The sequence below is a fragment of the Streptomyces sp. NPDC040589 genome (genome assembly GCF_055594445.1).
Map to the genome: position 1 here is coordinate 119849 of NZ_JBVIWP010000012.1, position 55767 is coordinate 175615.

Genomic DNA, 55767 nt, shown 5'->3' on the forward strand with positions numbered 1-55767 from the left:
CTCTCACTGGGATGGCCGGCCGACGTGGGGCGTCCCCGGTGTCTGGCTCTTGCCGGGACGACCGGCACACGGAGGGGTGCCCCGGGTGCCCGGGCACCGGCGGGCAGGCGGCCCGGGTGGCACGGGTCCGCCCGGGGCGGCTGGGGTGCTCTCACTGGGATGGCCGGCCGACGTGGGGCGTCCCCGGTGTCTGGCTCTTGCCGGGACGACCGGCACACGGAGGGGTGCCCCGGGTGCCCGGGCATCAGCGCGCAGGTGGCCCGGGTGGCGCCGGGCGGTCGGGGTGCTCTCACCGGGACGGCCGCCCCAACGGAAGCCCCCCGGTCGTCCGCCCCTCACCGGGACGGCCGCCCCAACGGAAGCCCCCCGGTCGTCCGCCCCTCACCAGGACCCCTCACCAGGACAGCCGCCCCGCAGGCCCGCACACCCCCGCCTCACCAAGAAGACTTCCGCACCCCCGGCAGATACCCCGCATGCGCCTGCCCCCGCAGACTCACCCGGGACAGCCCGAACGCCCGGAAGTAGCCGCGCGGCCGCCCGTCCACCTGGTCGCGGTTGCGTACCCGCGTGGCGCTCGCGTCGCGCGGCTGGCTACGCAGTTCCGCCCGCGCGGCGAGCCGTTCGGCCTCCGTCGACGACGGACGCCGGATGATCTCCTTCAGCTCGGCCCGCCGGGCGGCGTACCGGGCGACGATCTCCTGTCGCTTGTCGTTCTTCGCGATCTTGCTCTTCTTCGCCATCAGACCTTCACTCCCCGGGCGCGGATCCGGGCGACGGCCGCCTCGACTCCGATCGTGTCGACGGTCTTGACCGCCCTGGCACTCAGCCGGAGGCGGACGTAGCGGCCCTCGCTCGGCAGCCAGTAGCGCTTGGACTGGATGTTGGGGTCGAACCGGCGGGACGTGCGCCGGTGGGAGTGCGAGATGCGGTTGCCGAAGCCGGGCCGGGAGCCGGTCAGCATGCAGTGCGCGGACATGGTGGTGACGTACCTCTCTGACTCAGGAGATGTAAATGGAATTCATTTTCAGTAGTGTAGCGGCATGGCACGCAACGAACTCCGGCCGGTCATCAAGCTCCGGTCCACCGCCGGAACCGGCTACACCTACGTGACCCGCAAGAACCGCCGCAACGACCCGGACCGCATGATCCTGCGCAAGTTCGATCCGGTCGCCGGCCGCCACGTCGACTTCCGAGAGGAGCGCTGACCATGCGCGAGGGACTCCACCCGGAATACGGCCCCGTCGTGTTCCGCGACCGTGCCGCGAACTACGCCTTCCTCACCCGCTCGACGCTCTCGGCCATGACGAGCGAGAAGACGATCGAGTGGGAGGACGGCCGCACCTACCCGGTCGTCGACGTCGAGATCTCCGACGCGAGCCACCCCTTCTACACCGGCACCGCCCGCGTCCTGGACACGGCGGGGCGCGTGGAGCGCTTCGAGCGCCGGTACGGAAAGAAGGGCTGACCCTGTGACTGCCCCTTCCGGTCCTTCCGGTCCCTCCGGTCCCTCCGGTCCTTCCGGTCCTTCCGGTCCCTCCGGGCTCTCCGTCGTGATCGTCGGCGGGCTGCACGCCGACGCCCGCAGGGCCGCCGTCGCACGGCTGCTCGCCGACGTGCCCGGCAGCGTCGCCCTCCACCACGACCTCGCCACGGCCGCGGCCGGCACGGTCGTACGGACCGTCCGGGACGCCACCGGCCTCCTCGACGCGGGGGAGGCGCCGCTCGTCAACGACTGTGCCTGCTGCGCCCTGCGCGAGGACCTGGTCCCGGAGCTGGAGCGGCTCGCCGACGCCGGGCGCACACCGCTGGCCGTCGTCGAGCTGTGGGACTCCGTCGAGCCCAAGGCCATGGCCGAGGTCGTCACGGCCGGCGGATTCACCGTCACCGGCGTGCTCACCGCCGTCGACCCGGCCCTGGTCCTGCCGTACCTCGGCAACGGCGACGACCTGGCCGACGGCGGTCTCGCCGCCGCGGCGACCGACCAGCGCACCGTCGCCGACACCTTCGCGCGCCAGCTGGAGTACGCCCCCGTCCTCGCGGTCGCCGACTCCCCGGGAGCCGACGACGAGGACCGCGAACTGCTCGCCCAGCTGCACCCGACGGCCCGCCGGGTCCCGATCGGCCAGGGCGACCCGGCGGGCCCGCCGGCCGGCGACGGCCTGACGGTGCCGGCCCAGCGCCGCGGCCCGCTGACCCCGCTGGCCGAGGCGGCCCTGGCCGGCTTCGACGTGGAGGCCGCGGCGGCAGCCCAGCACCCGGCCTGCGCCCTGCTGCCCGCCGAGGCCGACGCGCACGGCGTCTCCACCCTGGTCTGGCACCGGCGCCGCCCCTTCCACCCCGAGCGGCTCTACGCCGCCCTGGAGGACCTGACCTGCGCGGCGGCCCGCAGCCGTGGCCGGTTCTGGCTCGCCGACAAGACCGACACGCTGTTCCACTGGGACGCGGCGGGCGGGGCCCTGTGCGTGGAGAGCGCGGGGCCCTGGCTGGCCTCCCTGCCGGACGCGGCCTGGGAGATGGTCCCGCCGGTGCGCCGCGCCGCCGCCGCGCTGGACTGGCACCCCGAGCACGGCGACCGCGGCCAGCACCTCGTCTTCACCTCGCCCGGCCTCGACCGGGACGGCCTGGAGCGGCTGCTGGAGTCCTGCCTGCTGACCGACGCCGAGTACGCCGCCGGGCGCGACGCCTGGCAGCGGCTGCCGCACGCCTTCGACACCCTCCTGGAGGTCTGATCCCGTATGCCCCGCACGTTCGACCGCAAGCCGCCCGCCAAGAACCGTCCCAACCCGCTGGACCAGGCCGGGATCACGTACATCGACTACAAGGACACCGACCTGCTGCGGAAGTTCGTCTCCGACCGCGGCAAGATCCGCAGCCGCCGTGTCACCCGGGTGTCGGCGCAGCAGCAGCGGCAGCTGGCCAAGGCGATCAAGAACGCGCGCGAGATGGCGCTGCTGCCGTACGCCTCCCGCTGAGGGGATCCGGCCCGGGTGAGGTTCCCCACGCTTGACGCGTGGGGGACCTCATGCCTGCGTCCGGGGCCTTCATCAGGTGCACGCCGGGCGGTCCGGCGGGGCCGGGTGGCCCACCGGGTGTCCGCCGATGATGCGAGCCGGACCCCGGCCCGCAGGACGACGTCCCGGTCCTGCGAGCGGCCCATTTTTCCCCGGCCCCGCAGGTCACGGTCGTCTTCCGCATGGAGCCCGGCCCGCCCTGCCGCGGCCCCCGGCCCGTGCGCCGCCAGCTCCCTCTTCTCCGTCGCGGCCCCCGCCCGGTCCCTCGCCCCCGGCGCCGAGCGGATGCTCCGCCTCCACCGGACCTCCGCCGAACCCGCCGACTTCCCCGGCGGCCTCCGGGAACGCGCGACCGGGCAGGGCCGTCAAACAGGCAGGGCTTCGGTAGAGCGGTCGCCAAAGCTGTAACCGCGGGACCACCCCGCGTGCACGTGCATCTGCTCATGCATCCGCACATGAACAGGGCTATGATCCGGGTCAGTTGACCACTGCATCAATGGCCACATAAGCCAGTGCACCACCGGGGAGCGACCTGTGGACCACGACGTGTACAACGGGATGGCGGCCGCCGGGCTGAACGGTGTGGCCTGGCAGAAGAGCCGGCACAGCAACTCGCAGGGCTCGTGCGTGGAGTTCGCCCAACTCCCGGGCGGGGAGGTGGCCGTACGCAACTCGCGCTTCCCCGACGGACCCGCGCTGGTCTACACCCGTGCGGAGATCGAGGCGATGCTGCTGGGTGTGAAGGACGGCGAGTTCGACCACCTGGTGGGTGGCTGACGAGTCGGCAGACCCCCTACAAACCGGGGGTAATCGGAAATACACGCGCTGTAACGCGCGTAGAACCGCGACGCCAGGAAGCGCCGCGGTTTCTTATTCGCTGCCGGGGCGCGGCAGCCGGAACAGCGCCCAGACCACCTTGCCGCTGAGCGCGCCCGCGAGCGGGTGCCAGCCCCAGCTGTCGCTGAAGGAGTCCACGAGGAACAGCCCGCGGCCCGACTCGGCCGAGAAGTCGTCGGTCTCCCGGGCGACGGGACTGTCGTGACTGGGGTCGCGCACCGCGCACACCAGACGCTCGGTCCAGCGCATCAGGTGCAGCCGCACCGGAGGCTCCCGGTCCCCGGCACACGCGGTGTCGGCCGGCAGACCGTGCCGCAGGGCGTTGGTGACGAGCTCCGAGACCACCAGGCAGACGTCGTCGAAGCGGTCGCCCATGTCCCACTGGTCGAGGGTGGAGCGGGTGAACCGCCGCGCGTCGCGCACCGCTTCGTAGCGGGCGGGCAGAGCGCAGGAGGCGGCGTCGGACACGGCCGCTGGATCAAGCGGCGGAAGGCCCTGCCGTAACGGCTCGAGCATGGTTGATCCATTCGTCCCCATGCGAGGCACTCCCGGGAATTCGCGGTCGTTGCGATGCGGCGGTGGTGCGGCACCATGGTTTCGGATGCGTTCAGCAGATGCAAGGGCAGATGCACGTGCACGTGACCGGAATGAGCCGTCCCGTACCGCTTGTTGGTCAATTTTTCCGTCGTCTTCGCGTCTTTCTCAAGCCGTTCGCATGCCTCCTTCTTGCATTCGCGCGCGTGCGTTCTCCGATGCGATTCCGTTTCCGTAACCGGACGAGTACTGCTCGGAGTGTTTTAGTGGCAGACTTCGGCCCCTGAAGACGTTGGGGAGGCTGGCGAACGTGAGCGCGGGAGAGCCGGGATCGGTGGTGCGGCGCATGCTGCTCGGATCACAACTCAGGCGTCTGCGTGAGGCGCGGGGCATCACGCGCGAGGCGGCGGGCTACTCGATCCGCGCCTCCGAGTCGAAGATCAGCCGGATGGAGCTGGGCCGGGTGAGCTTCAAGACCAGGGACGTCGAGGACCTGCTCACGCTGTACGGCATCACGGACGAGCAGGAGCGCGCCTCCCTGCTGTCCCTGGCGAAGGAAGCCAATGTCGCGGGCTGGTGGCACAGTTACTCCGACGTGCTGCCCAGCTGGTTCCCGACCTACGTCGGCCTGGAGGGCGCGGCGTCGCTGATCCGGGCGTACGAGGTGCAGTTCGTGCACGGCCTGCTGCAGACCGAGGCGTACGCCCACGCGGTGGTCCGGCGGGGCATGCAGGGCGCGAGCGAGGCCGATGTCGAGCGGCGGGTGGCGCTGCGTCTGGAGCGGCAGAAGTACCTCGTCGACGAGCGGGCTCCCGACTTCCACATCATCCTGGACGAGGCCGCCCTGCGCCGTCCGTACGGCGACCGCGAGGTGATGCGCGGTCAGCTCCAGCACCTCATCGACATCTCCGAGCGGCCCAATGTGCGGCTCCAGGTCATGCCGTTCAGCCTCGGCGGCCACTCGGGCGAAAGTGGCGCGTTCACGATCCTCAGCTTCCCCGAGTCCGACCTCTCGGACGTCGTCTATCTGGAGCAGCTCACCAGCGCGCTCTACCTCGACAAGGCCGAGGACGTCGCTCAGTACGAGAAGGCGCTCAAGGAACTCCAGAGCGACAGCCCGGGCCCTTCGGAGAGCCGGGACCTTCTCCGGGGGCTCCTCCAACTCTCCTGAAGCTCTCCTCCAACTCACCTCAAACGCAAGTACGATGACGTGTGATCAGATCGTGAAGGCGCGATCAGAGGTCTGCTTAGGGATCGAGGGATCACATGTCGTCGTCCTACTTCACCGACCTTGCACAGCAGTACATCGACGGTGAGTGGCGCCCGGGTACCGGCTCCTGGGACATCATCGACTTCAACCCGTACGACGACGAGAAGCTCGCGTCGATCACCATAGCCACGGCCGACGAGGTCGATCAGGCGTACCAGGCCGCCGCCCGTGCCCAGAAGCAGTGGGCGGCGACCAATCCGTACGCCCGCCGCGCCGTCTTCGAGAAGGCCCTGCGCCTGATCGAGGAGCGCGAGGCGGAGATCTCCGAGGCCATCATCGCCGAGCTCGGCGGCACCCGTCTGAAGGCCGCCTTCGAGCTGCACCTCGCCAAGGAGTTCCTGCGCGAGGCGGTCCATCTGGCGCTGCGCCCCGAGGGCCGGATCATCCCCTCGCCGGTGGACGGCAAGGAGAACCGCGTCTACCGCGTGCCGGTCGGCGTCGTCGGCGTGATCAGCCCCTTCAACTTCCCGTTCCTGCTGTCGATCAAGTCGGTCGCCCCGGCGCTCGCGCTCGGCAACGCCGTGGTGCTGAAGCCGCACCAGAACACGCCGATCGTCGGCGGTTCCCTGGTCGCGAAGATCTTCGAGGACGCGGGGCTGCCCGGCGGTCTGCTGAACGTCGTCATCACCGACATCGCGGAGATCGGCGACGCCTTCATCGAGCACCCGGTCCCCAAGGTCATCTCCTTCACCGGCTCCGACGCGGTCGGCCGGCACGTGGCGACCGTCTGCGCCCGGCTGTTCAAGCGCTCGGTCCTCGAACTGGGCGGCAACAGCGCGCTGGTGGTCCTCGACGACGCCGACATCGACTACGCGGTCGACGCGGCCGTCTTCAGCCGGTACGTCCATCAGGGCCAGGTCTGCATGGCCGCCAACCGCGTCCTGGTCGACCGGTCGGTCGCGGACGAGTTCACCGAGAAGTTCGTCGCCAAGGTGAAGACCCTCAAGGCGGGCGACCCGCGCGACCCGGAGACCGTCATCGGCCCGGTCATCAACTCCTCGCAGGCGGACGCCGTCTCCGGTGTGGTCGAGCAGGCCCTCGCCGAGGGGGCCACGGCCCTGGTGCGCGGCGGGCGGACCGACAACCTCGTCGAGCCGTCCGTCCTGACCGACGTCCCCGCCGACTCGGCCCTGCTGAAGCAGGAGGTCTTCGGCCCGGTCGCGTTCCTCGTCCCGTTCGACGGCGAGGAGGAGGCCGTACGCCTCGTCAACGACACGCCGTACGGCCTGAGCGGCGCCGTCCACACCGGGAACATCGAGCGGGGCGTCGCGTTCGCCCAGCAGATCGACACGGGCATGTTCCACGTGAACGACGGCACCGTCCACGACGAGCCGATCGTCCCCTTCGGTGGCGAGAAGCACTCGGGCATCGGCCGGCTGAACGGCGACACGATGCTGGACTCCTTCACCACGACCAAGTGGATCTCGGTGCAGCACGGCCGCAGCGGGTTCCCCTTCTAGAGCACCTCCGCAGGTCACGGGACAGCGTCTCGAGACTCACTCGAGACGCGGTCGAAGGCAGGTGGCCGATGTCCGGATCTCGTTGCGTGAGGCGGGTCCGGCCCAGCATGCTCTTACCGCGTCCGTCAGGGCCGCCAAAAGCGGTCGTACAGCGCAACTCCCCCTTGAACCAAGTGTTTTGAGGGGTAGTGCCAGTCGATACTCAAATTGGAGTATCGGGTGGTACGTTGTGCCCACCGACGGACGGAGTGAGTGCATGCACGAACAGGACGAGGTGCTCGACAGCCCGACCGGCTGGGTCGCCACACATGTGCGTCGATACGTGGCCAGCGAGGGTTCGAAGGGGCACATCTGGTACGGCAAGCCCACGCTGCTGCTGACCACGCGGGGACGCAGCTCCGGTGCGCTGCGGCGGACCGGACTGATCTACGGGGAGGATCAGGGCAATTACGTCGTCGTCGGGTCCAACGGCGGATCCGACCACCATCCTCACTGGTACCTCAACCTGCTGGCGGAGCCGCGGGTGCGAGTGCAGGTGGCCGCGGACACGTTCGAGGCGGTCGCCAGGGAGGCGGAAGAGGGGGAACGGGATCGCCTGTGGGAGGCGATGGCCGTGATTTTTCCGCAGTACAAGAGCTACCGGAAGAAGACCGACCGGAAGATCCCCGTCGTCGTGCTGGAGCCACAGGGGCCCGCACAGGACTGAGGGGTGTCCGACGCCTCCGGTGAGGAGGCGGCTACGGCGATGCTCGGGGGAGTGCGCGTCGGTCGAGGACCCGGTTCGACCCGGGTCCCGCGCGCGGACGGCAGGGGGCCGTGCCGTGAGGGGGGACGCGTCATCGTGCCGTTCCACCCACTCGTTTCTCATCGAAGGGTTGGGTGTTGTGCCATGGGCGGATTCAGTCGTCGCGGATTTCTGAGAACGACCGGGGCCGGTGCCGCGGCGGTCGCCACCACGGGGGCGGCCGCGGCACCGGCCGAGGCGGCGCGGGCCAGGGCCACCGTGTGCGTGCCGGAGGCGCCGGTCACGACGGTCGGCGCGGCCGACCCCCGGTACGGCGAACTGGTCGCCAGGGGATTCAACGCCCGTTTCACCGGGTCGCCGGACCTCGTGCACGTGGTCCACACGCCGAAGCAGATCGACCAGGTCGTCACGGACGCTGTGGCGGCCGGGAAGCGGATCGCGGTCCGCAGCGGCGGGCACTGCTTCGAGAACTTCGCCGACCACCGCGACGTCCGCGTGCTCATCGACACCTCGCCCATGCGCGCGGTCTACTTCGACAAGGAGCACCGGGCGTTCGCCGTGCAGCCCGCCGCCACCCTGGGCGAGGTCTACCGCACGCTGTTCTACGACTACGGTGTGACCCTGCCCGCCGGGGTCTGCCCCCAGGTCGGGGCCGGCGGGCATGTCGCCGGTGGCGGATACGGGCCGCTGACCCGTCGTGACGGCACGGTCGTCGACCATCTGTACGGCGTCGAGGTCGTGGTGGTGGACGCCTCCGGCAAGGCCCGCACCCTCACCGCCACCCGCGAGCGGGACGATCCCCACCACGATCTCTGGTGGGCGCACACCGGGGGCGGCGGCGGCAACTTCGGCATCGTCACCCGCTATCTGTTCCGTACGCCCGGGGCCTCGGGCGACGACCCCTCGGCCCTGCTGCCCAAGCCGCCCACCCGGCTCCGCTCCACCTTTGTGACCTGGTCGTGGGCCGATCTCGACCTGGCCAAGTTCACCCGGCTCGTCACCAACTTCAGCCGGTGGTACGAGCAGAACCACGCCGACGCCCGGTACGGCAGCCTCTACAGCACCCTGCACCTCAACACACACGCGATCGGCTCCATCTCCCTGGACATCCGCTTCGACGGCGGCCGCGCCGACGCCGCCGAACTGATCGAGCGGTACGTCACCGCCGTCAACGCGGGGACCGGACTGGAGCCGGCCATCGAGCACACCGACGACCTCTGGCTCCAGGCCACCCTCGGCGCGCGCTTCGACACCGGCGGATACGACCGGCACAAGTCGAAGAGCGCCTATCTCAGGCGCGCCTGGACACCCGAGCGCATCAAGACCGTCCACAAGCACCTGACCGACCCCGCGTTCGAGGGCTGGGGCGCCGTCGACCTCTACTCGTACGGGGGGAAGGTCAACACCGTGGCGCCCGGGGCCACCGCCGTGCCGCAGCGGGACTCGATCCTCAAGGCGTGGTTCTCCGCGACCTGGATGGATCCAGGCCTCGACGACGTGCACCTGAACTGGATCCGCGAGCTGTACCGGGACGTGTTCCGCGACACCGGCGGCGTTCCCGTGCCGAACGACGACCACGACGGCTGCTACATCAACTATCCCGACACCGACCTGGCCGATCCGCGCTGGAACACCTCCGACGTGCCCTGGCACACCCTCTACTACAAGGACGGATACCGCCGCCTCCAGAAGGTCAAGGCGAAGTACGACCCCCGCGGCGTCTTCCAGCACCCGCTCTCCGTCCGGCTTCCCTGACCCCCGGCTGAAAGGAAACCGTCACCGTGCGACCCGGCCGAGCCGTCGGTACACACATCACCCTGGGAGGCGACCTCACCGTGGGCCGGCTCGGCTTCGGGGCACTCCGGCTCACGGGCCCCCACCACTGGGGCCCGCCCACCCGGCCGGACAAGGCCGCCGAGGTGGCACGGTGCGCGGTCGAACTCGGCGCGACGTTCATCGACACCGCCGACGTCTACGGGCTCGGGGCCAACGAGGAACTGCTCGCCTCGGCGCTGCACCCCTACCCGCCGGGCCTGGTCGTCTCCACCAAGGCGGGTGAGGTCCGGCCCAGTCCCCATCAGTGGCGGGTGCTGGGCCGGCCCGACTACCTGCGCCAGCAGGCCGAGTTGAGCCTGCGCCGGCTGCGGCTGGAGCGCGTCGAGCTCTTCCAGCTGCACCGGGTCGATCCCCAGGTGCCGCTGGAGGACCAGGTCGGGGCGCTCAAGCAGCTCCAGGACGAGGGGAAGATCCGCCACATCGGGCTCTCCGAGGTGACGGTGGAGCAGATCGAGCAGGCGCGGGGCGTGGCGCGCGTCGTGAGCGTGCAGAACAAGTACAACCTCTACGACCGGCGTTACGAGAAGGAGCTGGAGTACTGCGAGCGGGAGGGCATCGCCTTCATCGCCTGGAAGCCGCTCGCCGGTACGGCACGGCCGGCCCCCGACAGTGCGCTCGCCCGGGTGGCAGCGCAGACGGGCGCGACGACGACGCAGGTGGCCCTCGCCTGGCTGCTGCACCGCTCACCGGCCCTGCTGCCCATCCCGGGCACGGCCTCCCTGTCCCATCTGCGGGCCAACATGGCGTCGTCGGACATCACCCTCGACGGTGAGCAGCTGACCCTGCTCGACGGGGAGTGAGAGGCCGGGGAATGAGAAGCCGGGGAACGAGCGGTCCGGGGAGTGAGCGGGTCGGGGGCCGCCGCCCCCGGCCCGCCCCGTGCCCCGGGGCTGTCGCCCGGCGTGGTCAGAGGCTCAGTTCGCTCGCCACCGCCATCACGTACTCGCCGTACCCCGAGCGGGACAGCTTCGCGCCGAGCCGGTGGCAGGCGTCGGCGTCGATGAAGCCCATGCGCAGGGCGACTTCCTCCAGGCAGGCGATGCGTACGCCCTGCCGGTCCTCCAGGGTCTGGACGTACTGGCCGGCTTGGAGGAGGGACTGCGGGGTGCCGGCGTCGAGCCAGGCGAATCCGCGGCCGAACGTGACGAGTTTGGCCCGGCCCTGTTCGAGATAGATCCGGTTGACGTCGGTGATTTCCAGTTCGCCGCGGGCCGAGGGGCGTATTCGGTGGGCGATCTCCACGACGTCGTTGTCGTAGAGATAGAGCCCGGTGATGGCGAGATTCGAGCGGGGCTTTTCGGGCTTCTCCTCCAGGGAGACGAGCCGTCCTGTTTCGTCGACCTCGCCGACGCCGTAGCGCTCGGGATCGGTGACCGGATAGCCGAAGAGGACGCAGCCGTCGATGTCCCGTGAGTGCACGTCCAGGAGATCGTAGAAACCGTTTCCGTGGAAGATGTTGTCGCCCAGGACGAGGGCGACCGAGTCGTCGCCGATGTGGTCGGCCCCGGTGCGGAAGGCCTGCGCCAGTCCGTTGGGAACGGGCTGTTCGGCGTAGGTCAGGGAGATCCCCAAGTGGCTGCCGTCGCCCAGCAGTTGGCGCAGCTGAGGGATGTCGCCGGGCAGGGCGATGATGAGGATGTCCCGGACGTCGGCCAGCATCAGTGCCGAGAGAGGGTAGTAGATCAACGGCTTGTCGTTGACGGGAAGCAACTGCTTCGAAACAGCCAGGGTGATCGGGTGTAAACGGCTGCCATAGCCGCCTGCCAGCACAATTCCTTTCACTGGCTCCTCCTTAGTCTGGGCATTCTCGGCGACAGTAGGCCGGAAGTCTCCCGGCAGACAACAATCGCCCCGCCGATATCGACCGCGATACGAGGTGAGGGCTTCATGGTCACCTTCTGTTCAAGTCCGCTCGATCGGTTCTCGAGTCTGTTCCTTCCAAACCTGCATAGGGTGCACTTCATGGCCGTTGTTGATCCTGACGGCCGGCATCGAAGGTGCGAGAAGTATCGACCGCAAGGGGAGGAAGAACTGTCGTGGCGGCACTGACGAGCGAGAAACTCTTTGCCATCCTGCGTGAGTGCGCGGGGGAAGAGGAGTCCGTAACCAGCGCGGAAAACGCAGTTGACATGGAATTCACAGACCTCGGGTATGATTCGCTGGCCCTTCTGGAGACCGCGGCCCGGGTCTCGCGCGAGTACGACGTGGAGATCCCCGAAGGGGATCTTTCCGAGGTGACGACCCCCGCCGGGTTTCTGGCCGTCGTGAATACGCTGCTGAAGGTGGCTTGATCCCTCCGGCGGCACCCGTCGCACCCGGGTCGTCTTGTTGATTGCGCAACCGGTTTGTTGCTCGCGCAACGAAATTCCCGGCGCTGACAGCGCTTTCCTTTCTGGCGGCACTATGTTCTCTCTGTGGGGAACTTGTGAACCGCCTGAGGCGTTGATGCTCGGTAGACCAGTAGCTTTCTGCGATCTATGGGGGAACGTCGTGAAGCTGGGTGTCTTAGGCCCACTTTCCGTGCAGGTCGAGGGTGATCTGCACACTCCGAGCGCACCGAAGATGAGAAGCGTTCTGGCCACATTGCTGGTACACGCCGACCAGGTGGTACCCGTGTCGTCACTGATACGCGAACTCTGGGACGAGGAGCCTCCGGTCAGCTGCCTGACCACGCTGCAGACCTACATCCTCAACCTGCGCAAGTTGCTGGCGTCCGCGACGGGAATGACCGCCCGTCAGGTCGCCTCCGAGATCCTCGTGACCCGGTCCGGCGGCTACCTCTTCCGGACCACCCAGGGGGATCTGGACGTCCACCGGTTCCATCAGCTCGTCTCGGACGGACGCCGGGCGCTGTCGTCGGGGGACGACAGCACCGCACTGTCCACCCTCTCCAGCGCGCTGCAGCTGTGGCGCGGACCCGCCCTCGTGGACGTCGTCGCCGGCCGGATCCTCGAAGGGCGGCGCCAGCAGTTCGAGGAGTCCCGGCTGGTCGTCCTGGAGTATCTCGTCGACACCCAGCTGCGGCTCGGCATGTACCGCGAGGTGCTCACCGAGCTCGCCGCCCTGACGGCCGACAACCCGTACCACGAGGGCCTGCACGCCCAGTACATGCGGGCCCTCTACCTCAACGGCCGGCGGGCGCAGGCCCTGGAGCTCTTCCAGCGCCTGCGGGTCAACCTGGTGAACCATCTCGGTCTCGAACCCGGTCCGATGGCCCAGGAACTGCACCGTTCCATCCTCAACGCGGAGTCGATCGACGCGCAGGGCAACCTCCGCAGGCCCACCGGGGACATCGTGCGCATGTCGTCCTCCGGCGCGGTGCGCGTCTACTGACACCACGTGGAGCCCTGTCCGAGGGGCGGACCGGGCTCCACGTGCTCCGTGGGGCCGCTCAGTCCGGGACCGACGCGCTGACGAACCGGACCGGGGTGGGCAGATGGAGCGGGCCCTCGCCACGCAGCCGGTCCAGCTCGGTGGTCAGGCGGTGGCGCAACTGCCGGTTCTCGTACTCCGGGAGATGCTGCCAGAGCAAGCGCATTCCCTGTGTATGGGACCAGTCGACCCAGGTTTCGCCGTCCGGCGCGCGCAGATCGATGTGCTCGTCGGCGATCTCCACGTCCTCGAATCCGGCGTCGATCATCGTCCGGGTCAGGTCGCCGGTGTCCTGAAGCCAGCTGTTGAACCGCCGCTTCAGCGCGTCCGGCCGCCAGTCGGCCGGCAGGTTGCGCAGCAGGCGCTCGGGGATCAGTTCCGTGAACACGGGCGGCAGGAAGGGGAACGTGTCCTCCGTGAAGACCGGGCTGGTGAACGCGATCCGGCCACCCGGCCGCAGCAGGGCCGCGTACCGGGGGAGCGCGGCCGGCGCGTCGGGCAGGAAGATCAGGCTGTAGCTTCCGGTCACCACGTCGAAGGAGGCGGGCGGGAAGTCCGGGTGCTCGCCGTCCATGACCCGGACCTCCACATGCCGGGCGCCGAGCGAGCCGGCCTGCCGGCGGGCCTCCTCCACCATGGCCGGCGCGATGTCGATACCGAGCACATGGCCGGACGGGCCCACCTTTTCCGCCGCCACGAAAAGGGACGCGCCCCGGCCGCATCCCACATCGAGAACGCGTTGCCCGGGCCGCGGATCGGCCCTTTCCACCAGTCGCCGGCCCATCGGTGTGAAGAACTCGACGCCCAACTGGTCATAAGTCGCCGCGGCATTGTTGAACGCCTCGGTGACCGTCGATTTGTACTTCGTCTTGTCCATGGGTCCTCCGGGTGACGAAAGCCGACCCGACCACCCTGACTCGTCCCTCTGAAATGTGAGTCGGAAGGCGCTCGGCGGCCGCTCGAAACCGGCTTGTCAACGGGTCGAGCCGGTGCGGAAAAGGATTGTTGCGGAGAGGCGCGGAAGTCAGGATGAACTCATCGACGACCGACAAGGAGTGCCGACCGTGAGCGATCGCATCGACATTGTTCGCCGCATGGTGAACAGCTACAACACCGGAAAAACGGATGACGTGTCCGAGTTCATCCACGAGGAGTACCTCAATCCCGGTGCCCTGGAACACATGCCGGAACTGCGCGGTCCCGAGGCGTTCGCACTCGCGGTGAAGTGGCTGAAGCTCACTTTCTCCGAGGACGCGCATCTGGAGGAGATCTCCTACGAGGAGAAAGGCAGCTGGGTGCGGGCGAAACTCGCCCTGTACGGACGTCAGGTGGGCGAACTCGTGGGAATGCCCGCCACCGGGCGCAAGTTCTCCGGCGAACAGATCCACCTCATCCGGATCGTCGACGGAAAGATCCGCGACCACCGCGACTGGCCCGACTATCTCGGCACCTACCGCCAGCTCGGCGAGCCCTGGCCCACCGAGGAGGGCTGGCGCCCCTGAGAGCTTGCGAACAAACCCGCGCCCGGGCCCGGGGCGAGGGTTTGTTCACAAGCTCTGAGCAGCCCGTCCGGCACACCGACGCCCAAGGGAAGGAAAACGGTGAGCTCTTCCTCACCCGGGGAACCCCTGGAACCGACCGACCAGGACCTCGACGTACTCCTGAAGAACCTCGGCAATCTGGTGACCCCGATGGCCCTGAGGGTCGCCGCGACACTCCGCCTGGTCGATCACCTCCTGGCCGGAGCCGGCACCCTCGCCGACCTCGCCGACCGCACGGACACCCACCCCCAGGCGCTCTCCCGCCTGGTCAGGCACCTGACCGTCGTCGGCGTCCTGGAGGGCGGCGAGAAGCCGGACCAGCCGCTGCGCCCCACCCGGCTCGGGATGCTCCTCGCCGACGGCCACCCGGCCCAGCAGCGGGCCTGGCTGGACCTGGACGGGGCCGTCTCCCACGCCGACCTGGCCTTCACCGGGCTCCTCGACGTGGTCCGCACCGGCCGCCCCGCCTACGCCGGGCGGTACGGGCGGCCCTTCTGGGAGGACCTCTCGGCCGACGTGGCGCTGGCCGACTCCTTCGACGCGCTCATGTCCTGCGACGAGGACCTGGCCTACGAGGCCCCGGCCGACGCGTACGACTGGTCGGCGGTCCGGCACGTCCTCGACGTGGGCGGCGGCAACGGCGGCATGCTCGCGGCGATCGCCCTGCGGGCCCCGCACCTGCGCGGCACCCTCGTCGAACTGGCCGGTCCCGCCGAGCGCGCCCGGCGCAGGTTCGCGGACGCCGGTCTGGCCGACCGGGTCACGGTGGCGGAGGGCGACTTCTTCAAGCCGCTGCCCGTCACCGCCGACGTCGTCCTGCTGTCGTTCGTCCTGCTCAACTGGTCCGACGAGGACGCGCTGACGATTCTGCGCGGCTGCGTCAGGGCGCTGGAACCGGGCGGCAGGCTCCTGGTCCTCGACCGTGCCGATGCCGAGGGGGACGGCGCCGACCGGTTCTTCAGCACGCTGCTCGACCTGCGGATGCTGACGTTCATGGGCGGACGGGTGCGCACCCGGGACGAGGTCGTGGCCCTGGCCGGATCGGCCGGCCTCGCCCTGGCCTCGGAGCGCACGAGCGGCTCCACGACCCTCCCGTTCGACTTCTCGATCCTCGAGTTCACGGCCGCCTCCGAGGAAGCGGCCCCGGCCGCCCAGGCCTCCGAAGCCCTCCCAGCACAGGAGTAGACACATGTCCGAACGCATCGTGCCGAGCGGGGACGTCGAGCTGTGGAGCGACGACTTCGGTGACCCTGCGGACCCGGCGCTGCTGCTCGTCATGGGCGGCAACCTCTCCGCCCTCGGCTGGCCCGACGAGTTCGCCCGGCGGCTCGCCGACGGCGGCCTCCACGTCATCCGCTACGACCACCGCGACACCGGCCGCTCCACCACCCGCGACTTCGCCGCGCACCCCTACGGCTTCGGCGAGCTGGCCGCCGACGCGGTCGCCGTCCTCGACGGCTGGGGCGTCGGCCGGGCCCATGTCGTCGGCCTGTCGATGGGGGCGACCATCACCCAGGTCATCGCGCTCGACCACCACGACCGGCTGAGCAGCCTGACCATGATGCTCGGCGGCGGGCTCGACATCGACTTCGACGCCAACATCGAGCGCGTGATGCGCGGCGAACCCACGCTGGACGGCCTGCCCGGGCCCCAGCAGCCGTTCCTGGACGCGCTCGCCCTGATGAACCAGCCGGCCGAGGGACGCGCCGCCGAGGTGGCCAAGCGCGTGAGCAAGTGGCGCATCCTCTCCGGCACGGGCGTGCCGTTCGACGACGCCGAGTACGCGCGGTGGGAGGAACGGGCGATCGACCACGCGGGGGGCGCCCTCGCCGAGCCGTACGCGCACTACTCGCTGACCCTGCCGCCGCCGTCCCGGGCCGCCGAGCTGCGCGACGTCACCGTGCCGACCCTGGTCATCCAGGCCGAACACGACCCCATCGCCCCCGCGCCGCACGGCAAGCACCTCGCCGGGCTCATCCCCACCGCCCGCCTCGCGGAGATCCCGGGCATGGGCCACGCCCTGCCCTCCTCGGTCCACGGACCGCTCGCCGAGGTCATCCTCGCCCACACCCGCTCGGCGGCCTGACCGTGGCGGACGAGCAGCGGGCGGGAGAGACGATGTACGGGGCCGACCTCGCCCGGGTCTACGACCTGGTGCACCGCGAGCGCGGCAAGGACTACCGCGCCGAGACCGAGGCGGTCGCCGCCGCGGCCCGGCGGAGCAGGCCGGGCGCCGGACGGCTGCTCGACGTCGCGTGCGGCACCGGAGGGCATCTGCGGCACTTCGCCGACCTCTTCGACCACGTCGAGGGAGTGGAGCTGTCCGCGCCGATGGCCGAGGAGGCGCGTGCCGCGCTGCCCGGGGTGACCGTGCACGCGGGCGACATGCGCGACTTCCGCCTCGGCACCACCTTCGACGTCGTGACCTGCATGTTCGGCTCCGTCGGCTATATGACGTCGGTCGCCGAACTCGGCCAGGCGCTGAGGATGTTCGCCCGGCATCTGGAGCCGGGCGGGGTGGCCGTGGTCGACCCGTGGTGGTTCTACGAGACGTTCGCCGACGGCCATGTCTCCGCCGACATCGTGACCGTCGACGGCGTCACCGTCTCCCGGGTCTCGCACTCCGCCCGCCGGGGCCGTACCTCGCACATGGACGTGCACTTCGTCGTCGCCGAACCCGGCGCCGGAGCCCAGCACTTCGTCGACACCCACATCATCTCCCTGTTCAGCCGGGCCGAGTACGAACAGGCCTTCCGGGAGGCCGGCTTCGCGGTCGAGTACCTGCCGGAGGCGCCGTCGGGGCGGGGGCTGTTCGTCGGTGTCCGGGTGTGAACCGGCTGACTCGCACGGACCCAAGAGAACGACGCGAACGACGAGAGAGGAACGACATGAACGACCACGAGGTCGATGTTCTGGTGGTGGGTGCGGGCCTCGGGGGCCTGTCGACGGCGATGTTCCTCGCCCGGCAGGGCGTCCGCGTGCTCGTGGTGGAGCGCAGGCCGGGCCTCTCGCCCTATCCGCGGGCCGCCGGGCAGAACCCGCGGACCATGGAGCTGCTGCGCATCGGGGGCGTCGCGGACGAGGTGGTCCGGGCCGACGACATCCGCGGCACCCAGGGCGACTTCGTCATCCGGCTCGCCGAGAGCGTGCGGGGCGAGATCCTGCGGACCGTCTCGGAGAGCTTCGACGACATGGTGGCCGCCACCGAGCCGTGCACACCGGCCGGCTGGGCGATGCTGTCCCAGGACAAGCTGGAGCCGATCCTGCTCGCGCAGGCGAAGAAGCACGGCGGCGCCATCCGCTTCGACACCCGGCTGCTGTCGTTCCGCCAGGACGACGACGGCGCCGGTGTGACGGCCCGGCTGGCGGGGCCGGACGGCGAGTACGACCTGCGCGCCGGGTATCTCGTGGGCGCCGACGGCAACCGCAGCCTGGTGCGGGAGTCGCTGGGCATCGGGCGGTACGGGCACGGCACGCTGACCCACATGGTCGGGGTCATCTTCGACGCGGACCTCTCCGGCATCATGGAGCCGGGCACGACCGGCTGGTACTACCTCCACCACCCGGAGTTCACGGGCACGTTCGGGCCGACGGACCGGCCCGACCGGCACACCCTCTTCGTCGAGTACGACCCCGACGAGGGCGAGAGCCCCGAGGACTTCACACCGCAGCGCTGCGTCGAACTCATCGGCCTCGCCCTGGACGCACCCGAGGTGAAGCCCGAGCTCGTCGACATCCAGGGCTGGGAGATGGCGGCCCGCATCGCCGAACGCTGGCGCGAGGGGCGGGTGTTCCTGGCCGGGGACGCGGCGAAGGTCACCCCGCCGACCGGGGGCATGAGCGGCAACGCGGCCGTCGCCGACGGGTTCGACCTGGCCTGGAAGCTCGCGGCGGTGCTGCAGGGACAGGCCGGGGCGGGGCTGCTCGGCACGTACGAGGACGAGCGCAAGGTCGCCGCGGAGCTGGTCGTGGCCGAGGCGCTGGCGATCTACGCGCAGCGGATGGCGCCGCACATGGCGGAGGTGTGGGACAAGTCGGTGGGGTACCCCGAGACGCTGCTCGGGTTCCGCTACCGCTCCTCGGCGGTCCTGGCCACGGACGACGATCCGGCGCGGGTGGAGAATCCGCTGACGCCGAGCGGGCGTCCCGGCTTCCGGGGGCCGCATGTCCTGGTGTCGCGGCACGGGGAGCGGCTCTCCACGGTCGATCTGTTCGGTGACGGGTGGACGTTGCTGGTGGGGGAGCTGGGGGCGGACTGGGTCGCGGCGGCGGAGGCGGTCTCTGCGGAACTGGGGGTGCCTGTGCGGGCGTACCGGGTCGGGGCGGGGCTGACTGATCCCGAGAGTGCGGTGTCCGAGCGGTATGGCATCGGGAAGGCGGGGGCGAGTCTGGTGCGGCCGGACGGGATCGTGGCCTGGCGTACGGATGAGGCGGCGGTTGATGCGGGGCAGACGCTTGAGGGGGTTCTGCGTCGGGTTCTTGACCGCTGACGGAATGGCTTCGCGCCCCGCCGGAGGAGTTGGCGGGGCGCGGTGTCGTTGGCGGCTGCGGGGCGGTGGGGGTTGTTCGCGCAGTTCCCCGCGCCCCTGAAAGAGAAGGGTGGGTCAGCGCAGGCCCATGTCCTGCGCCAGGGCGTCGTGCGGAGAGGACTTCGGGTCGCCGACGATGCGGGCCGCGCGGCGGACCCGGTCCACCAGGAAAGCCTGGCGCCGGATCGCCGACATGCCGGCCAAGGGGCCGCCGCCCGTGAGGGCCGCGCGGACGAAGGCGTCCATCGCGTTGAAGACCTGGTTGTCCTCGGGCAGCGAGCGCTCCGTCACCACGTCCTGCTGCTCGATCCTGACCACCGGCTTGAGCTGCTCGGGAGGGGTGAAGGCACGCCGGACGCTCACCCGGCCCCGGTTGCCCCACAGCGCGTAGGCCGAGCGGTAGGAGTGCTCGAAGCCGAAGTCCAGCTGGGCCGTCACGCCCCGGTCGTCGCTCAGCAGCACGCTGCCGGCCACATCGGCCCCGGTCGCCTCGTCGACGCGCAGACACGCCCCGAGGACGTCGAGCTCCCCGGTGAGGTAGAGCTGGGCCGCCCGCAGGGGATACACCCCGACGTCGAGCAACGCGCCCCCGCCCAGGGCCGGCTGGTACCGGAACGACTCGGGTGCCAGCGGCGGCACCGCGAACGACCCGGAGAACAGCCGCAGTTCCCCCACGGACTCGTCGAGCATCGCGCGTACCGCCGCGTGCTGGGAATGGTGCAGGAACATGAAGTTCTCGGCGAGCACGAGTCCGAGTTCCGACGCGGTCGACATCAGCTCGAGAGTTTTCTCGTACGTGTCCGACATCGGTTTCTCGACCAGCACGTGCTTTCCCGAACGCAAAGCCCGTAGCGCCCACTCGTGATGCATGCCGGGCGGCAGCGGAATATAAACGGCGTCGAGGTCGTCCCGCTCGACGAGCGCCGCGTAATCCCCCACGCCACCGCAGCCGAAAGCGGCCCCCACGCGCTCGGCCCTGGCCTTGTCCCGGCTGGCCACCGCGACGAGGTCGACGTGGTCATGCGCGGCGAGCACGGGCATGATCCGGCGAATCGCGATGTTCGCCGTGCCGATCACGCCCATGCGGAGCGCCCGTTGCTGACGGTGCTCTGGCATAGGGATCCTCATCACCTTGCGGGAGTCCAGTGGGTTCCCCACCGTACGACCGGGAGATCAAGCACTGCTTGAGGAACGGTGGATACGGAAAACGGCAGTTCGAGTGTTCTTCTAATTCGGCCCCGTACCTTGCCGAGGTAATCGGATGACGGAGGTGGCGGGGTGACGGCGGCGACGAATGCCCTGGGGCGCGAACTGCAACTCGTCCACGCGGCACAGTGGCTCTACGCGATCAACGCGGAGCCGTTCGTACCGGGGGAGGGTGACCCGTATGCCCGGCTGGTACGGGGGTTCGAGAGCGGCGAGAACGGCACGGACGACGCGGGCGGAACCCTCGCGTCGATCGTGGAGCGGGGGCCGGTGTGGCGCAGCCGGCTCGACACCTGGGTCGTCACCGGCCCCGCGGCGGTGCGGGAGTTGTCCGCCGGCGCGGAACCGGCGGTGTCCGCCGCGGTGCCGCAGGCGGAGGCCTGGCTGCCCGACCCGGAGCGGCAGCGCACGACGGGACTCGCCCGGGACCTGGCGCGGCGGGGCGGGACGAGGGCCGTGGGGAGGCTGGCCGGATCGCTGCGGGAGCAGGCCGGGCAGGCCGCGGCGCGGCTCGGCCCGGGCCCGGTCGACCTGGTGGCGGACTTCGCCGAGCCACTGACCGCGGCCGCGTACGCCGTGGTCCTGGACGTCCCCGAGGAGCGCCGCGCGGCGTTCGCCGCCGACCTCGCCGCGGCGGCCCCGGCCGTGGACGCGCTGCTCTGCCCGCAGACGCTGGACACGACGCGGCGCCTGGCGGCAGGCGTACGCGGACTCCGGGAATTCTTCGCCGGGCGCTCCCACGCCGAGGCGGACCTGGTCCTCGCGGTGGCCGGGGCCCGGGCCGCGGCGGACCTGCTCGGCGACGCGCTGCGCGGCCTCCTCGACCGGCCGCGGGACTGGGCGCTGCTGCGCTCGGCCCCCGCGCACGCGGCTCGCCTGGTCGAGGAGGCCCTGCACCAGCGGCCGCCGTGGCGGGCGTGCCCCCTGGTGGCCCTCGCCACGGCCGAGGTGGCCGGCACCCGTATCGAGGCCGGTGACAGCCTGACCGCCATCACCACCGCCGCCGTGCCGGGTGGGCCCAGCGGCATCGCTGGGCCCACCGGGATCGCCGCGGCCGACGGGGCCGGCCGGACCGCCGGGGCCACCGTGCCCCCCGGCACCGCCGGGATCAGTCGGACCGCCGGGGCCACAGTGCCCGTCGGAGCCGTCGGAGCCGCCGGGACTGCCGGGACTGCCGGGACCGTCGGAGCCGCCGGGGCCGCCGAACCCGGCGCGGTCACCTTGCCCGGCGAGGCCACCAGGACCAGCGGCGCCCCGGCGCCCCTCCCCGTGGCCGCCTGCGCCACCCTGCTCCCGGCCGCTCGGGCGCTCGCCGAGCACGGGCTGGTGGCGCTGGCCGCGCGGTTCCCGCTGCTGCGGCTGGACGGCGAGCCGGTGCGCACGCGCCGGGCGCCCCTGACCCGGCGCCTGGTCAGGCTGCCGGCCCGACTCGGCGAGGAGGAGACGCGATGAGGGTTCTGTTCACCTCACTGGCCCACCACACCCACTACTACCCGCTCGTACCGCTCGCCTGGGCGCTGCGCACCGCGGGCCACGAGGTGCGGATCGCCAGCCAGCCCGAGCTGACCGACGTCATCACGGGTACGGGACTGACCGCCGTCCCCGTGGAGTGGTCGCTCGGCGCCCTGGAGGACCTCGGGCTGCTCGGTCAGCTGCACGACGAGGCCTCGGCCCATGTGCAGGGCTTCGACTACGCCGCCCGGGGCGAACACCCATGGGACTACGAGCGGTTGCTGGCACTGGAGAACATCATGGTGCCCACGCTCTACGGCGCTCTCAACAACGACACCATGGTCGACGCGCTCGTGGACTTCGCCCGCTCCTGGCAGCCCGACCTCGTCGTCTGGGAGACCTTCACCCTCGCCGGGGCCATCGCGGCCCGGGTGACGGGCGCGGCGCACTGCCGGCTGGTCTCGGGCCCCGACATCAGCGTGCGGGCCCGCAAGGAGTTCCTGCGGCTGGCCGCCGAGCAGGAGCCGGAGCACCGCGAGGACCCCACCGCCGAGTGGCTGGAGCGCACGCTGCGGCGGCTGGGATCCGACGCCGGGTTCGACGAGGACATGGTCACCGGCCAGTGGACGGTGAACACCACACCGCCCAGCACCCAGCTCGACCTGAAGCTGCCGACCGTGCAGGTGCGCCACGTGCCGTACAACGGCCCCGCGGTGGTGCCGGACTGGCTGCGGGCCGCCCCCGGGCGCAGCCGCGTCTGCGTGACGCTCGGCTCCTCGGCCTCCGACGTCGGCGTCGACATGGCCGAGCTCCTGGCCCACCTCGCGGAGCTGGACGCGGAGATCGTCGCGACCGTCGACGAGGCGACCCGCGAGGCGGCCGGGGACCTGCCGGACAACGTACGCCTGGTCGACTTCGTCCCGCTCAACGACCTGCTGCCCACGTGCGACGCGATCGTGCACCACGGCGGTGTCGGCACCAAGGCGACGGCCGAACTGCACGCCGTGCCCCAGCTGATCCTGGCCTTCGGCTGGGACACCGAGGTCATGGGGCGCGGACTGGAGGACATCGGCGCCGGCCTGTGCGTGCCGAGCGCCGACCTGCTTCCGGACGTCCTGCGCAAGCAGGTCCAGCGGCTGGTCGGCGAGCCGTCCTTCGCGCGTGGCGCCCGCCGGCTCCAGGAGGAACTGCTCGCGGTGCCCAGTCCCAACGAGGTCGTTCCGGTGCTGGAGCGGCTGGTCGCCGAGCACGGCACGCACGGCTCAGTCCACGACCGAGGGTGAGGGATCCAGACGTGACGGACACCAAGGCGCTGGTGCTGGAACTGGCGCGCAAGTACCACAAGGAACAGGAACCGCGCGGGTTCGAACCCGGGGTCACGCCGATCCTGTCCTCGGGCGCGGTCCTCGACGAGGAGGACCGGGGCGCCCTGGTCGAGGCGGCGCTGGAGATGCGGATCGCCGCCGGGGTGCGCACCCGGAAGTTCGAGAGCGAGTTCGCCCGCTACTTCCGGCTGCGCAAGGCCCACATGGTGAACTCGGGATCGTCGGCCAACCTGCTGGCGGTCAGCGCGCTCACCTCGCCGAAGCTGAAGGACCTGCGGCTGCGCCCAGGCGACGAGGCCATCACGGTGGGCGCCGGCTTCCCGACCACGATCAACCCGCTCGTCCAGAACGGCCTGACACCGGTCTTCGTGGACGTGGAACTGGGCACCTACAACGCCTCCCTGGCCCAGATCGAGGCGGCGATCTCCCCGCGCACCAGGCTCATCATGATCGCGCACGCCCTGGGCAACCCGTTCCCCGTCGCCGAGGTCGCGGAACTGGCCCGCCGGCACGATCTGTTCTTCATCGAGGACAACTGCGACGCCGTCGGCTCCACCTACGGAGGCAGGCTCACCGGCACCTTCGGCGACCTGTCGACGGTGAGCTTCTACCCGGCCCACCACATCACCGCCGGTGAGGGCGGCTGCGTCCTCACGTCGAGTCTGGAACTGGCCCGGATCGTCGAGTCGATGCGCGACTGGGGCCGGGACTGCTGGTGCGAACCGGGCACGGACAACACCTGCCTGAAGCGGTTCGACTACCAGCTCGGCACCCTCCCGGCCGGCTACGACCACAAGTACATCTTCTCCCACGTCGGCTACAACCTGAAGGCCACCGACCTCCAAGGCGCCCTGGCACTCAGCCAGTTGAAGAAGGTCGACGACTTCGGCGCGGCCCGGCGGCACAACTGGCAGCGGCTGCGGGACGGTCTGGCCGAGGTGCCCGGACTGCTGCTGCCGCGGGCCACCCCCGGAAGCGACCCCAGCTGGTTCGGCTTCGCCCTGACCGTGCTGCCCGACGCGGGCTTCACCCGCAGGGACCTCGTCGACTTCCTGGAGGGCCGCAGGATCGGCACCCGCCGGCTGTTCGGCGGGAACATCACCCGCCATCCCGCCTACGAGGACGTGCGCTACCGGATCGTGGACGAGCTGGTCAACTGCGACACCGTCACGGAGGACACCTTCTGGATCGGCGTCTATCCGGGGCTCACCAAAGAAATGCTCGACTACGTCGTCGAGTCCATCACCGAGTTCTGCACGCGAAGGGGCTGATCGGAGCATGTCCTCACCCACCAGCCGGGTCGCCGTCGTCACCGGCGCCACCAGCGGGATCGGTCTCGCCGTCACCCGGTCCCTGGCCGCCGTCGGCCACCGCGTGTTCCTCTGCGCCCGGGACGCCGACCGGGTCGCGCTCACGGTCAAGGAGCTGCGCGCCGAGGGCCACGACGTGGACGGCGCCGCCTGCGACGTACGGGAGGTGGCGGAGATCGAGGTGCTGATGTCCGCCGCGGTCGAGCGCTACGGGCCCGTCGAGGTGCTCGTCAACAACGCCGGCCGCAGCGGCGGCGGCCCCACGCACACCATCGCCGACGAGCTGTGGGACGACGTGATGGCCACCAACCTGGACAGCGTCTTCCGCGTCACCCGCGCCGCCCTGACCACCGGCCGCATGCGGGAGGGCGGCTGGGGCCGGGTCGTCAGCATCGCCTCCACCGGCGGCAAGCAGGGCGTGGTGCTGGGCGCCCCCTACTCCGCCTCCAAGCACGGGGTCGTCGGCTTCACCAAGGCCCTGGGGCTGGAACTGGCCAAGTCCGGGATCACGGTCAACGCGGTGTGCCCCGGCTATGTGGAGACGCCCATGGCGGTGCGGGTCCGGCAGGGCTACGCCGCCGCCTGGGAGACCACCGAGGAGGAGGTGCTCGACCGGTTCCAGGCCAAGATCCCGCTCGGCCGCTACACCACGCCCGACGAGGTGGCGGGCATGGTCGGCTACCTGCTGACCGACGCGGCATCGTCCGTCACCGCGCAGGCGATCAACGTCTGCGGCGGGCTGGGAAACTACTGAGGAGAGCCATGTCGGACGAGACCGTGCACACCACCGTCCACGAGATCGAGGTGCGGGCCCCGGCCGAGGCCGTGTTCGACCTGGTCGCCGGGGCCTCCCGCTGGCCGGTGCACTTCCCGCCGAGCGTGCACGTCGAGCGCCTGGAGGGCGACGACCGGCAGGAGCGGCTGAGGATCTGGGCGACGGCCAACGACGAGGTCAAGAGCTGGACCTCGCGCCGCGAACTGGACCGGGCCGGATTACGGGTGACGTTCCGGCAGGAGGAGTCGCGGGCGCCGGTGCGGAGCATGAGCGGCGAGTGGCTGCTGGAGCCGCTCGGCGACAAGCGGACCCGGGTGCGGTTCACCCACGCGTTCACCGCCGTCGACGACGCCCCCGAGCACGTCGAGTGGATCCGCCGGGCCATCGACACCAACACCGGGTCCGAACTGGAGGCCCTGCGCAGGGGCGTGGAGGACGCGGACCCGGAGCTCACCTTCACGTTCGACGACAGCGTGCGCGTCGACGGCTCGGCGAAGGACGCGTACGAGTTCATCCGTGCGGCCGACCGCTGGACGGAGCGGCTGCCGCACGTCGCCCGGGTCGTCCTCACCGAGGACACCCCGAACGAGCAGATCCTGGAGATGGACACGCTCACCGCCGACGGCGCGACCCACACCACCCGTTCGGTGCGCGTCTGCTTCCCCGCCGAGCGGATCGTCTACAAGCAGATCCGGACACCCGCGCTGATGGCCGCCCACACCGGCGAGTGGATCTTCGAGGAGGACGACAAGGGCTGCACCGTCACCTCCCGGCACACCGTGCGGATCGCGCCGGACGCCGTGACGAGCGTCCTCGGTCCGACGGCGGACGTGGCGGCCGCCCGCACCATGATCCGGGAGGCGCTCGGCCGCAACAGCCTCACGACGCTGCGGTGCGCGGCCGACCACGCCGAGCGGCTGCGCGGCGCCGAGCCGGTCCCCGCCGGGACGTACGTCGCCGTGCAGCGGTTCTACGCACGGCAGATGCGGCTCCTCGACGAGCGGCGGGCCGAGGAGTGGGCCCGGACGTTCACCGAGGACGGCGTCTTCGCGCAGAACATCGCCCCCGAGCCCCTGCGCGGCCGGGACGCCGTCGCCGCCGCCGTACGCCGCAACCTGGAGCGGACGGCGGACACACCGGAGCAGCGGCGGCATGTGTTCTCCATGCTCACCGTGGCGCCCGGGCCCGACGGCTCCCTGAGCACCCGCTGCTACGCACAGGTCCTGGTCACCCCGGCCGGGGGACCGGCCAGGCTGCACCTGAGCGCGGTGTGCGAGGACGAACTGGTGCCGCACGGCGACGGCTGGCTCGTGCGCCACCGCAGGGTCGAGCACGACGGCGTCTGAGCCGCCGCCGGCCGGGCACACACGACGACGGGCCGCACCGGTTGCAGGTGCGGCCCGTCGGCGTGCGGTCGGAGGCCCGTGCGGCCCGACTGCAGGTGCCGCCCGGCTGTCCGTGGAGCCCGGGCGGCGGCGAGACCCCGGCGCCCGCGCGGCACGTGACGGCGGCCCGGGTTTGGGTGAGGCTCCGGCGCTCGCATGGAGGTGTCGGCGGCCCGGACCTCGATGTGGCCCGGCGGCGGGCGGTCCGGGGCCCCGTGTGGCCCGGCGGGTGCGGTCCGGCCGTCTTCCGGCCCGGACACGGAGAGCCCGGCAGGCCTTGCGGCCCGGGCCCTCCGTGTGGCTCGGCGGCGTGCGGTCCGGCTCTCCGTGCGGGTCGGCAGCCCGCGCCGCCCGAACTCCGTGTGGCCCGGCGGCGGGCGGTCCGTCCCTCCGTCCGGCCCGGACACGGCGGGCCTGGCCGAGCTTGCGGCCCGGGCCCTCCGTGTGGTCCGGCGGCGTGCGGTTCGGCTCTCCGTCGGGCCCGGACACGGCGGGCCTGGCCGAGCTTGCGGCCCGGGCCCTCCGTGTGGTCCGGCGGCGTGCGGTCCGGCTCTCCGTGCCGCCCGGGGGAGCGGTCAGGTCAGGGAGAGACCGCCGTCGACCGGGACGACCGCGCCCGTCATGTAGCGGCCCTCGGGGTCGGCCAGCGCGGTGATCCACCAGGCCACGTCCTCGGGCGTGGCGACCCGCCCGAGCGGGATCCGCTCGGCGAGCTGTCCGAGGAACCCCTGGTACTCCTCGGCGGACATGCCGACGCGCTCGCCGATGCCGGTGTCGGTCACGCCCGGGGCGACCGACACCACCCGGATACCGCGCGGTGCGAGCTCCACGGCCCAGGTGCGGGTGAAGTGGTTCAGCGCCGCCTTCGTCGCCCAGTAGACCGAGTTGTCGGGGAACCCCTGGATGCCCAGCGAGCCTGCCGAGCTGACGTTGACGATGGTGCCGCCGGTCGCCTCCAGGGCCTCCAGCGCGGCCTGCGCCACGAAGGCCGGGGCGATCAGGTTGACGGCGACCTGTTGCTCGGTCACGGCCCGGTCGAGTTTGGCGAGCGGCGCGAACGTGCCGGTCCCGGCGTTGTTGACCAGCACGTCCAGCCGCCCGAACGCCCGCAGCGCGGCCTCCACCACCGCCTCGCCGGCCCCCGGCTCGGTGATGTCCGCGACCAGGGTGCGGATGCCGTCGTGGCCCTCGGCCGTCTCGTCGAGGGCGGCGGCGGTGCGGCCCACGACCAGGACACGGTCTCCCCGCCCCGCGAAGCGGCGGGCCGTCGCACGGCCGATTCCGGTGCCTCCACCAGTGATGATCACAGTCCTAGGAGTCATGCCGGGACGCTACTGACGAGGGCTCGAAGCCGGGTCGAGGTCAGAGCGCCGGCCGGTCGTCCCGGGTGATGTGCCGCTCCGCCACGAGCAGTTCGCCGTCCCGCCGGACCAGCCGGTCGCGCATCACGCAGGACAGCTCCAGGCGCGGTGCGCCGCCCCGCGGGGTGGCCAGGATCTGCACGTACGAGACGGCCTCGGTCCCGGCGCCGGTGCTCCGGGCGGTCGTCATGGTCACCCAGTGCCGGTGCGTCTCCCCGGCCGCGGCCCGCCCCTCGACCGCCGCCCGAGCGCCGGCGGCGATGCCGTCCCGGCCCCGGACGGGCTCCGTCATCGACGGGGCCAGGAAGGTGGCGTCGGAGGTGAAGGTGCCTGCCCACGCCTCCGCCTCGCCACCGTCGAGCAGCTGCATGTGGCGGGCGTAGAACTGCTCGATCTCGGTGTCGTTCATGAACAACCTCCCCTACGACGGTTCTCCGGTCCCGACCCTGACGCACCCCTGTCGCACGTCTGTCGAATCCCGCTCGAGACGGCCGCGCGGTCGTCGAGCGGTCTTCCAATGCCTTCCGAGCGGCTGCGGCCAGGCTGGCCGGGTCGTCCAGGAGGTGACCGTGCGCATCATTGACCTGTCCTCGCCGGTGGACGCCGGCTCGTTCGAACCGGACCCGGTGGTCCACGAGGTGATGTCCCCACGCGAGGGCGCGCTGCACATGCGCGACGAGATGCGGCGCCACTTCGACATCGAGTTCGACCCCGACGACCTGCCCGACGGCGAGTTCCTCTCGCTGGACCGGCTGAGTCTGACCACCCACACCGGCACGCACGTCGACGCGCCCTCGCACTACGGCTCCCGGACGACGTACGGCACCGGCGTGCCCCGGCACATCGACGCGATGCCGCTGGAGTGGTTCCTCGCCCCCGGGGTCGTCCTGGACGTCCGGGGCCGCGAGGCGGGTGTGGTCGACGCGGCGGACCTGCGCAAGGAACTCGACCGGATCGGCTACCCGCTCGCCCCGTCCGACATCGTGCTCCTGAACACCGGCGCATCCGCGTGGTCGGGCACGAGCCGGTACTTCACCGACTTCGTCGGTCTCGACGCGAGCGCCATCGCCTTCCTGCTCGACGCGGGCATCCGGGTGGTCGGCACCGACGCGTTCAGCCTGGACGCGCCGTTCACCACGATCATCGCCGAGTACCGGCGCACCGGGGACCCCGCCGTGCTCTGGCCGGCCCATGTCGCCGGACGCCACCGGGAGTACTGCCAGATCGAGCGGCTCGCGGGCCTCGAGGAGCTGCCCGCGCCGTACGGCTTCCAGGTGGCCTGCTTCCCGGTGAAGGTCGCCGGCGCCGGGGCCGGCTGGGCGCGCGCGGTCGCCCTCGTCGACGACCAGGCCCCCCTGACCAGCCCCTGACCCGAGGAGAAACCATGTACAGCACCGACCTCGCCGAGGTCTACGAGACGGTGTACCGCAGCCGGGGCAAGGACTGGGCGGCGGAGGCCGAGGACATCGCGGCCGTGGCACGCCGGCACGCCCCGGGCGCCGACACGCTGCTCGACGTGGCCTGTGGCACCGCCGCCCATCTCGGCCCCTTCAGCAAGCTCTTCGCCACGGCGGAGGGCCTGGAGATCGCGGCGCCCATGCGTGATCTGGCGCTGGAGCGGTGGCCCGGCCTGACCATCCACGAGGGCGACATGCGCGACTTCGACCTCGGCCGCCGGTACTCCGTCGTCACCTGCATGTTCTGTGCCATCGGCTATCTGGGCAGCGTCGAGGAGATGCGCTCCGCCGTGGCCTCGATGGCCCGTCACCTCGAACCGGGCGGCGCGCTGGTCATCGAACCCTGGTGGTTCCCCGAGCAGTTCAAGGAGGGGTTCGTCGCCGGGGACCTGGCCCGCGAGGGCGAGAGGACCGTCGCCCGGATCTCCCACTCCACCCTCCAGGGACGCGCGACCCGGATGGAGGTCCGGTTCCTCGTCGGCGAGCCGTCGGGCATCCGGACCTTCACCGAGATCGACGTACTGACCCTGTTCACGCGCGAGGAGTACGAGCAGGCGTTCAAGGACGCCGGATGCTCCGTCACGTACCAGCCGGGCCCGCCGACCGGCCGCGGCCTCTTCACCGGAGTCAAGGAGCGGGAGGTGTCCGGGCGATGACCACCTATGTCTGGGACTATCTGCGGGAGTACGCCGAGGAACGCGAGGAACTCCTCGACGCCGTCGACACGGTGTTCCAGTCCGGTCAGCTCGTCCTCGGACAGAGCGTCTCCGGCTTCGAGCAGGAGTTCGCCGCCTACCACGGGCAGCCGCACTGCGTCGGCGTCGACAACGGCACCAACGCCATAGTCCTCGGCCTCCAGGCGCTCGGCGTGAAGCCGGGCGACGACGTGCTCACGGTGTCCAACACGGCGGCCCCCACGGTCCTGGCCATCGACGCCGTGGGAGCCCGGCCGGTCTTCGTCGACGTGCGCGAGGAGGACTACCTCATGCGCACCGACCTGCTGGAGGGCGCGCTCACCGAGCGGACCACGGCGATCGTGCCGGTGCACCTGTACGGGCAGTGCGTCGACATGGCCGCGGTGACCGCCTTCGCCGAGCGCCACGGCCTGAAGGTCCTGGAGGACTGCGCCCAGGCCCACGGCGCCCGCCACCACGGCCGGCTCGCCGGGACCATGGGCGACGCCGCGGCCTTCTCCTTCTACCCGACGAAGGTCCTCGGGGCGTACGGCGACGGCGGGGCGGTGGTCACCCACGACTCGGGCACGGACGCGGAGCTGCGCCGGCTGCGCTACTACGGCATGGAGGACAGGTACTACGTTGTCCAGACTCCCGGGCACAACAGCCGCCTCGACGAGGTCCAGGCCGAGATCCTCCGCCGCAAGCTACGGCGCCTCGACACCTACGTCGAGGGCCGGCGGCGCGTGGCGCGACGCTATGCGGAGGGGCTGGGGGACACCGGCCTGGTCCTGCCCGCGAACGCGGTGGGCAATGATCACGTCCACTACGTCCACGTGGTCCGCCACCCCGAGCGGGACCGGATCATCGAGCGGCTCAAGGCGTACGACATCGAGCTGAACATCAGCTACCCCTGGCCGGTGCACACGATGTCCGGCTTCGCGCACCTCGGCTACCACGAGGGCGATCTGCCGGTGACCGAGCGGCTGGCGAAGGAGATCTTCTCGCTGCCGATGTACCCCTCGCTGCCGCGGCACGTCCAGGAGAAGGTGATCGAGGCGCTGCGCGAGGTGATCGCCGGGCTGTGACGCCGTGTCCCTGTGCGAAACGCCGTGTCCCGGTGAGGCGGTCCGCCTCACCGGGACACGGCGTTTCAGGGGCCCTGCCGTCAGCCCGCGTGGTACAGGCTGTGCAGGCAGGCGATCAGGCTGCGGGCCTGGACGTTGACGTAGTGGCTGTGCCGCAGCAGGTCCGACAGCTGGTGCAGCGTCATCCAGCGGTGGTCGGGATGGTCGCGGGGCACGTCCTGGTCGGTCTCCACGATCAGGTAGCGGTTCAGCGCGTGGAAGAAGCGGCCGCCCTCCTCGGAGAGCACCGTGTCGAACCGGACGCGCTCCTCGGGAGCCCCCAGCACCTCGTCGAGGAAGGGCGGCGCGGCCTGGCCGGGCAGCTGCGCGTGGCTCTCCGCGACGCACTGCACGGTGGGGCCCAGCTCCACCACGTCCGCGAAGCCCGGCTCCACGCGCGCGTGCACGAGGACGTGCAGCACCCCCTCGAAACGCCGGACGAGGAAGGCGATGACGCCCTGTCCCACCGGTTCGATCATCGGCTGGCTCCACCGGTGGACCTCACGGCCGCCGGCGTCGACCCGCACCCCGATGACGTCGAAGAAGGCGCCCGCGTCGTGGCGGATGCGGTCGTCGGTGCGGCTCCAGTCGCGCAGCTCGCCGAGCGCGACCCGGCGGACCGCGATGTCGCTGCTGGTGCGCCGGTCGGTGATCCAGCCGAGGATCTCCGCCGCGCTGTGCACACTCACCGCCCCGGGATCGCCCGAGCGCAGCAGCGCCGACCCGAAGTCGTCCCCGTCGGGCTTCTCGGTGTCCGCACCGGTGAACGGCAGGCACGACAGCACGGTCCGGGCGTCCATGTTGACCGTGTCCCGGCGCCCCAGCAGCTCATGGATCTGGCCGAGCGTCATCCAGCGGTACCCGTCGAGGGCCTCCACCGGCTCGGGCAGTTCGACGACCACGTTGCGGTTGCGCTTGCGGTAGAACCACGACCCCTGCTCGGACTGCCGTACGTCCGCGAGCACTCCCGGACGGCTGTGGATGTCCATGAAGTGCTCCAGATACGGCACCGCGCGCCCCTGGTGGACCCGGGTGTAGTTGCTCCGGGTCGCCTGGACGGTCGGGGAGAGCTGGAGCCCCTCGGCGTTGCCGGGCTCGACCTTCGCCTGCATCAGGCAGTGCAGCACCCCGTCGATCGGGGCGGTGAGAATGCCGAGGATGCCGATCTCGGGCTGGTTGATGATCGGCTGGGTCCACCGCGCCACCGGCGCGCCCGGGTTGCTGACCTCCAGCCCGTGCACGGTGAAGAAACGGCCCGTGTGGTGGCGCAGATCGCCGGTGCCCGGGTCGGTCTCCCAGCCCTCCAGGGCTTCCAGGGGGACCCGGTCGACATGGGTGTAGGCCCGCCGGCCGTAGTCGGCGAACCAGTCCGTGAAGTCGGAGAGGTCGCCGAGGGGGCCGGTCCGCGACCGGGCCGAATCGTCGATCCGCCGCTCGACGGGATCTCGCGTCGCCGCGGACGAGGGGGCAGGGGTGTCGCTCATGAGACCTCCAGGGAGGTGGTGTCCGCTGCCGCTTCCCACATCGCCCGGACGGACGCGCCGAGCGGGATCGTGGGCCGCCAGCCGAGCACCTGGGCGGCGAACCGGATGTCCGCGCAGGTCCAGCCGCCGCCCTTGCTGGCGACCTCGGCGGAGTTGAGCTTCACCGACGCGGCGTCCACGCCGGCCGCGTCGAAGAGGGCGTCGACCAGGTCGCGCATCGGCACCGCCTCGCCGCGCCCGATGTTCACGACCAGGCCGGTCACGGGCGCGTGCACCGCGGCGACCGCCGCCCGGGCCAGGTCCCGTACGTCGACGAAGTCCCGCCGGGCGTCGGCGACGTCGAGACCGATCACGTCGCCGGGGCCGAGGGCGCGCAGCCGGGCCACGACGGCACCGAGGAAGCTGGCCGTCGGGGTGTGCGGTCCGCAGACGTTGACCGCGCGCAGCACGACCCCGTCCACCCGGCCCGCCCGGGTCCGGTCGAGCAGATGCTCGGAGCCGGTGCGCTTGGTCAGCCCGTACGGGGTCAGCGGGCCGGGCTCGCGCTGTTCGTCGATGCGGACCCCGTCGGGCACGGGGCCGTACTCGTGGATCGACCCCATCTGGACGATCCGCAGCCGCCGGGAGGTCGCGACGCACCCCTCGACCAGGCGTTCCACGAGGTCGATGTGGGCGCTGCGCATCTCCTCGACGGTGGTGCCCCAGCCGCCGGTGGCGTTGATGACGGCGGTGACGCCGTGCCGGTCGAGGAGTGAGGCGAGCTCCTCCGGCGCGGCGGCGGCGACATCGAGGGGGACGAAGGCGTCCGCGCGGGTGTGCGGGGCCGGGTGCCGGGCCACCGCGAGCACCTGGTGCCCGGTCCGCAGCAGTTCGTCGCAGAGGCTGCGGCCGACGCACCCGGTGGAACCCAGCACGGCCACGGTCCCGGCGGCCGGCCCGCCCTGTGTGGTGGTGGACATCGCCGGGCTCAGCGCGTGGCGCCGATGCCGGAGGGCTGCCACAGGGCCTCCTCGACCGCCAGGGACTCGGCGTAGTCGGGCAGCAGGCCCTGGGCCCGCGCCGAGGCGAAGGACAGCGCGGCGGCGTCCCGGTCCGACTGCACCGTGTCCAGGCCCGAGGGGAGCCGCACCCCCAGGTCCTTGTCGAAGACGTCGACGGCCAGCTCGTTCTCGGCCACATAGGGGCCCGTGAGCAGATACGACATGACGGTGTCGTCCTCGAGCGCGACGAAGGCGTGGCCGACGCCGACCGGGAAGTACGAGGCGCGGAAGTGGACCTGGTCCATCTCGACCGCGTCCCACTGCCGGAAGGTGGGCGATCCGACCCGCAGGTCGACCACGATGTCGAGGGCCCGGCCGCGCGCGCAGTACACGTACTTCGCGGTGCCGGGCGGCGTGACGGTGAAGTGGATGCCGCGGATGGTGCCGCGCCGGGAGAGGCTGTGGTTGGTCTGCGCCACCGGGAAGTGCGGCCGCCCCAGGGCCTGCTGGAAGGCGTCGAGCTGGAAGGGGGAGACGAACAGCCCGCGGTGGTCGCGGAACTGTCGGGGCGTGAACTCGTACGCCCCCTCGACCTTGAGCTTACGGATCTGCATCGCTTGGTTCACCGTCCGGGAGGTAGTCGGGTACGGCAGGGCCGGCGGCCCGGGCGTGTGCGGGTGCGGCGCGCCGGTCACCGGCGGCGGTGCTCGACGGCCAGGCGCTCCAGCGTGGGGACGACCTGCGCGGGGGAGGGTGCGGCGAGCGCCTCGCGCCGCAGGGCCTCGGCGTTGCGCTTGAAGACCGGTTCCTCGAGCAGGCGGACGAGCAGCTCGCGCAGTCCCTTCGCGCTGAGCTTGCCCGGCACGTAGAGCCCGGCCTGGCGCTCTTCCAGGTAGCGGGACTTGTTGATGGTGTCCCAGACGCCGTCGACGACGATGAGCTGGGGCACGGCGTGGATCATCGCCGTGCCGAAGCTGCCGGACCCGCCGTGGTGGATCACCGCGTCGCAGGTGGGCAGCAGCGCGTCGAGCGGGACGAAGTCCACGGCCCGCACGTTGTCCGGCAGGGTGTCGAAGTCCGTCAGCTGCTTCTCGTTGAGCGTGGCGACGACCTCGACGTCCTCCAGCCCCGCGACGGCCTCCAGCAGGTCCCCGATGGAGGCCCGGTCGGCGCCGAGCACCTCGCGGTGCGCCACACCCAGGGTGATGCACACCCGGCGGCCCTTCTTCGGCGGTTCCTGGAGCCACTGCGGCACCGTGGACTGCCCGTTGTACGGCACGTAGCGCATCGGCACGTAGTGCAGATCCACCGGGAGCCGCATGGACGCCGGCAGCGGGCAGACGGTGAAGTCGCCTGTCACCGCAGCCTCTTCGAAGGAGGCGCCGTGCCGCTCCAGGCTCCAGGTGAGCCACTCGCGCAGCGGGTCGTCCCGCAGCTCCGGCGGGCGCGCGGCCAGCTGTCCGAGGAAGGTCTCGCGCATCAGGCCCGCCAGGTCGAGCCCGAACAGCAGCCGGCCGTGCGCCGTCCCGGTGGCCATGGCGGCGATCGCGCCGGCGAAGGTCATGGTGTCCCACAGGACCAGGTCCGGCTTCCAGGAGCGGCAGTGCTCCACCAGCTCGTCGACCATCTGGTCCGAGCAGCAGTTCTGGAAGACGACCGAGGTCATGGCCGTGAACACACCGAGCGTGTAGTCCGGGGTGAGCCGCTCCGGCCGGGTCTCGCTCATGTCGAGACCGACCTGCGCCTGGCTCTCCAGCTGGTCGACGTCCTGCCCGATGTTCTCCTGGGTCTCCTGCATCTGCTCGTCGAGATGCAGTTCCTCCCCGACACCGACGGCGGTCAGCCCCGTCTTGGTGATCTCGTCGGCCAGATCGGGATGACTGGCGATCCTGACGTCGTGGCCCGCTGCCTTCAGGGCCCAGGCGAGTGTCACCTGGGCGTGCATGTGCGACTTGGCGGCGAAGGTGGTGAAGAGTACCCGCATCCCAACCCCTGTTCCGGCGAACGACCCGTATGCGATGGGCCTCCACCCTCGGGCCGTGACCTCGTGCGGGAGTCGAGAGTCGTTGCAGCGGCACTCGATCCGGGGCGTATCGCGCGCTCCGCCCCTCCCGGGCTCGCGGAGAACAGCAGGTCATGTACTACCGTGGGATCAGCCGGCGGGGCCCGGCCACAGTGACAGGACCCCTTGAGGGCGGAGCACCGGTTGCCGGTCCGTGCCGTGAGGGAGATTCAGCAGGGAGACGATGTCTGCCACGAGATTGCTCGTCCTGGGCGTCGTGCGCATGCACGGACGGGCGCACGGCTATCTGGTCCGTTCCGAGCTGCTGTCCTGGGGTGCCGACGAATGGGCGCACATCAAGTTCGGCTCGATCTACCACGCGCTGCGGCAGCTGGCCAAGGACGGGCTGCTGAAGTCGACCGACATCCCGGACTGGCCGGGCCGGGTCGACTACGAGATCGCGCCGCCGGGCGACGAGGAGTTCTTCCGGCTGCTGCGTGACGCGCTGCGCCAGGGGAACAACCGGGCGGACATGCTGGGCGCCGCGCTCGTCCTGCTGCCCGCGCTCAGCCGCAAGGAGGCGATCGCTCTGCTGCGCGAGCGCATCGCGTCGCTCTCGGCCGAACAGTCGGAGCTGATCGCCAAGGTCGACGAGACGGCCGGCGAGCGGCCGCAGCGGGCCCACATCCGTGAGCTGCTCGGCCTCTGGGAGCACGGCGCCGCCAGTCAGGCCGCCTGGACCGAGGCGCTGATCGAGCGCCTGGAGGCGGGCGCCTACGTCATGGCGGGGGAGGACAAGGGCGCCTGACGGGGAGCCCTTCCGGCCGTTGATCGGGATCGGGTGGAGGACGGTACGCCTCCCGTGATACTCAAGTTTGTATACCCATGACGCCGGTCCCGAGAGGACGATCGCTGTGCCGATCATGCTGACCTCGGAAGACGTGGACGACGCCTTCGACGACGAGGCCTTCATGGAGGAGCGGTTCTCCGACGTCCAGCGGCTGCTCCTCGGCCACGGTCCGGCGCTCGGTCCCGAGACCCTGGTCCTGCTTCCCGCCACGCACTGCCGGCTGACCGTGGGACCGCACGCTTCCGGCCCCTTCGGCCGCTGCTTCGCCGTCCGTCTCGAACCCGGCGCGGGCCTGTCCGCCGCGTGCGTGGAACTGCTGCTCGCCGACGACGGGTCCCTCCTCGGCCTCGTGGACGCCGGTGCCCTCGACGGCTGGCGCGGCGCCATCCCCGCCGGACTCGCCGCGCGGTACCTCGCCCCGCCGGCCCCCTCCGCGCTCGGCCTCTTCGGCACCGGGGAGGCGGCCTGGTCCTGCCTTCTCGTCCTGCACCACGCCCTGCCCTCGCTCTCCGAGGTGCGAGTCGTCGGCCGGGAGCCTGACCGGGCCCGGGACTTCGCAGCCGCCGCCGCCCTGCGCACCGGCCTGAGGGTGCGCGTGTCCGAGGACGCCCGCACCACCGCCGCGGGCGCCGACGTCGTCGCCACCACCGGCGGCCACCCGCCCGTCAGCGCCGAATGGCTCGCGGCCGGAGCGCTCCTGATCGACCAGACCGCCACGGTCGTGACGGCCGCGCCCGGTGACCCCCGCGATCCGGTGATCGGCGTTCGCCCCTTCGGTGGCGACACCGGCCCGACCGCCCGCCCGCCCGGGGCCGCGGCCGCGCCGCCCGCCTCGGCCCCCGCCGTCCGGCACGTCGGCATCGCTCCCCCCGGCGGCCGCTCCACCGGCACCCAGCACGAGCCGCTCCCGCTCGCCGAGATCGTCGCGGGCCGGGCCCTGCCCCGGCGCAGCGGCTCCGACATCGTCCGCTACCAGGGCGGTGAGCTGGCCGGCTGGAGCGTCATCGCCGCCGTCGCCGGACTCGGCCACGCCTGGCAGCGGGATGTCGGCACCGCCGTGCGGCTGGGGCGCGGGGGCCCCTGACCCAGGCCGTGTCCGCAAGGTCCCGCCTGCCCCGCGACGCCTGGCACGCTCCCCCACTGCCTCAAGGGCGCGGGAGGTGCCTCCACTCGCCGCACCGGGCGAACCCCCGAGTACATCCAGCACGAGGGGCTCCGCCCGGCACGCCGAGAGCGGGCTCCCCCAGTCTCGGCTGCGCTCGACGGGGAGGTACCCCCATGACGCCGCGGGGCCCGCCCTCCAGGCGGACGACGGGACTTTGCGGACACGACCTGGGGCGGGATCCAGCCGTCTACTAGGCCGCCGCGAGGAACGCGCCGGAGGGTTTCAGTCTGACCTCGGCGTACGCGTCGCCGGACGCCCGGACGATGAGGAGCACCGATCCCATGTCAGCCGATCAGCCCGGCCCCGCCTCCGGCGGCCCGGCCACCTTCGTGAACAGCTTCACGCTTCGCACCTCCCCGGAGGAGTTCGAGGACGTCTTCGCCCGCACGGCGCGTTTCATGGAGCGCCAGCCCGGATTCCTCGGCTACACCCTCGTACGCCACCTGGAGAAGCCGCACAGCTACGTCAACATCGCCCGCTGGTCCGACGTCTCCGCCTTCCGTGCCGCCGTCGGCCAGGCCGACTTCCGGCCGCACGCCGAGGCGCTGCGGGAGATCAGCACCAGCAGCTCCAACCTCTACCTGGAGCGGCACAGCGCGACCGGGGAGGCACGATGACCCGGCGGGTCGCGATCACCGGCATCGGGGTGGTGGCCCCCGGCGGCATCGGCACCAAGCAGTTCTGGCAGACCATCACCGGCGGCCGCACCGCTACCCGGACCATCAGCCTCTTCGACCCCGCCCCCTTCCGCTCCCGGATCGCCGCCGAGTGCGACTTCGACGCCGCGGAGCAGGGGCTGAGCGCCGAGGACGCCGAACGGCTCGACAGGGCGGCACAGTTCGCCCTGGTCGCGCTGCGCGAGGCCGTCACCGACAGCGGACTGGAGCCCGGCCCCGAGACCGCCCACCGCACCGGCGTCAGCCTCGGCAGCGCGGTCGGCTGCACCCAGAAACTCGAACAGGAGTATCTGGCCCTCAGCGGCGGCGGACAGGAGTGGCTGGTCGACCACACCGCCGCGAGCGCCCATCTCTACGACCACTTCGTGCCGAGCTCGATGGCCGCCGAGCTCGCCTGGGAGGCCGGCGCCGAAGGCCCCTGCACCGTCGTGTCGGCCGGCTGCACCTCCGGCCTCGACTCGGTCGGGCACGCGGTGGCCCTCATCCGCGAGGGCCTGGCCGATGTGATGATCGCCGGGGCCACCGACGCCCCCATCTCCCCGATCACCGTGGCGTGCTTCGACGCCATCCGGGCCACCTCGCCCCGCAACGACGACCCGGCGACCGCGCTGCGCCCCTTCGACCGCACCCGCAACGGCTTCGTCCTCGGCGAGGGCGCCGCCGTCCTGGTCCTCGAGGAACTCACCGCGGCCCGGGCCCGGGGCGCCCATGTGTACGCCGAGATCGCCGGCTACGCCTCGCGCGGCAACGCGTACCACATGACCGGACTGCGCACCGACGGACGCGAGCTGGCCGCCGCCGTCGACGCCGCCCTCGACGAGGCCCGCCTCGGCCCCGACGCGCTGGGCTATGTCAACGCCCACGGCACCGCCACCAAGCAGAACGACGTGCACGAGACTGCCGCCCTCAAGCGCAGCCTCGGAGCCGCGGCCCACCGGGTCCCGGTCAGCTCCATCAAGTCGATGATCGGGCACTCGCTGGGCGCCATCGGCTCCATCGAGGTCGCCGCCACCGCGCTGGCCCTCGAACACGGCGTCATCCCGCCCACCGCGAACCTCACCGACCCCGACCCCGAACTCGACCTGGACTACGTCCCCCTGCACGCCAGGGAGCGCGACATGTCGGCCGCGCTCACCGTGGGCAGCGGCTTCGGCGGCTTCCAGAGCGCCATGGTGCTGCGCCGGCCCGAGGGGCGGGCCGCATGACCCCGGTCGTGGTCACGGGCATCGGGGTCGTCGCCCCCACCGGCATCGGACTCGACGCCTACTGGGCGGCGACGCTGCGCGGCGAGGACGGCATCCGGCGCGTCCAGGCGTTCGACCCCACCCGCTATCCGACGCGGCGGGCGGGCGAGGTGACCGGGTTCGAGGCGGGCGACCACCTGCCCAGCCGGCTGATCCCGCAGACCGACCGCATGACCCAGTTCGCCCTGGCCGCGGCCGACTGGGCCGTCGCCGACGCCGGCATCGACCTCGACTCCGTGCCGTCGCTGGCACGCGGCGTCGTCACGGCCGGCGCCTCCGGCGGCTTCGGCTTCGGCCAGCGCGAACTGCAGCACCTGTGGGGCGAGTCCCCCAAGAAGGTCAGCGCCTACATGTCCTTCGCCTGGTTCTACGCCGTCAACACCGGCCAGATCTCCATCCGGCACGGCATGAACGGGCCGACCGGCGTCTTCGTCGGCGAGCAGGCCGGGGGCCTGGACGCCCTCGCCCACGCCGGACGCCAGATCCGCTCCGGTGCGCGGCTGATGATCTCCGGCGGCATGGACTGCTCCCTGTGCCCGTACGGCATGGCCGCCCAACTGGCCGGCGGACGGCTCACCACCGACGCCTACCTGCCCTTCGACGACCGGGCCTCCGGTCATCTGCCCGGCGAGGGCGGCGCGCTGCTCACCCTGGAGAGCGCCGAGGGGGCCCGTGCCCGGGGGCGCCGCCCCTACGGCGAGATCGCCGGATTCGGCGCCACCTTCGACCCGCGCCCCGGGTCGGGGCGGCCCCCGACCCTGCGGCGGGCCGTCGAGCAGGCGCTCGCCGACGCCGGAGCCGATCCGCGGGACATCGCCGTCGTCCTCGCCGACGGCGCGGGCGTGCCCGAACTCGACGCGGCCGAGGCGGAGGCCCTGACCGCGGTCTTCGGCGCGGGCGGAGTCCCGGTCACCGTGCCCAAGACGGCCACCGGCCGGCTCTACTCCGGCGCCGGTCCGCTGGACGTGGTGACCGCCCTGCTGACCCTGCGCGACGGGCTCGCCCCGCCCACGGTCAACGTCACCCGGGTCCCCGACGCCTACGGCCTCGACCTCGTCGTCGGCCGGCCCCGGCCGGTCACCGGCACCGCGGCCCTGGTCCTGGCCCGCGGCCACCACGGCTTCAACAGCGCCATGGTCGTACGGGCCCCCGCGCCCGCCGAAGCGATCGCGGGGTCCGGGCGGAAGGTGGCGGCGTGAACGGCGGCGAGTTGTACATCCGGGTGACGGGGGCGTGGCTGCCGTCCGTCGAGTGGGTCGCGGAGGGTGGCTCCATGTCCGCCGGTGCCCTTGCGTGCCTGTCCGGGGAGAGGGGGATGGCGTGAACGGCGGCGAGTTGTACATCCGGGTGACGGGGGCGTGGCTGCCGTCCGTCGAGTGGGTCGCGGAGGGTCGCTCCATGTCCGCCGGTGCCCTTGCGTGCCTGTCCGGGGAGAGGGGGACGGCGTGAACGGCGGCGAGTTGTACATCCGGGCGACCGGAGCGTGGCTGCCCCCGGTCGAACGGGTCGCGGACGCGGTCGCGGACGGGCGTTGCGACGCCGCCGTCGCCCGCTCCACCCGGATGGAGTCGGTGACGGTCTCCGCGGGGGAGCCCGCTCCCGAGATGGCGGCCCGGGCCGCCCGGACCGCGCTGGAGCGGGCCGCCGCCGAGCCGGGCGACATCGACCTGGTGCTGCACGCCAGCTTCTACTACCAGGGCTTCGACCTGTGGGCCCCCGCCTCCTACGTCCAGCGGACCGCCGTCGGCAACCAGTGCCCCGCGCTGGAGGTCCGGCAGGTCTCCAACGGCGGCATGGCGGCCCTCGACCTGGCCTGGGCCTACCTCGCCGCCGACCCGGCCCGGGTCGCGGCCCTGGTGACCACCGGCGACCGGTTCTGCCCGCCGGGCTTCGACCGGTGGCGCAGCGACCCCGGAACCGTCTACGGCGACGGCGGCACCGCCCTCGTTCTCTCGCGGCACTCCGGTTTCGCCCGGGTCCGCAGCGTCGCGACCGTCTCCGCGCCCGACCTGGAGGGCATGCACCGCGGCGACGACCCGTTCGGCCCCGCCCCGTTCAGCCACCGCGACGTCGTCGATCTGGAGGCGCACAAGCGGGACTTCCTGGCCCGCCACGGCGTGGCCCCGACCGTCGCCCGGGTCGCCGCCGCGCAGGAGTCCGTCGTCAAGCAGGCGCTCGCCGACGCCGGGCTCGGCCTCGCGGACATCGACCGGTTCGTGCTGCCGCACCTCGGCCACCGCAGGCTCCATGTCGCCTACTTCGCCAAGTTCGGCATCGACCCCGAGCGCAGCACCTGGTCCTGGAGCCGGACGATCGGGCACCTGGGCGCCGGAGACCCCTTCGCCGGACTGGACCACCTGGTCACCGCCGGGGTGCTCGGGCCCGGTGACACGTGCCTGCTCTTCGGCGTCGGCGCCGGCTTCAGCTGGTCCTGCGCCGTGGTCGAGATCCTGAACACGCCTTCCTGGAGGGACCGATGAACGGCACCGACCGCCCGGTCGCCCTGCTGCTGCCCGGCCAGGGCTCGCAGCACCTGCGCATGGCCGCCGGACTGCTGGACGCCGAGCCCGTCTTCGCCGAGGCGATGGACGAGGCCCTGACGGCGCTGACGGACCTCGGCGGCCACAGCACCGGTCTGCGCGAGGCCTGGCTGGGGACGGCCGACAGCGCGGTGATGGACCACGTCACGCGCTCCCAGCCGCTGCTGTTCGCGGTCGACTACGCCCTCGGGCGGCTCGTCCTCGACTGGGGCGTACGGCCCGTCGCCCTGCTCGGGCACAGCATCGGCGAGGTGGCGGCGGCGGTCCTCTCCGGCGTCTTCACGCTGCGGGACGCCGCCGCCCTGGTCCACGACCGCGTCGGACGGCTGGCCCAGGCGCCGCCCGGCGGGATGGTCGCCGTCGCGGCCGGCCAGGACGAGGTGGCGCCCTTCCTCACCGACGGCGTGGTCGTCGGCGCCGTCAACGCCCTGCGCCAGACGGTCCTCGCCGGCCTCGACGACCCGCTGCGCACCGTCACGGCGGCACTCGCCGACGCCGGGTTCGTGCTCCAGCGCGTGCCGGCCTCCACGGCGTTCCACAGTCCCTCCCTGGCCCCGGCCATGCGCGGAGCCGGCGAGCGGATCGCCGCGCTCCCCGTCGGCGAGCCCCGCATCCCGGTCATGTCCGGGTACACGGCCCGGTTCCTGACACCCGCGGAGACGAAGGACCCGGCCTTCTGGTCCCGTCACCCGGTCGCGCCGGTGCTCTTCTGGCCCGCCCTGGACGCGCTCCTCGCGGAAGGAGACCTGGTGCTCGTCGAGGCCGGCCCGGGCCAGGGCCTGTCCCAGCTGGCCCGCCGCCACCCGGCCGTGCGCTCCGGCCGCTCGTCCGTCGTCCCCCTGCTCCCGGCCCGGCCCGGCCCGGCCGACCAGGACGTGGCCGCCGTACGCGCCGCCGCCGGGGTTCTGGGCGTGTAGCGCGTGTCGAGTGCCTTTGTAGGCACGCGGCCTAGCGTCGCCGGTGGCGCTTCGCCCCTGCTTCTTCCCTCTTCACCCTTCTTCTCTTCGCCTTTCTTCTTCCTTCGAGGACGGTGTCATGCTGACCGATCAGACCGACAGCGAGTTGGGCCGGCATCTGCTGACCATCCGAGGCGTGCAGTTCATCTTCGGCGCCCAGGGCGATCCCTTCGCCATGATCCTGCGCGCCGGTGACGACGACCCGCTCGACCACGGGGCACGCGCCCGCGAACAGGGCCTGCACGAGAGCAGCGTCGGGGCGTGGGTGACCGCGAGCCGCGAGCTCGGCGCCCGCGTCCTCGGCGACCCGCGGTTCTCCCCGCGCCACGCCGAGGAGGGGCCGCAGTCCCACCCGGGCGTCGACGTCTGGGACAACCCCCTGCTGTGCCATGTCGTCCCGCTCGACGACGCCCGCCTCAACCTCGACCCGGCCGCGTACCGCACGCTCGCCGAGGCCTCCGCGCCGCTGCTGTCGGCCGAGGCGCTCGCGGGGCGGGCGCCTCAGATCGAGGCGGCCTACCGCGAGACGCTCGCCGCGACGGGCGAACGGTTCGACCTGTACCGGGACTTCGCCGTCCCCGGCGCCCTGCGGGTGGTGGCCGAGGTGCTGGGCCTGCCCGCCGAGACCCGCGAGCGCCTGCCCGAACTGCACGCCGGCCTCGCCACCGCCCTGGACGCCGGCCACTGCCCGCAGCAGCTGGGAACCGCCCGGGCACTGCTCACCGCGGTGTCGGGCCTGTCCGCCGAGCTGACCGGCCTGGTGGAGGCGGGCCGTGCCACCGGCCTCGCCGGCCTGTCGCCGCAGGACGCGGTCGCGATCGGCGCGCTGGCCGTCGTGGTGGGCGTCGAGGTCACGGCGACCGCCGTGTGCAACGCCGTCGAGGTCCTGCTGGCGCACCCGGAGGAGTGGCAGCGGATCGGGCAGGACCCCGAGGCGGCCCCGGCCGCGGTCCGGGAGGCCCTGCGGCTGGCTCCGCCGCTGCGGTTCGAGAGCCGTATCGCGCGCGAGCAGGTCGAGTTCGACGGCAGGACGATCGAGGAGGGCCGCCGCGTGGTGGTGCTCGTCGACGCGGCCAACCGGGACCCGGAGGCCTTCGCAGACCCGGACGCCTTCACGCCCGGCCGCGGCGACGGCGACCGGTCGCTCACCCTCCTCGGCGGTCCCGCCGCCCCGGTCACCGACGCGCTGGTCCGCGTCCAGACCGAAGCGGCCGTCCGCGCCCTGGCCGCACTCCGGCCCGCCCTGCGCACGAACGCCGAGGTACTGCGCCGCATGCGCTCCGCGGTGCTGCACGGCGTGCTGCGCTTCCCCGTCGCATGACCGGACCGGCCCACACCAGGGGAGGAGCACCGCGGTGCGTGTACTGCTGACAGCCTTCGCACAGGACGCCCATCTCAACGGCGTCGTCCCGCTCGCCTGGGCGCTGCGGACCGCCGGGCACGAGGTCCGGGTGGCCGGGCAGCCGGCCGCGGTCGAGAGCATCACCCGGGCCGGTCTGACGGCCGTGCCGGTGGGCGAGAACCACCGGATGGACGCCGTCATCCCCACCGTCGGTCCCGGGATGCTCATGCACCACATGGACCGCGACTACCTCGAGAACCGTCCCGAGCGGCTGAGCCTCGACTTCCTGCGGGCGTCGAACGCGATGCTGACGGCGACCTTCTACGCCCAGATCAACAACGACTCGATGATCGACGAACTCGTCGACTACGCCCGGTTCTGGCAGCCCGACCTGGTGCTCTGGGAGCCCTTCACCTTCGCGGGCGCCATCGCCGCCAAGGCGACCGGGGCCGCCCACGCCCGGCTGCTGGCCTTCCCCGACCTCTTCGCCAACACCCATCTGACGCTGCGCCGGCGCCAGGCGGACCTGCCCGCGGAACTGCGCGACGACCCGCTGGAGGAGTGGCTGGCGTACACCCTGGACCGGCACGGGGCCGCCTTCGACCCCGACGTGGTCACAGGACAGTGGTCGGTCGACCAGATGCCCCCCGGGGTGCGGATGGAGCTGGGGCTGCCGACGGTGCCCACGCGCTACGTGCCGTACAACGGGCCCGGCCCGGCCGTCGTACCGGACTGGCTGCGCCGCCCGCCGGAGCGCCGCCGGGTCTGCCTCACCCTCGGGCTCACCATCCGGGACACGGAGTTCCCCAACGCCGTCGACGTGAACGACGTCTTCGCCTCGCTGGCCGACCTGGACGTCGAGGTGGTGGCGACGCTCGGCGAGAAGGAACTCGCCCAGGTGTCGCGGGTGCCGGACAACACGCGGGTCGTCGACCACGTTGCCCTGCTGGCGCTGCTGCCCAGCTGCTCGGCGGTCGTGCACCACGGCGGCGCGGGCACCTGGGCGACCGCCGCCGCCTACGGGGTGCCGCAGGTGGCGCTCGGCTGGATGTGGGACGCGATCTACCGGGCCCAGCGGGTGGAGGAGCTGGGCGCGGGGCTGCATCTGCACTCCGAGGGCCTGACCGTCGACATCCTGCGCGACAAGCTCGTCCGGGTGCTCGACGACCCGGCGTTCACGGAGGGGGCCCGGCGGCTGCGCCTGGCCATGCTGTCGGCGCCGAGCCCCAACGAAGTGGTGCCGACGCTGGAGAAGCTGACCGCGCGTCACCGGTCGCCGGTCGCGGCACGCTGACGGGACGAGGACGGGAGAAGCGTGAACATCCTGGTGACCGGTGCGGCCGGTTTCATCGGCTCGCACTTCGTCAGAACACTGCTGAGCGGCGGTTACCCGGGGCACGAGGACGACCGGGTGACCGTCGTGGACAAGCTCACCTACGCGGGGACGCTGAACAACCTGCCCCCGCACCATCCGCGGCTGGCCTTCGTGCACGGCGACATCTGCGACACCCCGCTGCTGGACAAGGTCTTCCCGGGCCACGAGGCGGTGGTGCACTTCGCCGCGGAGTCGCACGTGGACCGTTCGGTGGCGGGCGCCGAGGCCTTCGTCCGCACGAACGTGCTCGGCACGCAGGCCCTGCTCGAAGCGGCGCTGCGGCACGGGACGGGCGTCTTCGTCCAGGTCTCCACGGACGAGACGTACGGCTCCATCGCCGAGGGACGCTGGACGGAGGACGAGCCGCTGCTGCCCAACTCCCCGTACGCGGCGTCCAAGGCGTCGGCCGATCTGATCGCCCGGTCGTACTGGCGCACCCACGGTCTCGACGTGCGCGTCACCCGGTGCGCCAACAACTACGGCCCGGGCCAGCACCCCGAGAAGCTGGTCCCGCTGTTCGTCACCCGGCTCCTCGACGGGCAGCCGGTCCCGCTGTACGGGGACGGCTCCAACCTGCGGGAGTGGCTGCACGTCGACGACCACTGCCGGGCCGTGCGGCTGGTGCTGGACGAGGGCCGGCCGGGGGAGATCTACAACATCGGCGGCGGCACCCATCTGACCAACAAGGAGATGACCGGCCGTCTCCTCGCGCTCTGCGGGCGCGACTGGGACCTGGTGCAGCGGGTCGCGGACCGCAAGGGGCACGACTTCCGCTACGCGGTGGACGACTCCAAGATCCGCCGCGAACTCGGCTACGCGCCGCGCTGGTCGCTGGACGACGGACTGCGCGGGACGGTCGAGTGGTACGCCGCCCACCGCGACCACTGGGACGTCCGGGAGGAGGGCGCCGACAGGGGGCACACGAGGGGGTACTAAAACTTGAATAACCGGGTCGCCCTCCTCTATGCTCGCCGGGTACCCAAATTTGAGCACCCGAAAGAAGGGGCGGGCATGGGCGGCGCCGATTTGGCGATCCAGACCGAAGCTCTGAAGAAGAAGTACGGCGACAAGGAGGCCCTCGCGGGACTCGACCTGGAGGTACCCCGAGGCGTCGTATACGGCCTTCTCGGCCCGAACGGCGCCGGAAAGACCACCGCGGTCCGCATCCTCTCCACCCTGCTGAAGTACGACGAGGGCACCGCACGGGTCGCCGGCTACGACGTCGCCACCCAGTCGGCCCAGGTCCGCTACAGCATCGGACTCCTCGGACAGCACGCCGCGGTGGACGAGGACCTGAGCGGCCGTCAGAACCTCGTGATGTTCGGGCGCTTATACCACATCGGCAAGCGCACCGCGCAGAGCCGAGCAGACGAACTGCTGGAGCGCTTCGGTCTGACCGAGGCCGCCGGAAAGCCGGCCAAGCAGTACTCCGGCGGTATGCGACGGCGGCTCGACCTCGCCGCCAGTCTCATCCTGGCCCCGTCGGTGCTGTTCCTCGACGAGCCCACCACCGGGCTCGACCCGCGGGGCCGCAACGACGTCTGGGAGTCCGTCCGCGGCCTGGTCTCCGAGGGCCGCACGGTCATGCTGACCACCCAGTACCTCGAAGAGGCCGACCAGCTGGCCGACAAGATCGCCCTCATCGACAACGGCAGGGTCGTCGAGTCCGGCACCCCGGACCAGCTCAAGAACAAGATCGGCGGAGACCGGATCGACGTCGTGCTCCGCAGGTCCCACGACCTCGAACGGGCCGGCCGCATGATCGGCGCGCTGCTGCGGGCCGAGCCCGAGACGGACACCGACAACCGGCGCGTCAGCGTCGTCGTCGACAACCGGGTCGCCGCCCTCACCGCGGTCACCCGGGAGCTCGACGACGCCGGCATCGAGGCGGAGGACATCGCCCTGCGCAGGCCCACACTCGACGAGGTGTTCCTGAACCTGACCGGCAACGGATCGGCCACGTCCGCCGAGCAGAGCCTCAAGGAGGTCGCCCAGTCATGACCGCGATCATCGCGCCCGAACTGCCCAGGAACCCGCTGGCCAAACTGGGCTGGGTCCTCGCGGACTCCTGGACGCTCACGCTCCGCGGACTGTCCCACTGGGCCCGCAACCCCACCCAGATCCTCGCCGGCCTCGCCTTCCCGATCCTCATGGTGCTGCTCTTCGGCGGCATCTTCGGCAGCGGGATGCAGGTCGAGGGCGGCGGGGACTACATGGACTTCCTGATGCCCGGCATGTTCGTCATGTCGATGGCCTTCGGCATCGGCGAGACCATGGCCGGCGTCACCGCCGACGCCTCCAAGGGCGTCACCGACCGGTTCCGCTCCATGCCCATGTCGGCCGCCTCGGTCGTCATCGGGCAGAGCATCGTCAACATGCTCTACAGCACCGTCGTCCTGATGATCCTCATGGGCTGCGGGGTCATCGCCGGGTGGAGCTGGAGCGACGGGTTCATGCAGGCGCTCGGCGCCTTCGCGCTCCTGCTTCTCCTGCGCTTCGCCCTTCTCTGGGTCGGCATCTACCTCGGCCTGATCATCAAGACCCCGGAGGCGGCCTCCGCCGTCTACACCCTGCTCTTCCCGCTGGGCATCGTCGCCAACACCTTCGCCTCCCCGGAGATGATGCCGGGCTGGCTGGCGACCATCGCCGAGTGGAACCCCCTCTCCTCGACCGCACACGCCACCCGAGAACTGTTCGGCAACCCCGGGGTCGGCGGCACCTCCTGGATCGCCGAGCACGCCATGCTCATGTCCTTCGTCTGGCCACTCGCGATCTTCGCGGTCTTCTTCCCGCTGGCCGTCCGCAAGTACCGCTCCCTGAGCCGGTAACCACACCCTGAACCGGGGATGTGAGCCGGCCAATCCCCCGGGCCGGCTCACATCCCCCCGGCTTACCGGCGACTTCGGCGGGCCGCCCTCCGCGGCTTGTGTGTCGGCCGGGCGAGCAGCCCCTCGGCTTACCGGCGACTTCGGAGGGCCGCCCTCCGCGGCTTGTCCCGCGACCTCGGCTTGTCCGTCGGCCGGGCGGGCAGCCTCCCGACCTGCTCACCGGCCCTGGGGCCAGCCTTCTGGCTTGTGTGCCGGAGGGGCGGGTGTCTCCTCGCCCGGTTTGCCGCTCCCGGCGGGCCATCGCTCGACCTGCCCAAGCCCTCCCCGGAGGGCCACCCCCTCGGCTCGTTCGTCGGCCAGGCGGGCCCCCCGACCTGCCCACCACCCCAGCGGCCGGCCCCTCCAGCCGTACCGCGGGCCCCCCGACGGGACGTCGACCACGACTGGAGTCGGTGAAATTAGCGTGCACGGCATGACCGTTTTCGACATCGCCATCGCGGAACTGAACGGCAAGCCCGACCTGTTGGCCCGGCACCGCGGCCGGACCCTGCTCATCGTCAACGTGGCGTCGCAGTGCGCCCTGGCCGGCCAGTACGCCGGACTCGACACGCTCGCGCGCCGCCACCACGAGGACGGGCTCAGCGTCATCGGCGTGCCCTGCAACCAGTTCGGCGAGCAGGAGCCGGGCACCCCCGAGGAGATCGCCGGCTTCTGCTCCCTGCAGCGGATCTCGTTCCCGCTCACCGAGAAGACCGACGTCAACGGAGCGGACCGCCACCCCCTCTACGCCGCCCTGACCTCCTGCGCCGACGCGGAGGGCCACACCGGCGACGTGCGCTGGAACTTCGAGAAGTTCCTCGTCTCGCCCACCGGCGAACCCGTGGGCCGGTTCGGCCCCACGGTCGACCCGCAGGACCCCGAACTCCTGCGCGCCGTCCGCGCGCAGACGCAAGTGCAGTGAGCTCGACGGGCACACCGGCCCGGCGAGCCACACGATGCGGAAAGGATGATTTGTGAACCAGACGCCGGTTACCGCAACCGACGAGGGCATCCAGGTCGTAGGTGCCCGAGAGAACAACCTGAAGGACGTCTCCCTCGTCATCCCCAAGAACCGGATCTCGGTCTTCGTCGGCGTCTCCGGCTCCGGAAAGTCCTCCCTGGTCTTCGACACCGTCGCCGTGGAGGCCCAGCGGCAGCTCAACGCCACCTTCCCCTGGAACATCCGGCACGACCTGCCCAAGTTCGAACGCCCGCACGTCGACGCGGTCACCCGGCTGACCACGCCGGTGGTCGTCGACCAGCGCCCCCTCGGCGGCAACGCCCGCTCCACCGTCGGCACCGTCACCGACGTCTACACCGTGATGCGCGTCCTCTTCGCCAACCACGGCAACGACGGACTCGGCCAGACCTGGCTCTACTCCTTCAACGACCCCAAGGGCATGTGCCCCGAGTGCGAGGGCCTCGGCCGCGCCCGGCGCCCCAGCCCCGAGCTGATGACCGACCCCGGCAAGTCCATCGCCGAGGGCGCCATCCTCCTGCCCGGCTACACCGTCGGCAGCGCCAACTGGCAGTTCTACGCCAACTACGAGCACCTGGACGCCGAGAAGAAGCTCGCGGACTACACCGACGAGGAGACGCACACCCTGCTGCACGGCAGCACCGGCACGGTCGAGGTGACCTACCCCAACGGCAACGTGCTGGCGCTGCGCTACGAGGGCCTGGTGGACAGCTTCGTCCGCCGCCACCTCAAGCGGGATACCGGCGGCATGAGCAAGGCGGCCCGCGACAAGGCCGCCGAGTTCTTCACCGACGGCGTCTGCCCCACCTGCGAGGGCGCCCGGCTCAACCAGAAGGCACTCGCCACCCGCATCGACGGCCACAACATCTCCGACTGGTCCCAGATGCAGGTCAGCGACCTCATCGGTGTCGTCGCCACGCTGAGGGAGCGGCTCGACACCCCGCTCGTCACCACCATCATCGAGACGCTGGAGCAGATCCAGGCCATCGGCCTCGGCTACCTCACCCTCGACCGGTCCACCACCTCGCTCTCCGGCGGCGAGGGCCAGCGGCTCAAGCTCGTCAACCACCTCGGCAGCGAACTGACCGGCCTGACCTACATCTTCGACGAGCCCAGCGTCGGCCTGCACCCCCGCGACGTCAGCCGGCTCAACGACCTGCTGCGCGCCCTGCGCGACAAGGGCAACACGGTCCTCGTCGTGGAGCACGACCCCGACGTCATGGCGGTCGCCGACCACGTCGTCGAGATCGGCCCGCGGGCCGGCGTGCACGGCGGCACGATCGTCTTCGAAGGCGCCTACGACGAACTGCGCACCACCGACACGCTGACCGGGCAGGGACTGCGGCGCACCGGCGGGATCAAGGAGAACCCCCGCCCCTGGGGCCGGACCCTGCCGATCCGCAACGCCACGGCCAACAACCTGAAGAACGTCTCCACCGAGATCCCGTCCGGTGTCCTCACCGCCGTCACCGGCGTCGCCGGCGCAGGCAAGAGTTCTCTGATCGCCCACGCCTTCCGGGACCAGTACCCGGGGTCCGTCTTCGTCGACCAGTCGCCCATCCCGCGCTCCTCGCGGTCCACCCCGGCGAGCTACCTCAAGCTGATGGACCCGATCCGCAAGCTCTTCGCCAAGGCCAGCGGCGAGGACGCCTCCCTCTTCAGCTTCAACTCCAAGGGCGCCTGCGAGGAGTGCGAGGGCCGCGGCCTGCTCATCACCGAGGTCGCCTACATGGACCCGGTCACCACGCACTGCGAGGTCTGCGAGGGCCGCCGCTTCAAGGAGTCGGTGCTCCAGCACCGGGTGCGCGGCAAGAACATCGCGGACGTCCTGGCCATGTCCGCCGAGGAGGCGGGGGAGTTCTTCCTCTCGGGCCCGCTGCGCGCCAAGACCAAGGCCCTGATCGAGACCGGCATCGGCTACCTCGGCCTCGGCCAGTCGCTGGCCACGCTGTCCGGCGGTGAACGCCAGCGGCTCAAGCTCGCCGACCGGCTCTCCGGCTCGGGCACGGTCTACATCCTCGACGAGCCGACCACCGGCCTGCACCTGTCCGACATCGACAACCTCGTCGGCCTGCTGAACCGGATCGTCGACCGGGGCAACACCGTCATCGTCATCGAGCACGACCTGGCCGTGATCTCCCAGGCCGACTGGGTCATCGACCTCGGGCCCGAGGGCGGCAACACCGGCGGCGAGATCGTCTTCACGGGCACGCCCGCCGAACTGGCCAAGGCGGCGCACTCGCACACCGGACGGCACCTGAGCCTGTACCTGGAGAACTAGGCGGTAGCCGCGGACCCTTGCGGACAGAACCTGACCGCAAGGGTCCGTAGTTTCGTCCTTGTCAGGCAGCAGGCGTCAGGCAGTGGGCGTCAGGCAGCAGGCCAACCGACGAGAGGCGGCCGTTCATGGTGAAGCACGTGGGACCCGAGGCACCCGGCGACGAGCGCGGAGCGCTCCTGTCCTTCATCGCCGAGCAGCGCGGCGGCGTCCGGCGGGCCCTGATCGGCCTGACGGCGGAGCAGGCCTCGTCCCGCCCCAGCGCCAGCGAGCTGTCCCTGGCCGGCCTGCTCAAGCATGTCGCCGAGGTCGAGCAGGGCTGGATCGCCCGGGCCAAGGGCGAGCCGCCGGCGGTGCACCGCGACGAGTCCAACTGGCACGAGTGTTTCGTACTGGTCGGCGACGAGGACGTGGAGTCGCAGCTCGCGTACTACGAGAAGGCGGCGGCCGAGACGGAGGCGTTCATCCGCGCGGTGCCCAGCCTCGACGACACCTTCGAGCTGCCGAGGACGTCCTGGAACCCGAAGGACGAGTGGCTGTCGATGCGCTGGCTGTGCCTGCACCTGATCCGTGAGACGGCACGGCACGCGGGCCACGCCGACATCATCCGCGAGTCGCTGGACGGCACGACGGCCTTCGAGCTGGTGGCCGCGGAACAGCAGGCGGGGGCCGGGTCCTAACCTGGTTGGCATGTCAGCGATCCGCCTGCTCGTGCTCGGCGCGGTCCGCCAGCACGGGCGGGCCCACGGCTACCAGGTCCGGGGCGACCTGGAGTACTGGGGCGCTCACGAGTGGTCCAACGCCAAGCCCGGCTCGATCTACCACGCCCTGAAGCAGATGGCGAAGCAAGGGCTGCTGCGGGCGCACGAGATCGCCCCGTCCACGGCCGGGGGCCCGCCGCGCACGGAGTACGAGATCACCGAGCAGGGCACCGAGGAGTACTTCAAACTGCTGAGGCAGTCGCTCACCGCCTACGACCAGAAGCCGGACGTCCTCACCACCGCGCTCGGCTTCATGGTGGACCTCGGCCGCGAGGAGGCCCTGGGCCTCCTCGAACAGCGGGTGCGGTCCATCGAGGAGTGGCGCGCGACCGTCGTCGAGGACTACCTGCCCGAGGACGGCCCGCAGCAGCTCGGCCACATCGGCGAGATCATGAACTTCTGGGTCCACTCGGCCGACACGGGCGCGCAGTGGACCCGCGACCTCATCGAACGCATCCGCGGCGGCGCCTACACCTTCGCGGGTGAGGGCGCCCCGTTCGTCGGGGTGCTGCCGGACGACACCCGTTAGTGGTGGAACCCGGTGGCCGCCGTCTTGTCCCGGATCAGGGGGCCCGCCTGCCGGCGCAGTTCCGGGAGCAGCCGTTCCAGGTCCTGGGTGAGCAGCTCGGCGAGGTCCGCGGAGAAGCCGTTGCGGCACACCACCCGCAGCACGGACAGATCCTCCCGGTGCGGCGGGAAGGTGTACGCGGGCACCAGCCAGCCGCTCTCGCGCAGCCGCCGGGAGACGTCGAAGACGTCGTACGCCGTCACGTCCGGCGCGGTCGTGAAGGCGAACACCGGCAGCTCGTCGCCCCGGGTCAGCAGCCGGAAGTCGCCGAGCGCCTCGATCCGGTCGGCCATGCCCGTGGCCACGTCCCGCGCGGCCTGCTGCACGGCCCGGTAGCCGTCCCGGCCCAGCCGCAGGAACGTGTAGTACTGCGCCACGACCTGTGCGCCGGGCCGGGAGAAGTTGAGCGCGAAGGTCGGCATGTCGCCGCCCAGGTAGTTCACCCGGAACACCAGCTCCTCCGGCAGCGCGTCCGCGTCCCGCCACAGCGCCCAGCCGACCCCCGGGTAGACCAGCCCGTACTTGTGCCCCGAGGTGTTGATCGACGCCACCCTCGGCAGCCGGAAGTCCCACACCAGGTCCTCGTCGAGGAACGGCGCGACCATGGCACCGGACGCCCCGTCCACATGCACGGGGATGTCGAGCCCGGTCCGCTCCTGCACCGCGTCCAGCGCCGCGCACAGCTCGGCGACCGGCTCGTAGGACCCGTCGAAGGTCGAGCCCAGGATCCCCACGACCCCGATGGTGTTCTCGTCGCACAGTTCGGCGGCGGCCTGCGGGTCCAGATGGAACCGCTCGCCCTCCATGGGCACAAGCCGGGCCTCCACCTCCCAGAAGTTGCAGAACTTCTCCCAGCAGACCTGCACGTTCACGCCCATCACCAGGTTGGGCCGGGCCGCCGGGTACCGGTCGGCGTTGCGCCGCGTCCAGCGCCGCTTCAGCGCCATCCCGGCGAGCATGCACGCCTCGCTCGACCCGGTCGTCGAACACCCCACGGCCGTCTCCGGGTCGGGCGCGTGCCACAGGTCGGCGAGCATCGCCACGCACCGCCGCTCCAGCTCGGCCGTGCGTGGGTACTCGTCCTTGTCGATCATGTTCTTGTCCCGGCACTCCGCCATCAGCAGCCCGGCCTCCGGCTCCATCCAGGTGGTGACGAAGGTGGCGAGGTTCAGCCGCGCGTTGCCGTCGAGCATCAGCTCGTCGCGCACCAGTTGATGGGCGGTCGCCGGTGCGATGGGCTGGTCCGGGAGCCGGTGCGTGGGCGGGGCCTCGGCCATGTCGCCGAGCGGGTTGGCGGGGCCGTAGAAGGGGTTGACGGACAGGCGGCGTTCGCCGGGCCGGCGGATGCCTTCGTTGAGCGGCAAGGGAGTCTCCAAAGGGATCGTTGGGTTATCGGACCGGCGTCCCGTCCGTCCGCAGTTGCATCTGTGGACGGCCCGTGACCAGCAGCCAGGCGGGCAGTGAGGCGATGCAGAGCAGGATGAGGATCCCCGGCGACATGACCAGCACCGCGGCGACGAAGAGGCTGATCCAGCCCTGCCGGGTGATGGCCAGCAGCACCCCGAGCACCCCGGCGGACACCCCCACCGACGGATCTACGCCGGACACCAGGGCGTGCGCGCACAGACCGAGCGCGGTGCCCACGAACACGGCCGGGAAGATCCGCCCGCCGCGGAACCCGCAGGACGCGGCGACCACCAGCGCGGCCAGCTTCACCACCGTCATGACGGCGAACTCCCCGGCCGACCAGCCGTCCGGGTCGTGCGCCAGCTCGGCGATCTCGTCGAGCCCCTTGAACAGCGTCAGATGGCCGCCCAGGGCGGCGAGACCGCCCAGTACGATCCCGCCCGCCGGGAGCATCAGCATCGGGTGCCGCAGTCGCCAAAAGGCCCCGTGGACATAGGGGAGCGCGCGCACGGCGCACATGCCGAGCAGCGCGCCGACGCAGGCCACCACGACCGCCGCCAGCAGGTCCGACCAGCCCGGCCGGCCCAAGGGGGGCAGGTCCAGGTCGAAGTTCGGGCGGTCGATGAGGCTCGCGGTCAGGGCACCGGCCGCGGCGGCGGTCAGCGGCGCGAAGAGGTTGTCCCACAGCAGACCGCGCGTCTCCTGCCGGGCCAGCACCTCGGAGATGACGAGGGCCGCCGCCACGGGCGTGCCGAACAGCGCGCCGAGCGTCGCCGCCTCCGCCAGCGCCGGCCAGATCCGGCCCGGCGCCCGTGGAACGGCCTTGCCGCCCAGCCAGACCGCCAGGCCGACGTTCGCGGCGATGATCGGGTTCTCCGGGCCGAGGCTCGGCCCGCCGGCCAGCATCAGCGCGGTCGCCAGCAGCAGCCCCGGCAGCACCACGGGCGGCAGGACCCGGGCGTCCAGGCCGAGAGTGGCCGGATCGGGGCCCGCGTGCCCCGGCACCTTCCACACCACAAGACCGACCGCGACACCGGTCGCGAACAGCATCACGAACATCCACGCCACGGAGTACCGGCCGATCC

55 protein-coding genes (1 of these 55 running past the window's edge) are annotated in these 55767 nt (G+C 71.7%); 41 read left to right on the forward strand and 14 right to left on the reverse strand.

Translation table 11 applies throughout. The annotated features are described in order from the left end of the window. Nucleotides 1-434: 434 nt before the first annotated feature. Together rpsN and rpmB are read right to left on the reverse strand one after the other, a co-directional pair. The gene (gene rpsN / locus ACZ58V_RS36735) at nt 435-740 is read right to left on the reverse strand and encodes a 30S ribosomal protein S14 (RefSeq protein ID WP_468192615.1); all 306 of its coding nucleotides are present in this window, start codon (nt 738-740) and stop codon (nt 435-437) included. Then, nucleotides 740-976: a 50S ribosomal protein L28 gene (gene rpmB / locus ACZ58V_RS36740; RefSeq protein ID WP_382831368.1), complete on the reverse strand. Its 237-nt coding sequence runs from the start codon at nt 974-976 to the stop codon at nt 740-742. The genes rpsN and rpmB overlap by 1 nt, the downstream gene beginning before the upstream one ends. Nucleotides 977-1040: 64 nt before the next feature. Between rpmB and rpmG the strand changes: the two genes are divergently transcribed. From rpmG to ACZ58V_RS36765, 5 genes are all read left to right on the forward strand, one after another. Next, complete coding sequence (gene rpmG, locus ACZ58V_RS36745) at nt 1041-1205, forward strand: 50S ribosomal protein L33 (RefSeq protein ID WP_193483085.1); 165 nt, start codon at nt 1041-1043, stop codon at nt 1203-1205. Nucleotides 1206-1207: 2 nt separating this feature from the next. Further along, entirely contained in the window at nt 1208-1465 is a 258-nt protein-coding gene (locus ACZ58V_RS36750) for a type B 50S ribosomal protein L31 (RefSeq protein ID WP_471295525.1), read from the forward strand. An 85-nt stretch (nt 1466-1550) separates the two neighbouring features. Next, entirely contained in the window at nt 1551-2729 is a 1179-nt protein-coding gene (locus ACZ58V_RS36755) for a CobW family GTP-binding protein (RefSeq protein ID WP_471295527.1), read from the forward strand. A 6-nt stretch (nt 2730-2735) separates the two neighbouring features. After that, nucleotides 2736-2972: a 30S ribosomal protein S18 gene (gene rpsR, locus ACZ58V_RS36760; RefSeq protein ID WP_189725806.1), complete on the forward strand. Its 237-nt coding sequence runs from the start codon at nt 2736-2738 to the stop codon at nt 2970-2972. A 597-nt stretch (nt 2973-3569) separates the two neighbouring features. After that, the gene (locus ACZ58V_RS36765; protein WP_468193014.1) at nt 3570-3788 is read left to right on the forward strand and encodes a DUF397 domain-containing protein; all 219 of its coding nucleotides are present in this window, start codon (nt 3570-3572) and stop codon (nt 3786-3788) included. Between the two features lie 93 nt (nt 3789-3881). Here ACZ58V_RS36765 and ACZ58V_RS36770 read toward each other — a convergent pair whose 3' ends face one another. Further along, nucleotides 3882-4385: an ATP-binding protein gene (locus tag ACZ58V_RS36770; protein ID WP_471295530.1), complete on the reverse strand. Its 504-nt coding sequence runs from the start codon at nt 4383-4385 to the stop codon at nt 3882-3884. A 343-nt stretch (nt 4386-4728) separates the two neighbouring features. On the opposite strand from ACZ58V_RS36770, the gene ACZ58V_RS36775 reads away from it, so the two are divergent. The 5 genes from ACZ58V_RS36775 (at nt 4729) to ACZ58V_RS36795 (ending at nt 10493) form a co-directional block, all read left to right on the forward strand. Next, a complete protein-coding gene (locus tag ACZ58V_RS36775; protein WP_215124307.1) occupies nt 4729-5553 on the forward strand; it encodes a helix-turn-helix domain-containing protein in 825 nt (274 codons plus the stop codon). A 95-nt stretch (nt 5554-5648) separates the two neighbouring features. After that, nucleotides 5649-7112, forward strand: coding sequence for an aldehyde dehydrogenase family protein (locus ACZ58V_RS36780; RefSeq protein WP_471295532.1), 1464 nt, complete (start codon nt 5649-5651; stop codon nt 7110-7112). Nucleotides 7113-7368: 256 nt separating this feature from the next. Then, complete coding sequence (locus ACZ58V_RS36785; protein WP_468192606.1) at nt 7369-7818, forward strand: nitroreductase family deazaflavin-dependent oxidoreductase; 450 nt, start codon at nt 7369-7371, stop codon at nt 7816-7818. A gap of 183 nt (nt 7819-8001) precedes the next feature. Further along, complete coding sequence (locus ACZ58V_RS36790; protein WP_471295535.1) at nt 8002-9612, forward strand: FAD-binding oxidoreductase; 1611 nt, start codon at nt 8002-8004, stop codon at nt 9610-9612. Between the two features lie 26 nt (nt 9613-9638). Beyond that, nucleotides 9639-10493 carry an aldo/keto reductase gene (locus ACZ58V_RS36795; protein ID WP_471295537.1) on the forward strand — a complete coding sequence of 285 codons (855 nt, stop codon included), beginning with the start codon at nt 9639-9641 and terminating at the stop codon, nt 10491-10493. Nucleotides 10494-10599: 106 nt separating this feature from the next. Here the strand turns inward: ACZ58V_RS36795 and rfbA are convergent, their stop codons facing one another. Continuing rightward, nucleotides 10600-11475, reverse strand: coding sequence for a glucose-1-phosphate thymidylyltransferase RfbA (gene rfbA, locus ACZ58V_RS36800; protein ID WP_468192602.1), 876 nt, complete (start codon nt 11473-11475; stop codon nt 10600-10602). A 254-nt stretch (nt 11476-11729) separates the two neighbouring features. Here rfbA and ACZ58V_RS36805 point away from each other — a divergent pair, with 254 nt between their 5' ends. Both ACZ58V_RS36805 and ACZ58V_RS36810 read left to right on the forward strand, forming a co-directional pair. Next, entirely contained in the window at nt 11730-11984 is a 255-nt protein-coding gene (locus ACZ58V_RS36805; protein WP_468192601.1) for an acyl carrier protein, read from the forward strand. A 154-nt stretch (nt 11985-12138) separates the two neighbouring features. Further along, nucleotides 12139-13026, forward strand: a complete 888-nt coding sequence (locus ACZ58V_RS36810) for an AfsR/SARP family transcriptional regulator (protein WP_468192600.1) — start codon at nt 12139-12141, stop codon at nt 13024-13026. Nucleotides 13027-13084: 58 nt separating this feature from the next. On the opposite strand, the gene ACZ58V_RS36815 is transcribed toward ACZ58V_RS36810, so the two are convergent. Beyond that, nucleotides 13085-13942 carry a class I SAM-dependent methyltransferase gene (locus tag ACZ58V_RS36815; RefSeq protein ID WP_468192599.1) on the reverse strand — a complete coding sequence of 286 codons (858 nt, stop codon included), beginning with the start codon at nt 13940-13942 and terminating at the stop codon, nt 13085-13087. Between the two features lie 187 nt (nt 13943-14129). On the opposite strand from ACZ58V_RS36815, the gene ACZ58V_RS36820 reads away from it, so the two are divergent. From ACZ58V_RS36820 to rdmE, 5 genes are all read left to right on the forward strand, one after another. Next, nucleotides 14130-14567, forward strand: coding sequence for a SnoaL/DnrD family polyketide biosynthesis methyl ester cyclase (locus tag ACZ58V_RS36820; protein ID WP_471295540.1), 438 nt, complete (start codon nt 14130-14132; stop codon nt 14565-14567). Between the two features lie 99 nt (nt 14568-14666). Beyond that, nucleotides 14667-15791 (forward strand): methyltransferase, encoded by a 1125-nt coding sequence (locus tag ACZ58V_RS36825; RefSeq protein WP_471295542.1) that lies wholly within the window; start codon nt 14667-14669, stop codon nt 15789-15791. Nucleotides 15792-15795: 4 nt separating this feature from the next. Continuing rightward, entirely contained in the window at nt 15796-16692 is an 897-nt protein-coding gene (rdmC, locus tag ACZ58V_RS36830; protein ID WP_471295545.1) for an anthracycline biosynthesis tailoring methylesterase RdmC, read from the forward strand. A 32-nt stretch (nt 16693-16724) separates the two neighbouring features. After that, complete coding sequence (locus ACZ58V_RS36835; RefSeq protein ID WP_468192592.1) at nt 16725-17438, forward strand: class I SAM-dependent methyltransferase; 714 nt, start codon at nt 16725-16727, stop codon at nt 17436-17438. A 56-nt stretch (nt 17439-17494) separates the two neighbouring features. Further along, a complete protein-coding gene (rdmE, locus tag ACZ58V_RS36840) occupies nt 17495-19096 on the forward strand; it encodes an aklavinone 12-hydroxylase RdmE (RefSeq protein WP_471295548.1) in 1602 nt (533 codons plus the stop codon). Between the two features lie 114 nt (nt 19097-19210). On the opposite strand, the gene ACZ58V_RS36845 is transcribed toward rdmE, so the two are convergent. Then, nucleotides 19211-20218 (reverse strand): Gfo/Idh/MocA family protein, encoded by a 1008-nt coding sequence (locus ACZ58V_RS36845; protein ID WP_471295679.1) that lies wholly within the window; start codon nt 20216-20218, stop codon nt 19211-19213. A gap of 195 nt (nt 20219-20413) precedes the next feature. Here ACZ58V_RS36845 and ACZ58V_RS36850 point away from each other — a divergent pair, with 195 nt between their 5' ends. The 5 genes from ACZ58V_RS36850 to ACZ58V_RS36870 are packed head-to-tail and all read left to right on the forward strand — an operon-like array spanning nt 20414 to nt 26549. Then, entirely contained in the window at nt 20414-21793 is a 1380-nt protein-coding gene (locus ACZ58V_RS36850) for a cytochrome P450 family protein (protein WP_471295550.1), read from the forward strand. Continuing rightward, the gene (locus ACZ58V_RS36855; protein WP_471295553.1) at nt 21790-23076 is read left to right on the forward strand and encodes an activator-dependent family glycosyltransferase; all 1287 of its coding nucleotides are present in this window, start codon (nt 21790-21792) and stop codon (nt 23074-23076) included. Before ACZ58V_RS36850 ends, ACZ58V_RS36855 begins: the two co-directional genes overlap by 4 nt. Before the next feature lie 11 nt (nt 23077-23087). Beyond that, nucleotides 23088-24389 carry a lipopolysaccharide biosynthesis protein RfbH gene (rfbH, locus tag ACZ58V_RS36860; protein ID WP_468192586.1) on the forward strand — a complete coding sequence of 434 codons (1302 nt, stop codon included), beginning with the start codon at nt 23088-23090 and terminating at the stop codon, nt 24387-24389. Between the two features lie 7 nt (nt 24390-24396). Then, nucleotides 24397-25182: an SDR family NAD(P)-dependent oxidoreductase gene (locus ACZ58V_RS36865; protein ID WP_471295555.1), complete on the forward strand. Its 786-nt coding sequence runs from the start codon at nt 24397-24399 to the stop codon at nt 25180-25182. 8 nt (nt 25183-25190) lie between these two features. Then, nucleotides 25191-26549, forward strand: a complete 1359-nt coding sequence (locus tag ACZ58V_RS36870; RefSeq protein WP_471295558.1) for a nuclear transport factor 2 family protein — start codon at nt 25191-25193, stop codon at nt 26547-26549. 614 nt (nt 26550-27163) lie between these two features. On the opposite strand, the gene ACZ58V_RS36875 is transcribed toward ACZ58V_RS36870, so the two are convergent. Both ACZ58V_RS36875 and ACZ58V_RS36880 read right to left on the reverse strand, forming a co-directional pair. Next, a complete protein-coding gene (locus tag ACZ58V_RS36875) occupies nt 27164-27895 on the reverse strand; it encodes an SDR family NAD(P)-dependent oxidoreductase (RefSeq protein WP_471295682.1) in 732 nt (243 codons plus the stop codon). A 55-nt stretch (nt 27896-27950) separates the two neighbouring features. Beyond that, on the reverse strand, nt 27951-28358 hold the full coding sequence (locus ACZ58V_RS36880; RefSeq protein ID WP_468192582.1) for a nuclear transport factor 2 family protein: 408 nt from the start codon (nt 28356-28358) through the stop codon (nt 27951-27953). A gap of 160 nt (nt 28359-28518) precedes the next feature. Between ACZ58V_RS36880 and ACZ58V_RS36885 the strand changes: the two genes are divergently transcribed. The 3 genes from ACZ58V_RS36885 to ACZ58V_RS36895 are packed head-to-tail and all read left to right on the forward strand — an operon-like array spanning nt 28519 to nt 31168. Continuing rightward, nucleotides 28519-29319 carry a cyclase family protein gene (locus tag ACZ58V_RS36885; protein ID WP_189725824.1) on the forward strand — a complete coding sequence of 267 codons (801 nt, stop codon included), beginning with the start codon at nt 28519-28521 and terminating at the stop codon, nt 29317-29319. Nucleotides 29320-29333: 14 nt separating this feature from the next. Continuing rightward, nucleotides 29334-30062, forward strand: coding sequence for a class I SAM-dependent methyltransferase (locus ACZ58V_RS36890; protein ID WP_399024632.1), 729 nt, complete (start codon nt 29334-29336; stop codon nt 30060-30062). Continuing rightward, nucleotides 30059-31168, forward strand: coding sequence for a DegT/DnrJ/EryC1/StrS family aminotransferase (locus ACZ58V_RS36895; protein WP_468192580.1), 1110 nt, complete (start codon nt 30059-30061; stop codon nt 31166-31168). Before ACZ58V_RS36890 ends, ACZ58V_RS36895 begins: the two co-directional genes overlap by 4 nt. Nucleotides 31169-31248: 80 nt before the next feature. On the opposite strand, the gene ACZ58V_RS36900 is transcribed toward ACZ58V_RS36895, so the two are convergent. The 4 genes from ACZ58V_RS36900 to ACZ58V_RS36915 form a co-directional block, all read right to left on the reverse strand. Then, on the reverse strand, nt 31249-32691 hold the full coding sequence (locus ACZ58V_RS36900) for an NDP-hexose 2,3-dehydratase family protein (protein WP_468192579.1): 1443 nt from the start codon (nt 32689-32691) through the stop codon (nt 31249-31251). After that, on the reverse strand, nt 32688-33650 hold the full coding sequence (locus ACZ58V_RS36905; RefSeq protein WP_471295562.1) for an NAD-dependent epimerase/dehydratase family protein: 963 nt from the start codon (nt 33648-33650) through the stop codon (nt 32688-32690). Before ACZ58V_RS36905 ends, ACZ58V_RS36900 begins: the two co-directional genes overlap by 4 nt. Nucleotides 33651-33658: 8 nt before the next feature. Continuing rightward, nucleotides 33659-34285, reverse strand: a complete 627-nt coding sequence (locus tag ACZ58V_RS36910; protein ID WP_468192576.1) for a dTDP-4-dehydrorhamnose 3,5-epimerase family protein — start codon at nt 34283-34285, stop codon at nt 33659-33661. A 77-nt stretch (nt 34286-34362) separates the two neighbouring features. Next, entirely contained in the window at nt 34363-35655 is a 1293-nt protein-coding gene (locus ACZ58V_RS36915; protein WP_471295565.1) for an activator-dependent family glycosyltransferase, read from the reverse strand. A 262-nt stretch (nt 35656-35917) separates the two neighbouring features. Between ACZ58V_RS36915 and ACZ58V_RS36920 the strand changes: the two genes are divergently transcribed. From ACZ58V_RS36920 to ACZ58V_RS36995, 16 genes are all read left to right on the forward strand, one after another. After that, complete coding sequence (locus tag ACZ58V_RS36920) at nt 35918-36481, forward strand: PadR family transcriptional regulator (protein WP_468192574.1); 564 nt, start codon at nt 35918-35920, stop codon at nt 36479-36481. Nucleotides 36482-36596: 115 nt separating this feature from the next. Beyond that, complete coding sequence (locus ACZ58V_RS36925) at nt 36597-37607, forward strand: hypothetical protein (RefSeq protein WP_468192572.1); 1011 nt, start codon at nt 36597-36599, stop codon at nt 37605-37607. Between the two features lie 362 nt (nt 37608-37969). Next, entirely contained in the window at nt 37970-38305 is a 336-nt protein-coding gene (locus tag ACZ58V_RS36930; protein ID WP_471295568.1) for an antibiotic biosynthesis monooxygenase family protein, read from the forward strand. Then, on the forward strand, nt 38302-39570 hold the full coding sequence (locus ACZ58V_RS36935; RefSeq protein ID WP_468192570.1) for a beta-ketoacyl-[acyl-carrier-protein] synthase family protein: 1269 nt from the start codon (nt 38302-38304) through the stop codon (nt 39568-39570). Before ACZ58V_RS36930 ends, ACZ58V_RS36935 begins: the two co-directional genes overlap by 4 nt. Then, nucleotides 39567-40808, forward strand: a complete 1242-nt coding sequence (locus ACZ58V_RS36940; protein ID WP_471295571.1) for a ketosynthase chain-length factor — start codon at nt 39567-39569, stop codon at nt 40806-40808. Before ACZ58V_RS36935 ends, ACZ58V_RS36940 begins: the two co-directional genes overlap by 4 nt. Before the next feature lie 246 nt (nt 40809-41054). Further along, nucleotides 41055-42089 (forward strand): ketoacyl-ACP synthase III family protein, encoded by a 1035-nt coding sequence (locus tag ACZ58V_RS36945; protein ID WP_468192566.1) that lies wholly within the window; start codon nt 41055-41057, stop codon nt 42087-42089. After that, the gene (locus tag ACZ58V_RS36950; RefSeq protein ID WP_471295574.1) at nt 42086-43066 is read left to right on the forward strand and encodes an acyltransferase domain-containing protein; all 981 of its coding nucleotides are present in this window, start codon (nt 42086-42088) and stop codon (nt 43064-43066) included. The genes ACZ58V_RS36945 and ACZ58V_RS36950 overlap by 4 nt, the downstream gene beginning before the upstream one ends. A gap of 118 nt (nt 43067-43184) precedes the next feature. Further along, on the forward strand, nt 43185-44426 hold the full coding sequence (locus ACZ58V_RS36955; RefSeq protein ID WP_471295577.1) for a cytochrome P450 family protein: 1242 nt from the start codon (nt 43185-43187) through the stop codon (nt 44424-44426). Nucleotides 44427-44460: 34 nt separating this feature from the next. Further along, the gene (locus tag ACZ58V_RS36960; protein ID WP_471295579.1) at nt 44461-45741 is read left to right on the forward strand and encodes an activator-dependent family glycosyltransferase; all 1281 of its coding nucleotides are present in this window, start codon (nt 44461-44463) and stop codon (nt 45739-45741) included. 21 nt (nt 45742-45762) lie between these two features. Then, nucleotides 45763-46758 (forward strand): dTDP-glucose 4,6-dehydratase, encoded by a 996-nt coding sequence (gene rfbB / locus ACZ58V_RS36965; protein ID WP_471295580.1) that lies wholly within the window; start codon nt 45763-45765, stop codon nt 46756-46758. A gap of 75 nt (nt 46759-46833) precedes the next feature. Continuing rightward, complete coding sequence (locus ACZ58V_RS36970; protein ID WP_468192559.1) at nt 46834-47823, forward strand: ATP-binding cassette domain-containing protein; 990 nt, start codon at nt 46834-46836, stop codon at nt 47821-47823. Then, nucleotides 47820-48650 (forward strand): ABC transporter permease, encoded by an 831-nt coding sequence (locus ACZ58V_RS36975; RefSeq protein WP_189725842.1) that lies wholly within the window; start codon nt 47820-47822, stop codon nt 48648-48650. The genes ACZ58V_RS36970 and ACZ58V_RS36975 overlap by 4 nt, the downstream gene beginning before the upstream one ends. A gap of 472 nt (nt 48651-49122) precedes the next feature. Continuing rightward, nucleotides 49123-49611 carry a glutathione peroxidase gene (locus ACZ58V_RS36980; protein ID WP_468192558.1) on the forward strand — a complete coding sequence of 163 codons (489 nt, stop codon included), beginning with the start codon at nt 49123-49125 and terminating at the stop codon, nt 49609-49611. A gap of 52 nt (nt 49612-49663) precedes the next feature. Continuing rightward, nucleotides 49664-51949 carry an ATP-binding cassette domain-containing protein gene (locus ACZ58V_RS36985; RefSeq protein ID WP_471295582.1) on the forward strand — a complete coding sequence of 762 codons (2286 nt, stop codon included), beginning with the start codon at nt 49664-49666 and terminating at the stop codon, nt 51947-51949. 125 nt (nt 51950-52074) lie between these two features. Beyond that, nucleotides 52075-52626, forward strand: coding sequence for a DinB family protein (locus ACZ58V_RS36990; protein ID WP_471295585.1), 552 nt, complete (start codon nt 52075-52077; stop codon nt 52624-52626). Between the two features lie 10 nt (nt 52627-52636). Next, nucleotides 52637-53236, forward strand: coding sequence for a PadR family transcriptional regulator (locus ACZ58V_RS36995; RefSeq protein ID WP_468192555.1), 600 nt, complete (start codon nt 52637-52639; stop codon nt 53234-53236). Here the strand turns inward: ACZ58V_RS36995 and ACZ58V_RS37000 are convergent. Further along, nucleotides 53233-54639 carry a glutamate decarboxylase gene (locus ACZ58V_RS37000; RefSeq protein WP_468192554.1) on the reverse strand — a complete coding sequence of 469 codons (1407 nt, stop codon included), beginning with the start codon at nt 54637-54639 and terminating at the stop codon, nt 53233-53235. The two genes, ACZ58V_RS36995 and ACZ58V_RS37000, sit on opposite strands and share 4 nt — an antisense overlap. Before the next feature lie 25 nt (nt 54640-54664). Then, nucleotides 54665-55767, reverse strand: partial view of an ion channel protein gene (locus tag ACZ58V_RS37005; protein WP_471295587.1) — the 3' portion only. Its footprint extends 184 nt past the window's final position; 1103 of the gene's 1287 nt are visible here — the last part of the coding sequence; its start codon lies beyond the right edge, outside the window; the stop codon is at nt 54665-54667.

Bases quoted from the DNA above. Each gene is read 5' to 3' on its own strand.
- rpsN (WP_468192615.1), bottom strand. From the start codon at position 740: ATGGCGAAGAAGAGCAAGATCGCGAAGAACGACAAGCGACAGGAGATC.
- rpmB (WP_382831368.1), bottom strand. From the start codon at position 976: ATGTCCGCGCACTGCATGCTGACCGGCTCCCGGCCCGGCTTCGGCAAC.
- rpmG (WP_193483085.1), top strand. From the start codon at position 1,041: ATGGCACGCAACGAACTCCGGCCGGTCATCAAGCTCCGGTCCACCGCC.
- ACZ58V_RS36750 (WP_471295525.1), top strand. From the start codon at position 1,208: ATGCGCGAGGGACTCCACCCGGAATACGGCCCCGTCGTGTTCCGCGAC.
- rpsR (WP_189725806.1), top strand. From the start codon at position 2,736: ATGCCCCGCACGTTCGACCGCAAGCCGCCCGCCAAGAACCGTCCCAAC.
- ACZ58V_RS36765 (WP_468193014.1), top strand. From the start codon at position 3,570: ATGGCGGCCGCCGGGCTGAACGGTGTGGCCTGGCAGAAGAGCCGGCAC.
- ACZ58V_RS36770 (WP_471295530.1), bottom strand. From the start codon at position 4,385: ATGGGGACGAATGGATCAACCATGCTCGAGCCGTTACGGCAGGGCCTT.
- ACZ58V_RS36775 (WP_215124307.1), top strand. From the start codon at position 4,729: ATGCTGCTCGGATCACAACTCAGGCGTCTGCGTGAGGCGCGGGGCATC.
- ACZ58V_RS36780 (WP_471295532.1), top strand. From the start codon at position 5,649: ATGTCGTCGTCCTACTTCACCGACCTTGCACAGCAGTACATCGACGGT.
- ACZ58V_RS36785 (WP_468192606.1), top strand. From the start codon at position 7,369: ATGCACGAACAGGACGAGGTGCTCGACAGCCCGACCGGCTGGGTCGCC.
- ACZ58V_RS36790 (WP_471295535.1), top strand. From the start codon at position 8,002: ATGGGCGGATTCAGTCGTCGCGGATTTCTGAGAACGACCGGGGCCGGT.
- ACZ58V_RS36810 (WP_468192600.1), top strand. From the start codon at position 12,139: ATGCTCGGTAGACCAGTAGCTTTCTGCGATCTATGGGGGAACGTCGTG.
- ACZ58V_RS36815 (WP_468192599.1), bottom strand. From the start codon at position 13,942: ATGGACAAGACGAAGTACAAATCGACGGTCACCGAGGCGTTCAACAAT.
- rdmC (WP_471295545.1), top strand. From the start codon at position 15,796: ATGTCCGAACGCATCGTGCCGAGCGGGGACGTCGAGCTGTGGAGCGAC.
- ACZ58V_RS36835 (WP_468192592.1), top strand. From the start codon at position 16,725: ATGTACGGGGCCGACCTCGCCCGGGTCTACGACCTGGTGCACCGCGAG.
- rdmE (WP_471295548.1), top strand. From the start codon at position 17,495: ATGAACGACCACGAGGTCGATGTTCTGGTGGTGGGTGCGGGCCTCGGG.
- ACZ58V_RS36845 (WP_471295679.1), bottom strand. From the start codon at position 20,218: ATGGGCGTGATCGGCACGGCGAACATCGCGATTCGCCGGATCATGCCC.
- ACZ58V_RS36855 (WP_471295553.1), top strand. From the start codon at position 21,790: ATGAGGGTTCTGTTCACCTCACTGGCCCACCACACCCACTACTACCCG.
- ACZ58V_RS36865 (WP_471295555.1), top strand. From the start codon at position 24,397: ATGTCCTCACCCACCAGCCGGGTCGCCGTCGTCACCGGCGCCACCAGC.
- ACZ58V_RS36870 (WP_471295558.1), top strand. From the start codon at position 25,191: ATGTCGGACGAGACCGTGCACACCACCGTCCACGAGATCGAGGTGCGG.
- ACZ58V_RS36880 (WP_468192582.1), bottom strand. From the start codon at position 28,358: ATGAACGACACCGAGATCGAGCAGTTCTACGCCCGCCACATGCAGCTG.
- ACZ58V_RS36890 (WP_399024632.1), top strand. From the start codon at position 29,334: ATGTACAGCACCGACCTCGCCGAGGTCTACGAGACGGTGTACCGCAGC.
- ACZ58V_RS36895 (WP_468192580.1), top strand. From the start codon at position 30,059: ATGACCACCTATGTCTGGGACTATCTGCGGGAGTACGCCGAGGAACGC.
- ACZ58V_RS36900 (WP_468192579.1), bottom strand. From the start codon at position 32,691: ATGAGCGACACCCCTGCCCCCTCGTCCGCGGCGACGCGAGATCCCGTC.
- ACZ58V_RS36905 (WP_471295562.1), bottom strand. From the start codon at position 33,650: ATGTCCACCACCACACAGGGCGGGCCGGCCGCCGGGACCGTGGCCGTG.
- ACZ58V_RS36910 (WP_468192576.1), bottom strand. From the start codon at position 34,285: ATGCAGATCCGTAAGCTCAAGGTCGAGGGGGCGTACGAGTTCACGCCC.
- ACZ58V_RS36915 (WP_471295565.1), bottom strand. From the start codon at position 35,655: ATGCGGGTACTCTTCACCACCTTCGCCGCCAAGTCGCACATGCACGCC.
- ACZ58V_RS36920 (WP_468192574.1), top strand. From the start codon at position 35,918: ATGTCTGCCACGAGATTGCTCGTCCTGGGCGTCGTGCGCATGCACGGA.
- ACZ58V_RS36925 (WP_468192572.1), top strand. From the start codon at position 36,597: ATGCTGACCTCGGAAGACGTGGACGACGCCTTCGACGACGAGGCCTTC.
- ACZ58V_RS36930 (WP_471295568.1), top strand. From the start codon at position 37,970: ATGTCAGCCGATCAGCCCGGCCCCGCCTCCGGCGGCCCGGCCACCTTC.
- ACZ58V_RS36935 (WP_468192570.1), top strand. From the start codon at position 38,302: ATGACCCGGCGGGTCGCGATCACCGGCATCGGGGTGGTGGCCCCCGGC.
- ACZ58V_RS36940 (WP_471295571.1), top strand. From the start codon at position 39,567: ATGACCCCGGTCGTGGTCACGGGCATCGGGGTCGTCGCCCCCACCGGC.
- ACZ58V_RS36950 (WP_471295574.1), top strand. From the start codon at position 42,086: ATGAACGGCACCGACCGCCCGGTCGCCCTGCTGCTGCCCGGCCAGGGC.
- ACZ58V_RS36955 (WP_471295577.1), top strand. From the start codon at position 43,185: ATGCTGACCGATCAGACCGACAGCGAGTTGGGCCGGCATCTGCTGACC.
- ACZ58V_RS36970 (WP_468192559.1), top strand. From the start codon at position 46,834: ATGGGCGGCGCCGATTTGGCGATCCAGACCGAAGCTCTGAAGAAGAAG.
- ACZ58V_RS36975 (WP_189725842.1), top strand. From the start codon at position 47,820: ATGACCGCGATCATCGCGCCCGAACTGCCCAGGAACCCGCTGGCCAAA.
- ACZ58V_RS36980 (WP_468192558.1), top strand. From the start codon at position 49,123: ATGACCGTTTTCGACATCGCCATCGCGGAACTGAACGGCAAGCCCGAC.
- ACZ58V_RS36990 (WP_471295585.1), top strand. From the start codon at position 52,075: ATGGTGAAGCACGTGGGACCCGAGGCACCCGGCGACGAGCGCGGAGCG.
- ACZ58V_RS36995 (WP_468192555.1), top strand. From the start codon at position 52,637: ATGTCAGCGATCCGCCTGCTCGTGCTCGGCGCGGTCCGCCAGCACGGG.